The following is a 49,354-nucleotide window of genomic DNA, read 5'->3' as shown; positions in this document are numbered from 1 at the left end:
GCCCCCGACTCAAGCCACGCGCGAGCGGCGGCGTCGAGTTCGTGCAGGCACTGGCGCCACCGGCGCCGCTCGCGCGCTACAGCGCTCATGAGGGCACGTGTCTGGCCCTTGCTGCCGATCCTGCTGGCGGATTCCTCAGCGCCGGTGACGATGGCCGTCTCGTCCATCTGCGCCTCGATGGCACGAGCGAACTCATCGTGCATGAGGACGGCGCATGGATCGACCGCGTGGCCGCCAGCCCAACGGGTGGCCGCGCGTATGCATGCGGCCGCCGGGTTCATTGGCTTGGCGACAAACCCGCCTGCCTGATGCTACCGGGATCGGCAACATCGCTGGCCGTCGACCCGGCTGGTACACAACTGGCAATCTCGCATCATGGCGGTGTCACGCTTTGGGCGGCCGACTCGCTCCGCGAGCGTCTGCTTGCATGGCCGGGCTATCACCGAAACGTGGTGTGGAGCCCTGACGGCCGCTACCTCGTCAGCGGCATGGAGGAGAACGCGCTGCATGGCTGGCGGCTGCCCGACGGCGCAGACATCGAGATGGGCGGCTATCCCGGGCAGCCCCGCTCGTTATCGTTTTCGGCAGACGGCCGCTTTCTCGCCACCAGCGGCGGCATGCGCGCAGTGTGCTGGCGCTTCGATCCGCCCGGCGCCGACGACGAGCCGCACGAATGCGGTGTCGCGGGCAAGGCGCCGGTAAGCAAGGTGGCCTGCCATCCGTCTCATCCGCTGATTGCAGTGGGTTATCACAGCGGTGCGGTCTTGCTGTGTCAGCCAGGCAGTAGCGACATATTGTTCATCAAGGGTTCCGGCAATAGCGCAGTAAGCGCGATGGCCTGGTCGCCAGACGGTGGGGCGCTTGCTGTTGGAACCGAGGCGGGCGAGCTGGCGCTAGTGTTTCTGCCGGACGAGCTGTTCCGCTTCGGAAGCCGCAGATAGATGGGTCCTGCTTCCATCACATATCAACACGGAGACAACCATGAATAACGGACACCCCCCGAAAGAGCAGTTCTTCGAGCGCCTTGGCGCCGTGGCAGACGAGATGATCGAAGCCTACGGCAAGGACTTCGCGCTGGGCGCGCTGATTTTGACGGCACGTTTTGTTTCTGAAGGAAAAGGGCCCGACGATTCCGCCCAAAGCATGACTATCGCAGGTGAAAGCCATGGCAGTGTTGCGACGTAGATGCACGACATGGTTTACCCCATTGTCCGTGACAGAAAATAAGGCATCCGAAAGAAAATAGAAGGTCGATCCAGAACGCGCCGTCCGATCCAAACGTCCCAATATCGGACAGCTTCGTGAAGCGGAGTTGTCGCAGAACACAACATGGCGGACTGCGGGAGTTTTTAACCCATGCCTGTGCGGGTTGCCAGGCTTGAGGATCAACAAATAACCCCTTCTGGCACGCTTATCGCTCTAGTAGTGCAGGTCAATCCGAAAGCGTTGACGTCCCGAACGCAAAACGAAAACAGCAGGAGACACGATCATGAAGACCGGACCAGCAGGCCTGTCCTTCCGTTCCCTCTGCCGAACTCTTCGCTTGCTAACGAGACGGCCCGCCCGTGTTGTTGACTCTGGTCCTGGCGCCAGCCGGCCCTGCCCGAAGCGTCGCATTGCGACAGTTATCGAAATGGAACTAGGAGAGCTCAATGTCTGATGGATTAACGCTCAACAAGATCACGTCCCAGCGTGGGATCAGTATTGGGGAGGCGGCACGCCGCGTCGCCGATCTCGGCTGGACTCCGAGTTACGTCCAGGAGGCCATGACCTTCCCGACGGACTACAAGATCAGCAAGGCGCCACGTGACCCGATGAAACAGGTGCTGCGCTCTTATTTCCCGATGCAGGAGGAAAAGGACAACCGCGTCTACGGCGCGCTCGACGCGGCATTGCGCGGCGACATGTTCCGCAACGTCCAGCCCCGCTGGGTCGAATGGATGAAGCTGTTCCTCGCGATCATTCCGTTCCCCGAAATTTCGGCGGCACGTTCAATGGCGATGCTAGGTCGGCTCGCACCGGGTGAAGAGCTACGCACCGGCTTCACGATGCAGATGGTCGACGAGTTCCGACACTCCACGATCCAGATGAATCTGAAAAAGTGGTACATGGAAAACTATATCGATCCGGCCGGGTTCGATATTACTGAAGCCGCGTTTGGCAAGTGCTACGCCACCACGATCGGCCGTCAGTTCGCCGAGGGGTTCCTCACCGGCGATGCGGTTACTGCAGCTAACGTGTTTCTGCAGGTGGTGGCCGAAACGGCGTTCACGAACACGCTGTTTGTCGCGATGCCATCAGAAGCCGCCCGTAACGGCGACTATGCGTTGCCGACTGTGTTCCTTTCTGTGCAGTCGGATGAAAGCCGCCATATCGGCAATGGTCACTCGCTGGTGATGTCGATCATCAACGATCCGGACAACCATTTGCTGCTCGAGCGCGATCTGCGCTATGCGTTCTGGCAGAACCACGCAATCGTCGACGCGGCGATCGGCACCTTCATCGAATACGGCACCACGGACCGCGACAAGAACAAGGAGTCGTACGCAGAGTTGTGGCACCGGTGGATCTACGAGGACTACTACCGCACCTACATGCTGCCGCTGGAGAAGTACGGCATCAAGATTCACCACGATGATGTCGGTGCCGCCTGGGACCGCATCGTCAAGCAAAACTATGTCCACAAGGTTGCGCAGTTCTTCTCGGTGGGCTGGCCGGTCAACTTCTGGCGCATCGAAGCGCAGACCGAGAAAGACTTCGAATGGTTCGAACACAAGTACCCCGGCTGGTACGCCGAATTCGGCGACTTCTGGAAGTGGTACGCGAAGAAAAGCGTGCCGGGCGAAACCAACATGCTGTTCGACCAGGAAAACGGTTACGTGTATCCACACCGTTGCTGGAGCTGTCTCGTGCCCTGTCTGATTCGGGAAGACTTCGTGGTCGACGAGGTTGACGGCGAACTCTATACGTATTGTTCGGAACTGTGCCGCTGGACCCATAAGGTGGCATTCGCGCCGGAATACGAAGGCAGACCGACTCCGGCAATGGGCCGCTTCAGCGGGCGCCGCCAATGGGAAGAGTGCTACCACGGCTGGGATCTGGCCGATTGCATCAAGGATCTCGGCTTTGTGCGCAGCGACGGTAAGACGCTCGTGCCGCAACCGCATCTACGTTTTGACGACAGGCAGATGTGGACGCTCGACCATGTGCGTGGTCACACAATCCAGAGCCCGATCGTCCTCTTGCGCGGCATGACACCGGAGCAGCGCGAGAAACACATTGCCGAGTATCGCGCCGGCTTCAAGATCAATCCGGTGAATTGACGAAGCCATCCGTCCGGCGGCAGCCCTATCGCCGCCGGACGGATCAGGAGCACACAATGAGCGACACGCAAGAGACGAGGCGCGAGATGGCGGACACAGGCGACGACAAAGTATTCCATACCGTTTACTTCGAGCCGGTCGGTGTGCAGATGTCGGTGGCGGAAGGAGAGACCGTGCTGGATGCCGCGTTTCGCCAAGGCATTGCGGTGATGCACGGGTGCAAGGAGGGGCAGTGCAGCAGTTGCAAGTCGCTGCTGGTCGAGGGCGATGTCGAACTAAAAAAGTATTCGACCTTCGCGTTGCCCGACTACGAGCGCGAATCCGGCCATATCCTGTTGTGCCGCACGCTCGCCTACAGTGATCTGACTGTAGAACTGCTGAATTATGACGAAGACCTGATGCGTCGTTCGATCGCCGTGAGCGAGTATGACGCGACGCTCACGAAGATCACCGCGCTCACGCACGATATCAGGCTGCTTGAAGTGAGGTTGTCGAGGCCGCTGCGCTTTTGGGCCGGGCAATACGTTGACCTGACGATTCCGGGAGTTGGCATCACGCGGTCGTTCTCGATGGCGAACACGCCCGATGGCGAATCGACGCTGAAATTCATTATCAAGAAGTATCCCAATGGCGCGTTTTCATCGCAACTGGATGGTGGACTGAATCCAGGCGACAGGCTGATCGCGAAAGGGCCGTACGGTACCTGTTTTCGGCGCGAGGATCAGCCTGGACCGATGGTGCTCGTGGGCGGAGGGTCAGGGATGTCGCCGCTGTGGTCGATCCTCAATGATCACGTCCAAAGCGGCGAAGAGCGCCCGATCCGCTTCTTCTACGGCGCGCGTAGCCGACGCGATCTGTTCTATCTCGACGAATTCGCGGAGCTGGAGGAAAAACTGCCTGATTTCCGCTTTATTCCGGCCCTCTCGAATGCCGAACCGGACGACAGCTGGACGGGCGAGACGGGCTTCATCCACGAAGTGCTCGGCCGCGCCTTGCGCGCAGAAGCGCTCGCTGGCGAGATCGATGCTTACACATGCGGTCCCACCCCGATGATCGAGGCGGTGATGCCGGTGCTTCAGATGGCGGGCGTCGCGCCTGAGCGGCTTTATTTCGACAAGTTTACGCAGGCGGTTCGCTGACCGAATCTGGCAAAACGCCTATTCGAAGTGCCCATAACCGAAACACGAAGGAGGACTAACATGAGTACGTTGGCAGAGCAGTCGCCAGTGAAGTCGGGCGCGGCCGGCGCGGCCCAGTTTGCCGGCTGGGACAGCCGCAAGTACAACTACTTCGAGCCGAAGGGACGCAAGGCGAGCCACTACGAAGACATGACCGTTGATGTGCAGCCGGACCCGAAACGCTATCTGCTGCAAGACTGGATTCTTGCATTCGCTGACGGCACACCGACGTATTCGGAAACCTGGACGGCGGCCAAATGCTCGGACTGGCATCGGTTTCGCGCTGTCGACGAAGAGTGGGAGCGCACCCATTACCAACGTCAGTCGACCATCGTTGGCATGATTACCGGCGCGATCCAGAACGCGCGGCGCTCGGGGGCAGTCAAGCGTTTCGACAAAACCTGGATCAAGGTACTGGAACAGCATCTGGGCGCATACAAGCATGCGGAGTTCGGTTTGGGCACCGCCACCATGCATGCGCAGCGCTACGGCTACACGCAGATGATCAATAGCGCCATCCTCACGAACGCGTCGTACAAGCTGCGCTTTGCGCAGGACCTGACGCTTTACCTGGGCGAGATCGCGCTGGACCTGCCCAATCTCGATCTCGATGCCGGCAAGCAGCACTGGCTCAACGACCCCATCTGGCAGGACACGCGCCGGGCAGTGGAAACGATCGGCGGCGCCACCGATTTTCTGGAGAAGTACTTCGCCGTGAACGTGGTATTCGAACCGCTCGTAGCGGATCTGTTCCGCAGCGGATTCATCATGCAGGTCGCTGCCGCGCAAAACGATTTTCTGACGCCGACTGTCGTGTCCGCAGCGGAAGGCGACTATGAGCGCAATCTGGCCAATGCTGTCGAACTGTTCCATATGCTGGCTAACGACCCGCTGCACGGCGAAGCCAACCGCAAGCTGTTTGGCACCTGGCTGGAAACACACGGTGCGCTGGCGTCAGCGGCAGCAAAGCAACTGCAGCCGATCTGGTCGATTCCGCACGTGAAGACGGCCCAGTTCAACGACTGTCTGAACAGCGCGATAGAGCGGGCGGAGATGATTGCCAGAGAAATCGGCGTTCACTTTCCGTCGTCGATCCGCGCTTGAGCGCTTCTCGACCTATTCGAACCAACCGCGAAGAGGAGTACGCAATGTCAGTGCATACCGACAATATTTTCAAGTCGATGAAGGACGTCCGCTTCGAACAGACCATCTCGCATCAATGTGGCGTGACGATGAACGACAGCGTCGAGGCGCGGGCGATTGCGGAACTGATGTCCGCCAAGCCCGGCATCACGGTGACCTATCTACCCGCGATGATCCGTATCGATGGGCAGGGCAAGATCGAGTTCAGGATGGGCGAGATCAGCGAAGTGCTCGGTCGCGAGATGACGCCGCATCTGTTCGAAATTTCTACCTCGACCCACTACGGGCGGATGGTGATGATCGACGACGAGACGGTCGTGCTGTTCGGCAATATGGACGATGCGATGGCTTACGAGTGAGCGAACACCCCGCCAGCTAACCAGGCGGCCGGTTGCCCTCAAGGGCGACGGGCCGCTCGTGCAACCAAGGAGACGAATGCCATGTATCGAACCACGGACGGTGAGGAAATCTTCATCATCGACGGGCATGTTCATCTATGGGACGCCAGCAAGGCCAACCTTAAAAACGTGCACGGCCAGCAATTCATTGACTGCTTCTACGCCTATCACTCGAACCTGAGCCCCAAGGAGTATTTGTGGCCCAAGGAGAAGTTCGACAAATACGGCGAAGAAGCGATGTACAACGACCTGTTCGTCACGGGTTACGACGACATGGCGATCTGTCAGCCGACCTATCTGACGGACTTCTACAAGAACGGCTTCAACACGACGGAATCCAACTACGTGCTGAAGCAAAAGTATCCGAACCGCTTTATCGTCAATGGCGCATTCGATCCGCGAGATGGCGAAGCAGGACTCGATCGTCTTGAGGAACTTGCGTCGCTCTACAAGATTCAGGGCGTCAAGCTCTACACGGCGGAATGGCGCGGCGACAGCAAGGGCTACAAGCTGTCGGACCCCAGCGTGCAACGTTATTTTGAGCGCTGTGAGAAGCTGGGTATCAAGAACATCCACGTCCACAAGGGACCGACGATTCTGCCGCTGAATCGCGACGCGTTCGACGTGGCGGACGTTGACGATGCTGCGACCAGCTTTCAAAACCTGAATTTCATCGTCGAGCACTGTGGCTTGCCACGGCTTGACGATTTCTGCTGGATCGCGACCCAGGAGACGAACGTCTACGGTGGGCTCGCGGTGGTGCTGCCGTTCATCCATACCCGGCCTGAGTACTTCGCGCATGTGATCTCGGAGCTGCTGTTCTGGATCGGCGAGGACAAGATCCTATACGGCAGCGACTACGGCATCTGGTCGCCGAAATGGCTGATCGAGAAGTTCATGGCCTTCGAATTGCCGGAGTCGGTAGCCAAGGAAACCGGCGTGCAGTTGTCGCTAACGGCCAAGAAGAAGATCCTTGGGCTCAATGCGGCGCGCCTGTATGGCATCGACGTCGAGGCGCAAAAGGCGCTGCTGGAGGACGTCCGGCAACCGGCAGCGGTTGGCGCATGATCGCCGCACGCGTAGTGCAGACACCGGCCGGCATCGTGTCGAAGGACGCTTCCAGCCGGGTCGCCGAAGTCTGGTCCCGGCTCGAAGCGGTCGCTGACCCGGAACTCGACGAGTCGGTGACGGAGCTGGGTTTCGTCACCACGGTGGAGGTCGATGGCGGCTGCGTATCGATCGGCTTCCGCTTGCCGACCTACTGGTGTGCGGCCAACTTCGCCTATCTGATGGCGGACGACATGCGACAGGCGATAGCAGGCCTGCCGTGGGTGACGAACATCACGATCACACTTGACGAGCATATGTATGCCACCGAGATCAATCGGGGTGTAGCCGCTGGACTATCTTTCCAGCAGACCTTTGGCAGCGAAGCCAATGGCGAAGTGGAGGACGTGCGGCGCATTTTTCTCGTGAAGGCTTTTCAGCGGCGGCAGGAGGCGCTTTTAAGCTGGCTCGTGGCAGAAGGCAACGATCCAGCGACGCTGGTGCGCTTAAGCATGGCACAGCTTTCGGCGTTTGCAAGCGCGAGCACAGACGATGGGAAAACCCAGCGCCTGGTATTGCGCTATCGCGAGCGACGTTTTGTAGTGGGGCGCTGTACTGACGAAGCAGAGCAGGACGACGAACCGGCTTTTATCGACACGGAAGGTGCACCGCTGAATCCCGACGAACTGGGTGCCTACCTGCGTGGATTGCGAAGGGTCGGCGTCAATGCGGAATTCAACGGCGCGCTATGCCGCGGTCTTCTGGCTGCCCGCTATGGCGAAAGCTGCACCCCAGCGTCAGAGGTCGAGATCAAACCGGTGCATTTCATCCGCACTGGCAGTTCGAAGCCCGCAGGTACGTTTGCGCCAGCACGAGAGGCGTCCGGAGCAGCAGAGTAAAAAACAGTCATCCGAACTAACCGGATCAGGAGGAGCAGAATCATGCCGAATATCATGCTGCATGACGACGAGGCGCGCATGGCGCTAGGTCGAGGCGTTGCGAAGCTGGCCAAGGCAGTGCGAGGCACGCTCGGCCCGCGCGGAATGAACGCAATCATCGACCGGCCAATCGGCACGCCGATCATCTCGCGCGACGGTGTCAGCATTGCCAATGAGATCGAACTTGAAGATCCGTTTGAGAATATCGGCGCGCAAGTCGTGCGTGAAGTATCCAAACAGACCAACCAGGTCGCGGGCGACGGCACGACCACTGCGACCGTTCTAGCCGATGCACTGGTTCAGGACGGCCTCGCCTGCCTCGCGCAAGGCGCCAATCCTGTCGAGCTGGTGCAAGGTCTGGAACTGGCCGTCAACGAGGCAATCGAAGCGCTCAAGCGCGCTGCGACGCCCCTGCGCAGCGGTGACGAAGTGCGCGCCGTGGCGGTGGTGGCGGCCAACGATGAATTCACCGGGAAGTTAGTAGCCGAAGCATTGGAGCGGGTGGGCGCCGACGGGATTGTCGATGTGGAATACGGCACCACGGTCGAAACCCGTCTGGAAGTGGTAGACGGCATGGCGTTCGATCGTGGCTACCTGTCGCACCACATGGTGACGGACATCGAGAGAATGCAGGTGGTGCTGGACAACCCGCTCATTCTGATGACCGACCAGCGGCTGCAATCGCAGGAAGAAGTCGCGGCGCTGCAGGCGCTCGCGACGCAGAGCAAACGCCCGCTGCTGATTATTGCTGAAGAGGTGGCGCCGGCCTGCGTGATGACGTTGCTCGCATGGCGCGACAACGGCGGCATGCCGGTGGCGGCGATTCATCCACCGGAGTACGGACACTGGCGCAAGGCGATGCTCGAGGACATCGCAATCGTCACAGGCGGCAAGGTCGTTGCCCGTGATCTGGGCGGGAAGCTGGAAACCACTGAATTGCGCGACCTCGGTAGCGCGCGGCAGGTGCGCATCTCGTCGAATCAGACCATCATCACAGCCGGCGGCGGCGATCCGGCTGCGGTTGCCGCGCGCCGTCAGCAGGTGGCGCGTCAGTATGAGATGGCGCCGGAGAACGTTGAGCGCGACAAGTATCAGGTCCGCCTTGCCAAACTGTCGGGCGGCACCGCGCTGATTCTTGCGGGTGGCGCGACCCCGGTCGAACAGAAGCGTCGGCTGCACCTGATTGACGACGCGATTCACGCGGCGCGCGCGGCGATTGCCGAAGGCGTCGTGCCTGGTGGTGGTATGGCCTTGTTGCGGGTCTCGTCCGAACTGGAGGGCGTCATTGCTCGTAGTCAAGGTAGCGTGCAGCAAGGTGCACGGCTTTTGCAGCGCGCGTTGGCGAAACCGCTGTTTCACATCGCGACGAATTGCGGCCTCGACGGCGCGGCCATCGTAAACGAAGCGGTGCGGGCAAAACCCGGTATGGGTCTCGACGCACGTAGTGGCGCTTTCGTTAATCTTGTCGACGCCGGCATCATCGATCCGGTCAAGGTCAGCTATAGCGCGGTGCGCAATGCGGCATCGGTAGCCGGGTTGATTCTCACCACCCAGACGTTGATTGCCAAGAAGCCGGAGACGATCGATCCAACCGCCGGACCGGCGCTAGGCGCAGGCGCCGAACTGCTCGGGCGTCAGTAGGCGCATGAGGATGACACCGCTGCCGGTCTCCGTATCGGGGACCGGCACAGCAAGGCCGCTGCCGGTACGAACCGGGTGGCCACCGGTAGAAGGAGACAAACCATGGCAACAGGAACGGCCCGCCACTTCAGCGCAATCGCGACGACTGCCCAGTATCTTGGCGCGATGCGTTCGATTCGCCTGCTCCGGTTCACGTTGGGCTGGAGCATCACGCTGTGTGGGACGTGTGTTTTGATGAACGATGTGAGTGCAACGATTGCCCCGTTTTTGCGCGGCGTCGCCGGCGTGATCGCTAAAGCAATGGTGTGATCGCCATACCTGTGTATCTCGGCCGCTGCCTTTGCGTTTTTGGGCGGGTGCCAGGCACGGTTGCGCGTTGCTGTGATTCACGAGTTGCGAAGAAGTGGTGGACAGGTACACGAATCGCGCGTGGGTGACGATCGTCGCAACGCTGGACGCGCTCGCGGTTTTTAACAAAGGGGCGCGATCCAATGCGCTGGCCGTGTTTCCCCCAAAAGACTTGTTGAAGATCCAGGCATATACTGGGCGCGCGTTAGCTGCTGGGTTTGAAAAATAGAAGTCCACACGATACGCTCAGCCATGACATTCTAGGTAGTCAAGACGAAGCCGGCCGCAGAGCCCGGCTTCGCGTTGACCCATCGCCCCGGAGGAAAGTTGTGGCGAGGAGACATCAGATTGGCAGCATGTTGGGTCTAGGTGATCAGGCTGCGATGCGGAGCATCGTAGCCAACGCGCAGCGCGCCAATCTCCGTCATTCCGATCGGGGCACGATGCTCGCGTGGGAGCGCTTTCTGGCGGGCGAGCCGTCTACTTCTGCTCCACCGGCGCTCATCGACTCATGGCAACGCAGCTTGCAGTCCGGCGTCAGTCCGACTGCGGTCTCGGCACCGATCGCGGTGCACGGCGACGAGGTTGCGGCGCTGTGCTGGCGCCATCGCGACCTGCTGGCAGCGGCCGACCGCCTGTTCACTGTCACGGCCGACCTTTTCGCTGATTCGCATTCAGTTCTGCTGCTCACGAACCAGGACGGCGTGATCCTGAAAGCGGCCGGCGATTTGCGCACGCAGGCGGCGGGCGAAAAAATCCATTTGACACTTGGCGGCGACTGGGGCGAGGGCAGGGCGGGCACTAATGGTATCGGCACCGCGCTGGCAACCCGTGAGCCGACCTATATCCACGCTTCGGAGCACTTCTGTGAAGGCATCAAGGCGTGGAGTTGCGCCGCGGCGCCGATTTGCGAACCCGGCACCGGTAAGGTTTTGGGTGTACTCGATATTTCCGGACCACCTTCAACGTACCAGATCAACAACCTCACCTTGGCCGTGACTGCTGCGCGCCAGATTGAAATGGTGCTCGCCGAACAGGCCGCTCGCGAGCACATGCGTTTATTGACCTTCTGCCTGCAACGCTTGTCGTCGTCGGATGCAACTGGCATGGTTGCGATAGACCGCAGTGGACGGCTCGTGCACACCACCGGCAGACTCGCGTTGCCGGTGGGCATCGGCGAGCGTTTCCCGGGGATGAATGAAACTTCTGCGGTGGAGGACTGGGTGCAGCATTTGCCCGCGGGGTTGAGCGCCGAATGGTTCAATCCCGTCGTCGTCGACGGCAACACGATTGGGGCCATGCTGGTCGTTCCCGCACGAACGCGGTCCGTCAATGTACGGTTGGCGGAGTGCAGTAGCGAGGCTGATCCGCAACGCAACTGCTTCGCGCAGATCCAGGGACAAAGTGAGGCAATGCAGGCCGCCGTCAATCGCGGGCGGCAACTCGCCAGCAAGCGCGTGCCGGTGCTAATCGAGGGTGAAACAGGGGTCGGCAAGGAACTGTTCGCGCGCGCTATTCATGGCGAAGAGCGAGGAGGTGGCCCGTTCGTCGCGTACAACTGTGGGGCTGCGTCGAAAGAACTGATTGCCAGCGAGTTATTCGGTCACGTGCGCGGCGCTTTTACCGGCGCGACAACAGAAGGGCGAGCCGGCCGCTTCGAGCTAGCTCACGGTGGAACGCTTTGCCTCGACGAGATCGGCGAGATGCCGCTCGAACTGCAACCGGTGCTGTTGCGCGTGCTGGAAGAAGGCATCATCTACCGTCTTGGAGATACGCAACCAAGGCGCGTCGATGTGCGCCTGCTCGCGATGACCAACCGGAATCTGCGAGAGGAAGTCGAGTCAGGTCACTTCCGCCGCGACCTGTATTACCGGATCAGTGTGACGCGCATACGCATTCCCCCACTGCGTGAGCGGGACATTGATATCGATCTGCTCGTCGAGCACTTCAACAGGAAGCTCGCCTTGCGGCACGGAGTCCCTGAACGCCAATTGAGCACCGAGATCATGGCGGTGCTCCGTGCTTATTCGTGGCCGGGCAATGTACGGGAAATGCGCAATGTCATTGAGAATATGCTTTTGACGTCTCGCGCTTCCGTTGTGTCGTTCAACGAATTGCCTTCTGAGTTGCTCGACGAAGCTGCAATGTCTGGCGGGATGCCGGTGCCTCGCGACGACGGCACCAGTCTTGAGGAAGCGGAGCGTTTAGCCATTTCGCGCGCCGTACACAACGCGCACGGCAACCTTGCGCAGGCCGCTCGTGCACTCGGCGTCTCGCGAAGCACGCTCTATCGCAAGATCGGGCTTTATCAGTTGGAAGGCCTTGTCAAACCAGCGTCGAAGGAATGAGGTTTTCGCGGGTTCGAAGGCCGCTGTCAAATCTCGTGGTCGTTATGAAAGCGCGTGACTCGTAAAAGGCTCGGGTGACGGCATGTCGCATGGTTAAGGCTACCCGCCTCGGTTATGAAATCTATTCAGTTGGCCGGGACCCGAGCAGAAGTATATCCACCAGTCTTTTTGCACTTTGCTGCCAGTCTGGTGCAGACGCGACGTTCGAAACGCCCACGAGTGCGCGAAGAAGATCCAGCGGGTCGAGATCGGCGCGGATGTCGCCACTTTCGATTGCGCGCGTAACCAGCGATTGGATTGCGTCCGTGATCTGGGCGCCGGATGACTCGAACAACTTCGTCGGCCCTCCGATAATTGAATTCAAGGCAGGCGCGATGATCTTCTTCGTAGCAATGTAGTCGACGAAGAGCATCATCCACGCTCGCAGCGCATCAGGCGGGGGCAGCGAATCCGCCAGCTTCCGCGCTTCCTCTGCGAGCTTCTGCACCTCGGCGCGGTAAACGCTCTCCAGCAACGCATCCCGCGTCGGGAAGTGGCGGTATAGCGTGCCGGCGCCCACCCCCGCCTGGCGCGCGACGTCCTCGAGACTAATGTCGCCTCCCGCGCGCGTGAACGCCGTTTTCGCTTCTTCGAGAATGCGCTCGCGATTACGGAGCGCGTCGGCCCTGGGTTTCCGTTCTTTTGGTGTTGAGTGGTTCATTTGCACCCTGAATGCTTGCAAGCGGAGGGTAACTCCGTTTAGTATATTGTAAAAGCGGAGGGTGGCTCCGTTTTATCCCGAACAGGGAATGGCGTCAACGCTATTGTGATGGAGAGGCGAAATGGCTGGCAAATTTGGTGCGACTTCGACGACGGACGACGTGCTCTCGGGCGTCGATCTTCACGGCAAACGAATTCTTGTAACGGGTGTTTCGGCGGGCCTCGGCGTGGAAACTGCGCGGGCGCTCGCTGCGCGCGGGGCGAACGTTATCGGCGCGGCGAGGGACCTGGAGAAGGCGCAGCATGCGATTGCCGACGCGCGGCGCGACACCGCTGCGGCAGGCGGCAGCATCGAGCTGGTTGCGCTCGATCTCGCGAGCCTCGCGAGCGTCCGGGCTTGCGCCGACAAGCTGCAGGAGGAAGGCAAATCCCTTGACGTCATCATTGCGAATGCGGGCGTGATGGCGACGCCTTTTGGCAAGACAGCAGACGGATTCGAGACGCAGTTCGGCACCAATCATCTAGGGCACTTCGTGCTCGTGAATCGTCTGGCATCGCTGATCGCGTCTGGCGGTCGAGTGGTCGCACTGGCGTCGTCGGGGCACCGTTTCGCAAATGTGGATCTCGGCGACCCCGGCTTTGAGCGCACGCCATACGATCCGTTCGTTGCATACGGACGCTCCAAGACGGCCAACATCCTCTTTGCGGTCGCTTTCGATCAGCGGCATCAGGCGCGCGGCGTCCGCGCAACTGCCGTTCATCCCGGAGGGATCCACACAGAACTGGGCCGCCACATGGACGACAGTCAGATGACCGCGCTTCTGGAACGAATCAACAGTCAGCTTGCATCGGAGGGGAAAGGGCCGTTCCAGTTCAAGACCATTCCGCAGGGGGCGGCGACTTCGGTATGGGCCGCGCTGGTGGCGCCAGTTGAAGACGTTGGAGGCAGATATTGCGAAAACTGTCACGTGAGCGAAGTTGTTGCCGACGACGTTGTCATTACGCCCGTCAGTGAGGGCGTTAGAGGTTACGCGCTCGACGCTGCAAATGCTGCCGCGCTTTGGCGCAAGAGCGAAGAGATGGTTGCGGAATCGTTCTGATCTGTACGATGGGTCCTGGATTAAACCCCCACCTTATTTACTAAACAACCCAGACTCTTTACAAGGGATTTAGATACAGGTAGATATCATCGCTCCGCTTGACGCTACCGGCCTTCAGCCATGCGTCATACTTCGGAGCGGAACCATGTTTGAAATCGGAAAAGAGTATTCTCGGGAAGATATTCATAGGGTAACGGGGGGATGCAAACAGGCATTCCTGCCGGTGAAGGGCGGCAAGGTGGTCGCCGCGCGATTGCGTCAGGATCTCAATCCCTACGCACCGGATGTTATTGTTTGTGATGGCGGCGCCGCTTCACGCGCGGCCGGTCGAACGCTCGCGCGGCAGACTGACCCAATCCCTGTTTTTGTCCGAACGTCAACGGACCGGTTCCGTTTCATGGGCGACTATGTCACCGAAGAGTCGCTTACTGCGCCGCTTGACTACGCAAAGTACGTGGAGAACAGTGGTTTTACGCTGGGTCAGATTTCGCGCGTGCTGAAAATGAAACGCCGTTGATCCAGGGGGATGCTTCGGCACGGGGGTGAGCCCGTTTGCCAGTTTTTTGAAAAGGGAGGTCCGCATGCTCTGGAAGATTGAGGGTTCCGAGACCTACGTTCTGGGTTCGGTCCATTTCACCAACCTCAGTCCGCTTCGGTTGCCGATCACTGTCGCAGAAGTGTTCAGAACCGCCAGCCAGATCGTATTCGAAGCAGATCTTTCGGAACGTCCCGACTCCGCCCCCCTGTTGCTTCCGAGTGGAACAACGCTAAAAGATTGTGTGTCCGATATCACGTTAGCGAAAGCGCGTTCAAACTGGGTCCGACTTGGGCTGCCCGAGGATAACCTTCTGCGGTTCAAGCCCGGCGCGGTGGCCCAGATCCTCCACATTAACCAGGCAGCGCGGCACGGTTATGTGTTCGAGCGAGGCATAGACAGGGTTCTTTGGGATCGTGCGGCCGACGCTGCAAAGCATCGCGCGCGTCTCGAGAAGGTTGAAGCACAGACCAACGCGTTGCAATCGTCGCCCATCGCTGAACAGGCCTCGATGCTGGAGTATTTCGTCAACGGTGATCTCGGTGTTTCGGTGCTGTCTTCAATGGTGACCGCGTGGAAGCAGGGCAACACCGGCCCCTTCGATGCCGTGCTGGCGGAACGTCGTCGACGATGGCCAGCAATGTTCGATATTTTGATCGACCGCCGCAACAGAGACTGGGTGCCAACTATCGCCCAGATGGTGAGCGATCGGGAACGTCGACTCATTGTGGTGGGAGCCTCGCATATGGTCGGCCCTACCAGCTTGTCCTCTCTCTTGTTTAAGCGCGGGCTACGCTTGCGCGCTCAGCCCTGGCATTTCCCTGGGTATTCCCGGTTGCCTTGAAACACGGCGTAACAGTCCCGTCCCGCAGCGAGCGGAATAGTGCAAGCCGGAATCGCGTTATACCTCTAGCAGGTCCGCGCCGTCGTGCACAACTTCTTCCTATGCGAAGTCACACACTCCGGCAACGCGATCTGCGAGGCGAACCGATGGGGTCTTCACGGTATTGACGCGACGTTCCGCGTCGTGTCACCGGACCGTCGAGCAGGACGCAATCATGCGCAACTTTATTGGACTTGGTATTGTGCTTTGCAGTTGTGTCGCGTGCACGACGCCGACGGTGTCGCAGCCTGCCCCGGCTGGACCGCTGAACGACACGATGACCCCATCGGCGGTGGCACCCACGTGTCGTATGGTCAACGGCACGGCGGATATCGATGGTGTCCAGCAGAACATATCGGGCCTTGCGTGCAAACGGCCCGACGGCACGTGGCAAATCCAGCAGCAGACCGCGGGCGTGGATTTGGAATATGATTATCCGCCACCACCCTATGCGTACTATTCATATGACGATCCGTGGTTTTATGGGCCGGTGGGGTTTGGCTTCGGCGGGTTCGTCTTCGTCGATCGCTTCCATCATTTCCATCATATGGACCATACACACTTCGGTCCGCATGGCGGTTTTCATGGAGGAGGCGGTTTTCACGGAGGGGACGCCTTCGTTGGAGCCGGCGGGTTTCACGGCGGCGGCGGCGGGGGGCACCGTTAGCGCATGACTACCTATGCGCGACTTACCCCCTTACGTCCGGGCTACCGATGAACCTACGCATCATCGTCACAAGCGTCGTCTGGTTGATGGCTGCCGGCTGCGCGTCGCCCTGGATCGCGTGCTGCGCAGTCGCCGAGGAAACAGCGACCGCAGCGACAGGGTCCGATGTTTCGCCGGCGCAGGTTGGCGAGCTGCCGGTCGATCAACAGGTGCGCTGGCTGCGCGCCGCGGCGCAGAGCGGCGCGCTCGAAAGACTCGACGACGCACAACTGCTTGCGCTGTTCCAGTCATTCGATCCGCTTACTGTGCCGCGCTATATCAAGGAAGGGCCGAACGGATATCCGTCGTACGAGTTTACGATGGTGCGTCAGGAGCGCATCCGCGGGATATGGCCCAGACGCCCCGATCAAATGCTGGTGCGGCTTACGCGCCAGCCACTGCGGATCTACGCGAAATGGCTGCCCGACGGTGCGCACTCGGGCCAGGAAATAATCTACGACGAATCCATACGCCGCGACGAAGTGTATGGCCACCTGGGCGGTCTGCTGAGTGTGATACCGATGTGGGCGTCGCTGAACGGCGCGCTTGCGCATGCGCAATCGAATCATCAGGTGCGCGATCTCGGCACCGAGTTCATCGTAAGTCGGTTCCTCGCGGAAGGCGAAAGGGTTGCGCAGACCGGCATCACGCGCCTGAGCCAGATCGAGGTGAAAACCATCGACGGCGTGCGCGTGGTCGCCTTCACGTACGAAACGCCGACCGGCCGGCCCGAGTACTACGCGAAGAAAGAAACGCTCGGGCTCGACCTGCGGCATCCGTGGTTCCGAAGCGCTGAGTCCTACGACAACGAAGGCCGGCTCTTCGAGAAGATCGTATTCAAAACGATCACTCCGGAAACCTTCGACGATTCGACATTCGACCCGAAAAATCCGGCCTACCGGTTCTAGGCCGTGTCCCCTTGCCACCGCGCTTGTGTGATGTATCGGGTTCTAAGCCACGCTTGCGTTCAGAGAAACCGCCAGCGCATCATGCGGCTCCGCATGAGGGTCGCGCCGCGCACCGAGGTAGAAGTCTGTCACGTCGTCGCGCAATCTGAGTTCAGCGGAACTGCCCGAAGCCGCGACGATGCCGTTCTCAAGAATGTAGCCGTGGTCCGCGTAGTGCAGCGCAAGATTGGCGTTTTGCTCGGCGATGAGAAAACTGACCTGCTGGATGCGCCGCAACGTATCGATGATCTCGAAGATCTCCTGCACGATGATAGGCGCGAGTCCCATGGACGGCTCGTCGAGCAGTACCAATGCCGGCCGCGTCATCAATGCCCGCCCAATGGCAATCATCTGCTGCTCGCCGCCTGAGGTGAGTCCGGCTCGCGTGGCGCGCTTGTCACGCAGGCGCGGAAACCACGCATAGATCTGATCGAGATCTGCCTTCAGTTGCTGTCGCGACGGGCCGCGCAGGAAGCCACCGCTCACCAGGTTTTCCTCGACTGTCAGTTGCGCGAAACAGCGGCGCCCTTCAAGCACCTGCACGACGCCTCGTTTGACGAGGTCGGACGCGGACAAGCGGTTGGCCGGTTCGCCGCGCAGCAGAATGCGACCCCGGCCCACCGTGCCGCGCTCGGGGCCCAACAGGTTCGAAATCGCCTTTAGGGTGGTGGTCTTGCCGGCACCGTTCGCGCCAAGCAGCGCGACGATGCCCGCCTGGGGAACGGTCAGCGACACACCGCGCACGGCTTCGATTGCCTGACCGTAGTGGGCATGGATGTCATCAACCTCGAGCAGGGGAGGCTGTGCCGTTTCGCTCATGACGGGCTCCGTTGAGTACTGAAGTGAAGAAGTCAATTCGCTGCCGTGCGTAACGTCAGGCCCTTTTCCTTCGCGTACGCGGCGGCCTTGGCAAAGACGATGTCGTGGAACAGCGAGGGATCAGGCTTGATCCAGTCAGTCTGCGCAACCCATTTCGTTCCGTCCCACTGGATGATCTTGCCGGCCACGTCGCCCTTGTGATTGTCGGCAGAGGTCTTCAGCGGACTCAGCAGACCTTCGATACCGAGTTGCTTGATACGGGCTTCGTCGATGTTCAGATGTTCGAATGCCCATTGACCTTCCTCGGCGGTAAGCGGTCGATTGCCGAATTTCTTATGGCCGGTGCGCAACGCCTCCACATAGATGACCGCTTCGATCACGCCGTCGTTGTAGTAGACCGAACCGAACTTGCTCCTGTCCTTCAGGTCAGACTTGCCCGCGTCGAGGATGTGCGACTTGATCGACTGGAGGAGGGGATAGTCGGTGCCGGACGGGAACAGCGAGACTGCCTGGTAGTTCTTTGCAGCGCTCCCCGCTGGCCGGACGTCATCTTCCGAGCCGCTCCAGATATCGCCGATGATGCGATTGGCCGGGAAGCCAACACGCGCCGCTGTCTTGATCGCAACCGGCGTCATGACGCCCCAGCCACGCAGGAAGACCCAGTCAGCGTTGGCCTGCTTGATCTTTTCCCATTGCGCCTGCTGTTGTTCGCCTGGCGGGGGCACCGGGATTTGAATGTTCACGAAGCCGTATTTCTTCGCGAGGATATCCAGCGGCTGGATCGTGTCGCGCCCGTAGCCGGAGTCGTGATAGAGCGTGGCGATCTTGACGCCCTTCAGCTTGTCGTAGCCGCCCGCCTGCTTCGCGATGTAATCAACAACGATCTGCGCCTCGCTCCAGTAATCGAACAGCAATGGGAACAGATAGGGAAATACGCGGCCGTCGGTGGCGACGTTCTGACCGCCACCCGGCGAGATGATGGGCACCTTGTCGACCCGCGAGCGGTCCGTCAGCGCGACATCGAGGCCGCTCGAATGCGGATAGATCGCGGCCGTGGGTGCGCCGTCATAACCCTTCTTGTAACGTTCGTAGCACTCAATGCCACGCTCGATCTCGTACGCCGTCTCGCACTCCTGAACGAAGATCTTCACGCCGTCGACGCCGCCTTCAACCTCATTGACGTACCGGATGTAATCGAGGTTACCACCGAGGAACGGAATGCCAGATGGCGCATAGGGGCCGGTCCGATAGGTGAACAGCGGGAACAGTTGCTGGCCGCTATGGTCGTCTGCCGCGACGACCGAGGAGGCGCCCAGCGTGCAGGCGAGCAGAAGCCCGGCGGCCCAGCGCAGCCGCTTCGGGAATGTGGATGTCATGAATCGTCCTTTTCGAGGGGGAATGAAGCCGGTGAAGCAACACCGTGAGCGGTCCGGCGAGTGCCAGCGGTAACGTAATGAAGCAGACGGCGCGAAAGACTGACGAGTCCGTCCGGTTCCTTGATGAGCAGGGCGATGATCACGATCCCGAACACGACCCCTTGCAGATTCGACAACGCGCCCATATTCACGATGTCGGACAAGCCGGTCGCTTCCACCAGATGCTCAAGTCCTATCGGCAGCAATACGATCAGGACCGCACCGAGAAAGTTGCCGGCGAGGCTGGCAGTGCCGCCAATCAGCACGATAAACAGCACCTGGAACGACTTGTCGAGACTGAAGGCGTGCGCGTCCGCGGTGCCGAGATAAGCGAAGGCCCATAGTGCACCCGCGATGCCGCAGATGAACGAACTCACGCCATAGGCCTGCAGCTTGCAGCTTGCGGCTTGCGATATGGGTGCCCAGCACGGCAGCGGCAGTATCCATGTCGCGGATCGCCATCCAGTCGCGACCGATGCGGCTGTGCACGATGTTGTGGGCCAGCCAGAGCAGCAGCGCGGTTGTCACCAGAACCAGCAGATAACGGCCTTGTGGCGTACTCAGGTCGTGCCCGAAAACTTCCAGACGTGGCGCGGAGATCGTCAGCGTTTGGCTACCGTTGGAGAACCAGCTGAAATTGGTGAACAGCCACTCAATGAAGAACTGCGCGCCGAGCGTCGAGGCAGCCAGATAAAAGCCCTTGATGCGCAGACTGGGTAACCCGAACACAACCCCACCCGCAGCCGAGATCAAGCCGGCGATCACGATCACGAGCGGCAAAGGCAGGAGCGGGACGCGCAGCAGCAGGTTGTAGGCGGAGAACGCGCCAATCGACATGAAGGCTGCTGAACCTAACGAAACGAGACCGGCATAGCCCATGACCAGATTCAGACCAACGGCGGCCAAGCCCATGATGATGGTCGGAATCAGGATCGAACTGAGAAGATAGTCACCTGCCCCAAGCGGCACGAGCACCAGCACCAGAAAGCCTGCGAGCAGCGCGAGCGCTTTTGCATCCTTCAGGCGGCCAGGTGTGGACGCCGCACCAGGGACCGGCGTCACGCGGGCACTTTGCGTATGTCTTGTCATTTCAAACCCTTTCTATCGCGCGTTCGCCGAAGAGACCTGTCGGACGGATCAGCAGGAAGCCGACTGACAGGATGTACGCAAACCAGGTCGATACGCTGCCGTTGACGAGCGGGCCGATGTAGATATCGGCAACGCTCTCAGTCGCGCCGACGAGGAGGCCGGCCACGATCGCACCGTTGACCGAAGAGAAGCCACCGATGATCAACACGGGCAACGCCTTGAGGGCGATCAGCGATAGCGAGTACTGCACCCCCTGACGCGCTCCCCAAAGCAGGCCCGCGACCAGTGAGACCAGCCCGGCGACGCTCCAGACGATGCGCCAGATGTGCGGCAACTGAATGCCGACCGATTGCGCGGCGAGCGTGTCGTTAGCAACCGCGCGCAGTGAGATCCCCATGCGCGTCTTGCTGAACACCACCGAGAGGACCAGCACCAGCGTCACCGCCACACCCGAAGCCACCAGATCGAACTGGCTGACGGAGATGCCGCCGATCGCGACGGGCACGTCGTTGATACCGAGGTCGAGCATGTGCACGTCTGAGCCGAGGAAGAGTTGCACCAGACCATCGATCACGAAACTCAGGCCCAACGTCGCCATGAAGAGCGTCAGGGGATCGCGGTTGATCAACGGCCTGAGCACGAGCCTCTCGATCAGGATCGACACGATAACGATTGCCGCGCCGGTGATGGGCAATGCCAGCCAGAACGGCACACCGTGTTCGGTCAACGTGACGAAGCTGAGGGCACCAAACAGCAGGATCGAGCCCTGTGCATAGTTGAATACGCCGGAGGCCTTGTAGATGAGCACGAAGCCGATGGCGACCAGCGAATACATCACGCCGGCCAGCAATCCGCCGATGAGGGTTTGCAGAAACAAGGTCATGAGTGCGAGCGCCTTAGTGAACGGTGCCGAGATAGGCCTTAATGACTTCGGGGTTCTGGCGCACCTCGTCGGGTGAGCCATCGCCGACCTTGCGCCCGTAATCCAGCACCACCACGTGACTGGACAGTCCCATGACGACGCCAATGTCGTGCTCGATCAAAACCACCGTGGTACCGAACTGACTATTGACGGCAGCGATAAAGCGGCTCATCTCGGCTTTTTCATGCTGGTTCATGCCGGCCATCGGCTCGTCCAGCAGAAGCAACTTGGGCCGGCCAACTAGCGCGCGAGCCAGGTCGACGCGTTTTTGCACGCCATAGGCCAACGTCGAGACGCGCGCATGGCGGTAGGGTCCCAGTTCGAGAAAGTCGATCGTCGCATCGGCGCGTGCGCGGAAATCACGTCGCTCTTGCGGGTCACGTCCAAAGCGCAAAGCGTGCTCCAGAAAGCTGGTGCGGCTGTGCCGCGTCAGGCCAGCGAGCACGTTATCGAGCACCGACAGCGGCTCGAACAGCGCGTTGTGCTGGAACGTGCGTCCAATGCCCAGCGACGCAGCCTTGCGCGGATAGATACGCTCAAAGCGTGTGCCGTCAAAGACGATGTCCCCGGCGTCGGCGCGGTACACGCCATTGATGACATTTAGCAGTGAGCTTTTGCCGGCGCCGTTCGGTCCGATCAATGCACAGATCTCGCCTGTGGCCACTTCGAAGCCGATGTTGGAGATCGCTTTTACACCCTCGAACGACAGGGAGACGTTGTGCAGGCGAAGCAGGGGATTCGTCATGGTCAGTGTCACCTGATCGTTTCAACTTCACGCGGCGTGACTGGCGTGTCGGCGGGTTGCACTGCGCTTTCGCGCTTGACCCGTTCGATGTCGCGAAAGCGCGCGGCGGGGTGGTTTGACGGCAGCAGCGCGTCCGCGCCGAACAGCTTCTCGCGCAGTGTTCCAGGCTTGTAGGCGGTCGGATATACGCCGCGCCGCTGCAACTCCGGCACGAGATGGGTCACCACGTCCTCGAAGGTCTCATGTGCTATCGCGTAAGCGAGGTTGAAGCCGTCGACGTCTGTCGCTTCGACCCATTGCTGCAGGATGTCGGCGACCGTCGCGGCCGATCCGACGAACACAGGTCCTAGTCCGCCGATGCCCCCCCACTTTGCGAGCTCGTCGATGGTCCAGGACTTGTCGCCCCCGGCGAGATGCTCGACTGCCGACACAATCGCGTTGGTCTCGACCCGTTTGACGAGCTCGGTGGGTGCGTACTGGCCGAAGTCGATACCGGTCCAACCGGACATGAAGACGAGTGAGCCGTCGTACGACACATAGCTCCTGTATTCCTCAAACTTCGCTTGTGCCTTTGCATCGGTCTCGTCAACGATCACGGTGACGAGGTTGTAGATCAGCAGTTGGCGTGGATCGCGTCCCGCTTCGGCCGCCTGCCGCCGCACGTCTGCCACGTAGTTCTTCAGCACCGACTGGCTGGGCGCAGCCACGAACACGCACTCGGCGTGCTGTGCCGCGAATGCCTTTCCCGGCCCGGACGCGCCGGCCTGATAGAGCACCGGCGTGCGTTGCGGCGAAGGCTCGCACAGGTGGTAGCCGGGCACGTCGAAGAATTTGCCCTTATGGCCGATCTCGTGGACCTTGTCGGGGTTCGTAAAGATACGGTTGTTCCGGTCACGCACGACGGCGCCTTCTTCCCAACTGCCTTCGAACAGTTTATAGAGCACTTCGACGTATTCGTTCGCGACCTCATAGCGGTTGCTGTGATCGCGCAGACCGCCTTCGCTGATATTCTTCGCACCGCTTTCCAGATATGACGTGACGATGTTCCAACCGACGCGCCCCTTGGTGTGGTGATCGGCGGTGGAAAGTCGGCGCGCGAAGGTGTACGGATGCTCGAAGCTCGTCGACGCGGTAATGCCGATGCTGAGATGCTCCGTCACCATGGCAATCGGCGCGGCGAGTTGCAGCGGATCGTTGACGGGAATCTGAGCGGCCTGGTGCAACGCGTGGAAGTTGCTGCCCTTATAGACGTCGTAGTAACCGATAACGTCGGCGATGAAAATGCCGTCGAAGATGCCTTTTTCCAGCACCTTCGCTAGATCGGTCCAGTAAGTGAGGTCCTTGTACTGCCAGGAACGATCACGCGGATGCGCCCACAAACCAGGCGACTGGTGACCCACGCAATTCATTTCGAAGGCATTGAAGCGGATGGCTTTGCTCATGACAGTCACTTGCTCCCGCGGGAAGGTCCGGCGCCGATCTTCCATACGTAAGGCGGTTCGGTCCCGTTGATGGCCCAGTCCCCGACGATCCGTGCCTTGTAGACCAGCGGGTTGTGCGACGAAATGGTGCGTGCGTTGCGCCAGTGACGATCCAGCGCTTTGCTCGTGCTGGTTGCCGAGGCGCCGAGCGCGTTGAACAGATGCGTGGCAGCGCGTAGTACGAGTTCCGACACGACGATCTGGGCTTGCGCCGATTCGATTTCCGCGGCGACGTTAGCTGCGTGTTCAAGCTCGGTATTGCCGGAAAAATGCGCCTCGTAGGCACGCTGGGATGGATGCGTCGCTTGCAGTGCGACCGCCTCTGCCGCATACGCCCAGGAAGCGATTTCGCCGACGACCTGCTGGATCTGAGCGTCCTCGCTGACGTGCGGGGCGTTGCCGTGGCTATAGATACGCTTGCGCTCGCTGACCTGTTTCGCCGCGTCGCGTGTGACGGCATGGCCGATGCCGGCTAGCGTCGCCAGATGGAAGAGCTGATAGAAGGCCGTTTGATACTTGAAACGGTTGCCGAAGTCGATGACGTTTTCTTCTTCGACGACAGCGTCTTCGAATAGCGTGGTGCCGCTGCCAGTGGTGGTCTGACCGAATCCATCCCAATCGTCCTTGCGTACCACGCCGGGCTGGTGCGTGCTGACTGCTGCAATCACGTCGCTATTGTCGTTCGAGCGCTGTGCATACACGTCGATCCAGTCGGCGAAGATGCTACCGGTGCTGTAGTACTTCGAACCATTGATAACAAGGCGGCCGTCCTTTTCCGATACCTTGGTCTGCACGCTGCCAATCGCTACGCTGCCGGTTTCGGTCCATGCGCCGCCGACAATCTGTCCGCTCACGAAACGATCAAACCACCTGTCCCGCTCAGCATCGGGCGGCGCATTCAGCCGGTCTTCGACGAACCCGAAGTGGGCGCGCAGGGCCTGTGGCAGATTCGAATCGGCTTCGGCCAGCTCGACTAACAACTGGAATAACTGCGTGAGCGACGCGCCCGCGCCGCCAAAGCGCGTCGGTACGCGTACGGCGCCGAAGCCTGCTTCCTTTAGCCATTGAATCGCGTCGTGCGGCACGTTGCGCGTACGATCCCGCTCCACCGAACCCTCGGCAATTCGCCCAAAGATGGGCCGAAAGCGCTCTGCCAGCTTGTCATAGTCGGTGCCGGTTGATAAATCGATTTGACGTGAAGATTGAGTCATCCAGTTTTCCTTGCAATAGAGCAGGGCGCAGGTGAGCACGCCGTCGGCCACCGAAAATCGGTCCACGGCGCAGCGGGTTTAAGTGGTCAGGGCGAAAGTCGCAACCGACGGGTTTGTGCTCAGTGGTCGGGTTGCGTTCGTTGACGTGAAACTTTGCAATTGCCTCGACGGGCTACGACGACTGCATAGCTCGAATTAAAGCAAGTCGATCGGCCGGCGGCTACAACCGATTCGTCACTTGCTAATGAGGTTTTCTGGGTTTCGAATCAAGCCGTTGTTTTTGGCAGGGAATGGAGCAGAAAAATCAAGGATGGGCGCGAGGATACCCATCCTTGATTTTTAGGTATCCAAAAGTTTTATTGTTGCTGAAATGATACGGATTACAGAGCGTCGCCGTAGCGGCTAAGGGATACGTCGTTGCGAATTCCCAATGGCAGCGCGGAGGCGCGCTGCCATTGCGCGGATATGAGTGCTATCGCAGAGAGTTGGATGAAGTAAAAACGCGACCGTTCTGGGCGTCTACCGCGCTCAGAAGATCACATAGATCTTGCGCATCGTTTCGTGCACTTGCCACAGCCCGTCGGTATTCGATTCGAAGAACAGCGTATCGCCACCTGTGAAGTGGATCGTGTCTTCGCCATCCGGCGTGAACGAACCCGAACCGGCCAGGAAGTGCATCACTTCAGCCTGTTTGACCGAACGCCGGTAAGTCCCTGGCGAACATTCAAACACGCCAGTATCGATTGCTTCCTCGCCGGGAATCACGTATTGGCGTCCCGAGATGCGCGCGGCCTCAGTGCCGGGCAGAGCGGCCGTTCCCCAGTCTTCGAGCGGCGCAGTCTGCACTGCCTGGGTGATTTTTTGAACCTTCATCTAGTGCGTCCTTTATGTCTGGAAAGTGACCGGTATGGTTGGCTTGGGGCTGATCAGGTGCGCTCGATCCGCTGTTCGACGCGGCCGAGTCGCACGACGGTCACGCCAGGGCGCAACTGCCGCAGCGATGGCATGACGAGCATGCAATCGTCGTAGGGCGTGACGACCGGTTCGCCGTCCGACCAGCCGATCACACTGCCAGCCGTCTCGAAGATTTCCAGTCCGGTGTACGGCCCCGCGAAGCGGAAATCCAGACTCTTCGCGACGACGGGTTCCGTGACCCGCACCACATGGATAGTGGTCGGCAATGGCACGGTCCAGTCTGACGGCAGGTCGCCTTCGTCCACGATGCCCGCGAGCAGCAGAAAGCGCGCGGTACAGTCGCGCGCAACCGTCACTGCGCTCTTTTCCCAGTGCTGGCCGCACTCGATCAACAATGCATTCTTTGCGCTGTCCTCTCTGCCGAAACCTTCGTAGTCGCGCATCCGGCGTCCTTCAGGGTGGCCTTCGCCGCTGATCACGGTGGAGGGCGCGCCGAGTCGAACGGCAAGCGCGACGCCTTTTTCGAGCGGTCCTGAGACGATGAGCGGCGCGCTCTTCTCGTGCATCGAATGCAGATCGAGTAACGCGTCGACGGTATCGATTACAGGCCGCATCTCGCGCGCCCGCGCGAGTTCGCTGGAGGTGCGCGACGGGTCATCGAGCACAGCGGCGGTCCATACGCGGTTGAAGTCCTGATCGACGAAGCGCGCTGCGTCGGGTCGATCTGGATCGAAGCGCGCGTAGGCATCGACGTTCGCGAATGCGAGCGTCAGCTTGCCGCGTCGGGGCCGTAGTCCGCTGCGCAGCAACTCGTCTACGACGATTGCGCCGCAGACTTCGTTGCCGTGTGTGAGCGCGTTGATCATCACGTGCGGGCCCGGCATACCTGAATCGAAGCTATGCACGTACGCAATGCCGGTATTGCCCTCGGCGTGCGGGGAGATGTCGGGGAAAGCAATTTCGATCGGATAGGCTTCAGCGTTTTGATTGCTCATTCCAGTCCTCCCTGACACAGGTATTTGATCGACAGATAGTCGTCGAGTCCGTACTTCGAGCCTTCGCGGCCATAGCCCGACTCCTTGACGCCGCCGAACGGCGCGGCCTCGGACGACAGCGCGCCCTCGTTGATCCCTACGATGCCCGCTTCCAGCGTCCGCGACACACGTTCAATGCGGCGCAAATCCTGGCTATAGAAATACGCGGCGAGGCCGAACGGTGTGTCGTTGGCAGCATCGACGGCATCCTGTTCGGTGTCGAAGCGGAACAGCGGCACGACCGGGCCGAAGGTTTCTTCACCGCATAGCGCCATCTTGGCCGATGCATCACCGAGTACGGTCGGCGCGTAGTAGTGCGGGCCGAGTTCGGTCAGGCGACGGCCACCGCATAGCACCGTTGCGCCGTGCGCCAGCGCGTCTTCGACATGGCGCGCGATCTTGTCGACCGCGCGCAGGTTGATCATCGGACCGATCTGCGACGAGGCATCCGTTGCTGGCCCCACGCGCAATTCGCCGACGCGATCACGCAATCGCGCAGCGAAGCGGTCGTAGATACCAGCCTGCACATACACCCGATTCGGGCACACACACGTCTGCCCACCATTGCGGAATTTCGAGGCGAGCAGGCCATCGACGGCGGCGTCGAGGTCGGCATCGTCGAAGACAATAAACGGAGCGTTGCCGCCGAGTTCGAGTGACAGCTTCTTCAATGTCCCGGCCGATTCGCGCGCCAGGTGTTTGCCGACAGGCGTCGATCCGGTGAACGTGATCTTGCGCACACGACTGTCCGCGAGCCAGTCGGCCACGGTTTCCGCAGCCGATTCGCGTGACGCCGTGATCAGATTCAGCACGCCATCCGGGACGCCAGCCTCGTGCGCCAGTTGAACTAATGCGAGCGCAGTCAGCGGTGTATCTTCAGCTGGCTTCGCAACGACCGTGCAGCCTGCCGCGAGCGCTGGCGCGATCTTCCGGGCGATCATCGCAAGCGGGAAATTCCATGGCGTGATCGCGGCGACGATACCGATCGGCTCCTTGACGGCACTCATCTTTTTGCCGCGTTGCTGCGGCGGGATGAGGTCGCCGTAGATGCGCGTCGCTTCGTCCGCGAACCATGCAACGTACGACGCGCCGTAGGCTACTTCGCCGCGCGCTTCGGCCAACGGCTTGCCCTGTTCAAGCGAGATCAGCGCGCCAAGCGTGTCCTGGTTTGCAAGAATCAGCGCGTGCCATCGATGCAGCACGGCGGCACGCTCCTTCGGCAACAGCGCACGCCAGTGTGGCAGCGCGTGTGCGGCGGCATCGGTGGCGGCCCGCGCATCGTGCGGGCCGCTGTCGGCGGCATCAACGATGAGTTCGCCAGTAGCCGGATCCGTGACGGCGAAGCGCTTGCCGCTGTGCGCCGCGATCCAGCGTCCGTCGATGAAGTTGTCCGTGCGGATCAACGCACGCGCTTGCTGTTCGAGTGTCATGAGTGGCCTCGTGGTTAGCGTGCGTTGGTTTCGGCGATCCGCGCAGCGATGGCTTTGCCGACTTCCGTGGTGTTGGCCTTGCCGCCGAGGTCACCGGTATGTGGACCTTCCTTCAGCACCTGCTGGATCGCGTCGAGCATGGCATCGTGCGCTTCACGTTCGACACCTTCGCCTCGGCCCAGGAAGTCGAGCATCATCGCCGCCGACCAGACCATGGCAACCGGATTGGCTATGTTCTTGCCCGCGATATCGGGTGCAGAGCCATGAACCGGCTCGAACAGTGACGGAAACTTGCGATCAGGGTTCAGATTGCCCGAAGGTGCAATGCCGATCGTACCGGTACACGCGGGACCGAGGTCCGAAAGAATGTCACCGAACAGATTGGATGCCACGACCACGTCGAAGCGATCCGGATTCAACACGAAGCGCGCGCACAGAATATCGATGTGCTGCTTGTCCCAGGTTATCTCCGGATAGCGCGCGGCCATTTCGGCGGCGCGCGCATCCCACCATGGCATGCTGATCGAGATGCCGTTGCTTTTCGTCGCGACGGTAAGCTTCTTCTTGCGACGCGTTGCAAGATCGAACGCGAACTTAAGGACGCGTTCTGTACCGTGACGCGTGAAGATTGACTGCTGCATCACGACTTCACGCTCGGTACCTTCGAACATCGTACCGCCCACCGACGAATACTCGCCCTCGGTGTTTTCACGCACGATCATGAAGTCGATATCGCCGGGCTTGCGATTGGCGAGCGGCGAAGGCACGCCTTCGAACAGACGGGCAGGGCGCAGATTGATGTACTGGTCGAACTCGCGGCGGAATTTCAGCAGCGAACCCCATAGCGAAATATGATCGGGCACGGTGTCGGGCCAGCCGACCGCACCGAACAGGATCGCGTCGCACTCTTGCAGTTGTGCTTTCCAGTCGTCGGGCATCATCTGGCCGTGCTGCGCATAGTACTCGCAGCTCGCCCATTCGATATGCTTGAGCTCGAATTGAATGCCGAAGCGGTTGCTGACGGCGTCGAGTGCGCGCACGGCTTCAGGCATCACTTCGACGCCGATGCCGTCACCGGGGATCACGGCAACGCGATAGTTGCGGGTCATATGAAGTCTCTCCTCATGGGTTTGCCCAAAAGGGGCAAGCGTGAAACGCTGAGACTCATTCTATGCGGGCCGTCGCAACATAAAAATCTGCATTTGATGTGCAGACGCAGCGCGAATTCTAAAAATGACGCGTGAACGAATGCGCGGTGCGTTCGCACGAGCGGTGCGGCGCCGGGGCATTCATCCAGAAAGGGAGGGCTAAGGTGAACGAAAGGAGGCGCGGCTAAGGGAAATCCACTAAGGAGCGGCTAAAGCCGCGTCCCACGTTCAATTATGGTTCTGCGAGAACAGTGTTTCGAGCGGGTAGTGTGTCTTGACGAACGGCGTCTTGATGATCACGTAGCTGAAGTACTTCTCGATGCCGATATCGCGTTCGAGCAGTCCTTCGATGATGGTCTGATAGTGGCTCACGCTGCGGGTGATGAACTTCAGCAGATAGTCGTAGCCACCGCTCGCCAGGTGGCATTCAACAATCTCATCCACATCGCGAATCGCCGCGACGAACTTGATGAAGTCTTCGCGACGATGATCGGCGAGCGTCACTTCGGTAAACACGATCTGCACATCGCCAAGCTTTTCAAGCTGGATTTGCGCGCCATACCCGACGATATAGCCGGCCTTTTCCAGACGCTTTACGCGGATCAGGCAAGGGCTCGGTGAGAGCCCCACGGCATCGGCAAGCTCGACATTCGTGATGCGGCCTTTCTTCTGCAGTTGCGAAAGAATTCGCAAGTCAATCCGGTCTAGCTTGCAGTCGCTACTCATGTCTTGGTTCGCTCTGACGATCGAAAGTTATCCCTTAAGGCATCTCCGATGTTATCACGCTCTTATGCGGCCGCGCGGCTTGTGCCGTGCGATGCGGCATGCTTTTTGCCACTGAGCGCGGCGCGGACATCAGCCTCGTTCAGCACGTCGTCCAGCGTGTGTTTCAAACGGCTGAACATCAGGTCGAACTCGGCTTCGGTGTAGCAAAGCGCGGGCGCGAAGCCGAGGATGTTGTCGCCGAATGCACGGAATACAAGCTGGTTGCGATAAGCCGACGCGGCGATCCGCTCCGACAGCTTCAACGAAGGATCGAATCCAAGCTTACTGTCCTTGTTCGAAACGAGTTCAAGCGCCCCAAGCAGCCCACGATGCCGCGAATCGCCGACCAGCGGATGATCGAGCAACGCATCGAGCCCAGCAGCGAAGCGCGGTGCCTGCGCCTGGCCGTTCGCAAGCAGGCCGCCTTCGTGATAGAGACGCAGCACTTCAAGCCCGATTGCCGCGCTGACCGGATGTGCTGAGTACGTATGGCCATGACCGACGATTGCCGTACCGTTTGCTTCGCCGGCAATCCCCTGATAAATGGCGTCCGACATCAATACCGCACCCATCGGCGCGTAGCCAGCGGTCAATCCTTTGGCGACGGTCATCAGATCCGGCTCGACCTGTTCGGCTTCGCACGCGAAAAGCGGACCCGTGCGACCAAAACCAGTGATGACTTCATCGGCGACGAACAGGACGTCGAGGCGGCGGCAAGCGTCGCGCATCGCCTTCAGCCAGCCGAACGGCGGCACGACGACGCCGCCTGAACCTTGAATCGGCTCGCAGAAGAAGGCGGCGACATTGTCCGCGCCCAGTTCTGCGACCTTCGCTTCCAGAGCCGCCACGGATGCCGCAATCAGCGCTTTGGCGTCAACGCCTGCCGGTTGGCGATACAGGTACGGCGATGGCAGATGGTGCTGCGTAACCAGCGGCAGGTCAAAGTTGCGATGGAACGCGGCTAAAGCGGTCAGCCCCGCGCCGATCGACGACGAGCCGTGATAACCGCGTTCGAGCGCGATCATGTGCTTCTTCGACGGGCGGCCCGTTGCGTTGTAGTAGTGCGTGATGAAGCGGATGGCGGAATCCACTGCATCCGAGCCACCGAGCGTGAAGTACACGTGTTGCAACGACGCGGGTGCATACGAGACCAGTTTTTCGGCCAGTTCGATCGCCGGTTCGGATCCAAAGTGAAAATAGCCGGTTGCGTACGGCAGCCGAGCCATCTGTTCGGCTGCGACCTTGACGATGCTGTCCTGGCCGTAGCCGACGTTCACGCACCACAGTCCCGAGAACGCGTCGAGCAGTTCGTTGCCGTCGCGGTCGCGCAGATACGCGCCGTGCCCGGATTCGAGGACGGTGACGCCGCGCGCTTCATGGGCGCGGTAGTTGATGACCGGGTGGATCAGGTGCTTGCGGTCGGCTTCGATAAGCGATTGATTCGGCATGTTGGGTTCTCGTCGCGTAGGAGCGGAAGGGACTGTTGATTGACCCATACTAACGATTGCCCGCTATCCGACGTGCCGCCAAATAAAGTTCTAAAAAGCGCCGCCGACGCGTTTTGCACCCAACGGGCAGCATTTTCTGCCGCGTGCGTTTCATTACGGGGTGTTGAGCGTGCCTTACAGGACTTAATAACCGCGCGTGCGGTCGATTTGGCCGTGCATGGGTTGGCCCGCGCGGTGACGGCGCAGATTCGCCAGCACCGCGTCGACGGCGCCGTCCGGCCGGGTCGCGCTTGCGATATGCGGCGTGATCCGCACGCGCGGCTGTGTCCACAGGGGGTGACCGGCGGGAAGAGGTTCGGGGTCCGTGACATCGAGAACGGCGTTGCGCAGCCGGCCGCTCGTCAATGCGTCGAGCAGATCGGAGGTATTCAGTTGTGGCCCGCGTCCGACATGCACCAGTGATGCGCCGTCCGGCAATGCAGCGTAAACCCGTCGTCCGAGCAGGCCGCGCGTTGCGTCGGTCAGCGGTAGCAGGCAGACGAGGATGTCGGTTCTGGCGAGGAAGGTATCGAGCGACGCTTCACCCGCGTAGCATTCCACGCCCTCTATCTGACGCGCCGAGCGGCTCCATCCCGCGCACGCAAAGCTGAACAGCCGCAAGCGTTCGAGGACCGCCGTGCCGAGCATGCCAAGCCCGAGCACGCCGATGCGCCGCCCTGACGCCGCGCGAACCGGCAGCGCCTTCCATACCTGCGCCTGCTGTTGCAGCGCGTAGTCGAACAGATCGCGATGCACGGCGAGCACGGCCTCGGTCACATACTCGACCATCCCTTCGACAATGCCCGGTTCGATCATCCGCACCACCGGCAGGTGCGGCGGTACGCGCGTCAGATCGAACTGATCGACGCCCGCGCCCACGGAAAAAATCACTTCCAGATTCGGCAGCGTCTCGGCCAGATCGTCGGGTGTCCACGCTGCCAGATAGCGGATTTCAGCCGGATCGCCGATGTCGGGCCAGACGCGGAAAGGCAGCTCCGGCGCAAGCTGCGCGAAGCGCGCGGCCCATTTCGCGCCGCGCGCGGGGTCGGCCTTGTATAGAAACGTCATGGCATCAGATCGGCGTCACATCATTGCCTGATTGATGATGCCGTACTGGCGGAACAGCGTGTCTGGCGGCCCAACGTGGCGGGCAGGGTCGGAATTGCGGACCATTTTTACCACGGTATCGACGCGCGGCAAGCCAAGCTCGACCAGCCACTCGGTCAGACCGCTGCCGGTCGGCATGTCGATCCGCACGAACGCGCCTTCATTCAGCGCGAGCCAGTGGCGGATCAGCGCTTTTGCGCGGCTCAGATCAGGCGTGTCGGCGGCAACCACCGGACCGATCGAATAACCGCGCCCGAAGCGGCGAAACAGCGCAAAGCCGAGCAGTTCGCCGTCACGATCCAGCGCAATGCCGTCGGCGTTTTGCATCAGCGCCGGCAAAGCGTCGCTGCGATCCAGACCGGCTGCGCGCGACGCGAGTTCGATCAGTTGCGGGGTATCGTTGACGCCCAGCGGACGCAGCCGCTCACCGGCCGGCAGCGATACGAGCGGCGCCTGAAACACCGCGCCCTGATGCTGGTCGAGCGAGCCGTGGGCACGAAAGCCCAATTTCTCATAGAGCGGCTGACCGGCTTTGGTCGCGTGCAGGAAAGTCACGCGGTTACCGGTTTCCTCAAGAATCAGATTCATCAGCTTCCCGCCGATCCCTCGTCCCTGATGTTCTGGCGACACGATCACCATGCCGAGCGTCGCGCGGTCCGCGCCGAACTTCCAGAACAGCGCGGTGCCGATCACGACACCGGCTTCTTCGGCGATGAAGCCACTTCCCGCTTCAAAGCCAAAGCGCCAGTCCTCAGCACGATGCGGCCAGCTGACTGCCATCGACAGGCCGTGGGCGGCCGCGATGTCGTCAGAGGTAAAACGGCGATAGACGAGCGATTCTTTTTCTGCGGATCCAGACACGGCTTACTCCTTGAATGACATGACACTTGCCTGCGACTGTCGCACTCCAATTGCCTCATTAATAGGACGATCTTTCTATCTTGCCTCGCTAACCCATGCATCGATGCAACACGATGCAAAACGCACAGTCTGACCCATTGGAACGAAGCGATTGTGCTGAATCGGCATTTTTGTCGGCGGCATATATCAGCCCTGTGACTTTACGATTTATCTCAGGTTGCAGCGTCGCCGGTCGCAGCTATCGCAACCAGGCGGGCGCCCAAGCGTAGCAAGGGATGCAGCGGGACGACAGCAAACCCCACGGCAAATCGTGCTGCGCGGACCACTCAAAACGGTCATTTCGAATGGTCGGGACGCCCCGATCGCGACAACGGGCCGTTTTTGGGGTGCTTAAATCGTCTCAACCAGTCATGCCGCGCGTTGCCACCAGACGGGGCAACGGAGACAGACGGTACGACCAGAGCCGCATTCCTGGAATCAACCTTCTCATTGTTAGGAGCAGTTCGCATGAACGACGACGGAATCAAACAAGGTGGTTTCGGCCGCCGCGACATGATGCGGTTGATGGTTGCGGGAGGCATGCTGGCCACTGGCGCAGGCGGATTGCTGGCTGGCGCGAAGTCTGCGTTCGCCGCGCCCGTGCCGAAGAAGGGCGGCAAGATCAGGGTCGCGTACGACGTCGGTTCGACGGCCGATACGCTTGACCCTGCCAAGGGTTCGGCAGGTTGCGACTACATCCGCTTCTTTATGTTCTATAGCGGTCTCACGCAACTGGACGAAAGCCTCACGCCGCAAATGAACATCGCGGAAGCGCTCGATACGAGCGACGCGAAAACCTGGGTCATCAAGCTACGCAAGGGCGTGACCTTTCACGACGGCAAGCCGCTGGCACCCGCAGACGTCGTTTATTCGCTGTCGCGTCACAAGAATCCGGCCACGGCCTCGAAGGTGAAGTCGCTGGCCGACCAGTTCGCCGACATTAAGGCCACCGGCCCTAACGAGGTCACGCTGACGCTCGCATCGGCCAACGCGGACCTGCCGGTGATTCTCGCGACGCCGCAATTCGTGATCGTCAAGGATGGCACGACCGACTTCAATTCGGGCGTCGGCACTGGTCCGTATAAACTGAAGACGTTCAAGCCAGGCGTGACGACGGTTGGTGTGCGCAACGACAGCTACTGGAAGGCGGGCCGTCCTTACCTCGACCAGATCGAGCTGATCAGCATCAGCGACGACGCTGCGCGCGTGAACGCGCTGCTGTCGGGCGACGTGCATCTGATCAACTCGGTCGATCCGCGTTCGACGCAGCGCATCGCCTCGACATCGGGCTATGCGGTCAAGGAAACCAAGTCGGGCCTCTATACCGATCTGATCATGCGCCGCGACAACCCGCTTGCAGGCAATCCGGATTTCGTGAACGGCATGAAGTACATGTTCGATCGCGAGCAGATCCGCACGGCGGTATTTCGCGGCTACGCAGTGATTGGCAATGACCAGCCAATTCCGCCGGGACATCGTTATTTCAATGCGTCGCTGCCACAACGCCACATCGATCTGGACAAGGCCAAGTTCTACTTCCAGAAAGCCGGCGCGATCGGCACGCCGCTGCCGCCGATCTACGCGACACCTGACGCAAACGGCTCGGTGGAAATGGCTGAACTGATGCAGCAGACGGGCGCAAAGATTGGCGTGAACCTGACGGTCAACCGCGTGCCGGCCGACGGGTACTGGTCGAATCACTGGATGAAGCACCCGCTCGGTTTCGGCAGCGTAAACCCGCGCTCTAGTGCCGACGTGCTGTTCACCCAGTTCTTCAAGTCGGACGCCGCATGGAATGAGTCGGGCTGGAACAATCCGAAGTTCGATCAACTGCTGCTCGCCGCACGTTCAGAAACTGATGATGCAAAGCGCAAGCAGATGTATGGCGATATGCAGGTGATCGTTGCGGATCAGGGCGGCATCGGCATTCCGGCGTTCATCAGCCTGCTCGATGCAAACGACCAGCGTCTGCAAGGGCTCGGTTCGATTCCGTCCGGCGCGATGATGGGCTTCTCGTTTGCTGAGCATGTGTGGTGGAACGCTTGAGTCAACATCTATAAAAGCTGAATAGTCAGGCATCCGAAGTACGCAGTTGAAGCACTCCGAGCGGTCCGTTGCATGGTTGCAGCGGACCGCGCCGACGCCCCCACGCGCCGGTTTTCGCGGATGTCATTCTCAGGAGAGCTGGACGATGAACCGGAACATAGTCGAACTGATAGGCCGGCGCATAGCGGTGACCGCGCTGACACTACTGATCGTGTCGATCATCATTTTCATGATCACCAACCTGCTGCCCGGCGATGCGGCGCAGGCGGCGCTCGGTCAGTCGGCGACGCCGGAAACGGTAGCCGCGCTGCGGCTGCAGTTCGGTCTCGATCAGCCGCCTTACCTGCGTTATCTGAACTGGCTCATCGGTCTGTTCCACGGCAACTTCGGTTTGTCGTTGTCGAACAATATGCCAGTGTCCGATCTGATTGAAGGACGTCTGCCGAACTCGCTGACGCTGGCCGCGATCACCACCGCTGTGTCGGTGCCGATCGCCGTATCGTGCGGGATTCTGGCTGCGGTCAAGCGCGATACGTTAATCGACCGGATCATCAGTCTTGGCACGTTGTCGCTGGTGGCGACGCCCGAATTCCTGATCGCGACAATCGCCGTGCTGGTTTTAGCCGTCAAGCTGCACTGGCTGTCTGCGCTGTCGTATAGCGGCGAGATCGATTCCTTCGACCAGTTTCTGCGCGCTTATGCGATGCCGGTGCTGACGTTGTGCGCGGTCGTGATCGCGCAGATGGCACGGATGACTCGCGCGGCAGTGATCGAACAACTCGGCTCCTCCTATGTAGAAATGGCGGTGCTAAAGGGCGCGAGCCCGGCGCGCGTTGTGTTGCGCCACGCCTTGCCCAACGCTATCGGTCCGATCGCCAATGCAATCGCGTTGAGCCTGTCGTATCTGCTGGGCGGCGTGATCATCGTCGAAACCATCTTCAACTATCCGGGTCTCGCGCGTCTGATGGTGGACGCTGTGGCGAACCGCGATTTCCCGCTGGTCCAGGCGTGCACGCTGCTGTTCTGTCTTGGCTATCTGGTGCTCGTTTTGCTGGCCGATCTGTGCGCAATCCTCTCGAACCCGAGGCTGCGCACATGAAGACCGCTCGCCCTTATCTACCGAACCCGCATGAGGTGCCGTCAATGAGCAAGCCCGATCTGGTTCAACGCAGCAGCGCGTTGCCGCCCGGCGCGGATCGTCCGCAGCCTTGGGGTGGCGCACCGATGCCGCCGCCCTCTGCGCCGCAACGCAAGCGTCGCTCGCTGGCCGCTCGGATGGGTCTGTCGAAGGGTGGCTGGATCGGCTTCGGCATGGTTTGCCTCGCGCTGATCGTGGCCGTATTCGCGCCGTGGCTCGCACCGCACTCGGTTGGCGCGATCCTGACGCCGGACGTGTACGCGCCGTTCAGCGCGAAACTGCCGCTCGGCTCCGATTATCTCGGCCGCGACATGCTGAGCCGCATCATCTACGGCACGCGGCTCACGGTGCTTCTCGCGCTGGCGGCAGCGCTGCTGGCTGCGGTCACCGGCACGATGCTGGGACTGCTCGCGGCGGTTGCTGGCCGTGTTGTCGACGAAACGATGAGCCGCCTGCTGGATGCGATCACGTCGATTCCGTCGAAGATGTTCGCGCTGATGATCGTCGCCGCGTTCGGCTCGTCGCTGACGCTGCTTATCCTCACCGCGGCGATCAGCTATATGCCGGGCTCGTACCGGATTGCGCGTTCGCTGGCCGTCAATATCAGCCAGCTTGAATACGTGCAGGTGGCACGGGCGCGCGGTGAAAGCTCGCTCTATATCGCCTGCGTCGAGATGTTGCCGAACATGCTGCATCCGATGCTGACCGATACCGGCCTGCGCTTTACTTTCGTCGTGCTGCTGCTGAGCGGGCTGAGTTTCCTCGGCCTTGGCGTGCAGCCGCCCTATGCGGATCTCGGTTCGCTCGTCCGCGAAAACATCACCGGTCTGGGTGACGGTACGCCGGTCGTTCTCATGCCGGCGTTGGCGATTGCCGTCCTGACAGTTGGCGTCAATCTGCTGATCGATGGCCTGCCGCATCGCAGCCGCAAAGCAACGGCACGCGCCGCCGGAGGTCATTGAATGAGCACCCCCTCGAACAATCTGGTCGAAGTACGCGGGCTGCGCGTGGTCGGTAGCCGTCCGGGCGAACCGGATACGACGATCGTCCATGACATCGATTTCGACGTGGCGCGCGGCGAAGTGCTCGCGCTGATTGGCGAATCCGGTTCGGGCAAGACGACTATCGCGCTCTCGCTGATGGGCCATGCGCGCAGTGGCTGCCGGATTTCCGGCGGCACGATCCGCGTCGGCGATACGGACGTCCGCGCCCTGTCGCCGAAGGGACTGGCCGCGTTGCGTGGCCGCAAGGTCGCGTATATCGCGCAGAGCGCAGCAGCCGCGTTCAATCCGTCACGTACGATTCTCGATCAGGTGATCGAAAGCGCGCTGATACATGGCACGCTGTCGAAGGCCGCCGCGCAGGCGAAGGCGATCGAACTGTTCCGTGCGCTCGCCTTGCCGGAGCCGGACAAGATCGGCAAGCGCTATCCGCATCAGGTGTCAGGCGGGCAGTTGCAGCGGTTGATGGCAGCGATGGCGCTGATCACTGACCCCGAACTCGTGGTGCTCGACGAACCCACGACGGCACTCGACGTCACCACGCAGATTGATGTATTGCAGGCGTTCAAGCGAGTGATCAAGCAATACGGCATGACGGCCGTGTATGTGTCGCACGATCTCGCGGTCGTTGCGCAAATGGCTGACCGGATTCTGGTGCTGAGTGACGGCGTGATCCGTGAAGCCGGCGAGACCGAACAGATTCTGCATGCGCCCACCCATCCTTATACGCAGAGCCTGATTGCTGCCGTCACGCCGGATGCTGCGGTGTGCCGTTCTACCGAGCCCGCGCCGCTGTCAGGCCAGTCGCCGCAAGCTCGCGCCCAGTCGGATACGCCATTGCTCGAAGTGCGTCGTGTGACGGCTGGTTATGGCCGCAAGGACGCGAAGGGGTGGCCCGCCAAAGTGATCCTGAACGACGTCGATCTGCGGATTGGGCGCGGTCAGACGGTTGGTGTGATCGGCGAATCGGGCTCGGGCAAGACCACGCTCGCGAAAGTGATTGCGGGGCTCGTGCCGTTGTCGGGCGGCAATCTGCTGCTGGACGGCGAGCCGCTGGCGGGTGATCTGAACAAGCGCACGAAAGAGCAATTCCGTCGTATTCAGATTGTGTTCCAGAACGCGGACACGGCGCTGAATCCGGTGCATTCGGTCGAACGTACGCTGGCGCGGCCACTCGCGTTCTATCACGGCATCAAGGGTGCGAAGGCCAAAGCGCGTGTCGCTGAGTTGCTGGAACTGGTGAAGTTGCCTCCTGCCGTGGCGTCGCGCTCGACGGCCGAACTGTCGGGCGGACAGAAGCAGCGTGTGAATCTGGCGCGCGCTCTAGCTGCAGAACCGGATCTGATTCTGTGCGACGAAGTGACGTCGGCGCTCGATACGGTCGTCGGTGCGGCGATTCTCGATCTGCTGCGCGATCTGCAACGCAAACTCGGCGTGTCGTATGTTTTCATCACACACGACATAGCGAAGGTTCGCGCAATCAGTGACGACATTGTCGTGCTGTACGCGGGGCATCGCGTGGAAACAGGCAATCGCGAAGCCTTGTGCGCGCCGCCGTTCCATCCATATTCACATCTGTTGGTCTCCTCGGCGCCGGAATTGCGCGCGGGCTGGCTTGACGAAGCCAGCGAGCGTTGTCATCAGGAGTTGACTCCGATCGGACCGTCCGCTGACAACCGAGAGTTGTGCACCTTCATCGACCGCTGTCCGATGCGTATTGACGGCGTCTGCAATCATGCTGCGCCGTCGATCCGGACGCTGGAAAACGGCGCACAGGTGCTGTGCCATCGCAGCGAAGAGGATCTGTTGAACTTCCAGACTCCGCACCAAGCGGTTGCGCTTGCACATGTAGAACGCGCCTAGCGCCGCATTTCTTCCGAATTGAAGTTACCCAGGACCTGAGGCTGTGCCTCAGGCCGTGCTTCCGGTCGTCTGGCACAAGTCGCTCGTCAAGGCTCTCGGGATCAACGTCAAAGGACTTTCTATGGGCATGAGAATCGGGGTGGATATCGGTGGGTCGTTCGCCGATTTTGCCGTGCTGAACGATGCGACCGGCGAACTGAAAACACTCAAAGTGTTTTCGCGGCCCGACAGTCCGGGCAGCGAAGTGCTGCGCGGGATGGAGCAGCTTGCCGAGCGCTACGGCATCGCGCCGCGCGATGTCGACTACTTCACGCACGGCACGACAGTCGGCGTCAACGCGGTCGTCCAGCGCAAAGGCTTGCGCCTCGGTCTGATCACGACGCAAAACTTCGAAGATGTGCTCGATATCGCGCGCCTGAAAGGGCCGGACATGTATAACCTGCTGTCGAAGCGGCCCACGCCGCTGGTGCCACGCGAACGGGTATTCGGCGTGGTCGAGCGGTTGACTGCGCAGGGCAATATCGAAACCCCGGTCGATGAAGCGAGCGTGCTCGACGCTTGCGGCAGGTTGCGACGAGCGGGATGTGAGGGCGTGGTCGTTTCGTTGCTGCATGCGTACCGGAACCCCGCGCATGAACATCAGGTGAAGGCCGTCATCGAACGCGAAATGCCTGGCTTCTTCGTGTCGTGTTCGAGCGATGTGTGGCCGATCATCCGTGAATACGAACGCACGTCGACTGCCGTGATTGGCGGCTATGTGCAGCCGAAGGTCTCGCACTATCTGACGTCGTTGCAACGCGCGCTGGTCGAAACGGGCGTCACCGCCGAAATGAAAGTCACGAAGTCGAATGGCGGCGTGATGAGCGCGGAAGCGGGCAAGACTAACTGCGTGCAGATGATCTTGTCGGGCACGGCGTCGGGCGTGATCGGCGCGGCGTACGTTGCGCGTCAAAGTGGGCTGCGTCAGTGTATGAGCCTCGATATCGGCGGCACGACGGCCGACGTCGCGCTGATCATCGACGGCGAGCCGCAGTACGCGAGCGGCGAGTATATCGGTGACTTTCAGATTCATATACCGTCGGTGTCCGTGTCGTCGATTGGCGATGGAGGTGGATCGATTGCCTGGGTCGACGATTTCGGCGTGTTGAAGGTGGGTCCAGAAAGCGCGGGATCGAATCCCGGACCGGTCTGCTACGGACGCGGCGGCACGCGCGCGACGATCACGGATGCGTTTGTCGTGCTAGGCGTGATCGGCAATGCGAGCCTCGGCTATAACTCGGTGAAGGTCGATCACGATGCCGCGCATCGTGCGGTCGAAACGCTCGCGTTCCAACTCGGCTCGGACGTGTACAAAACAGCGGAAGCGATCGTCAACGTTGCTGTGTCAGGGATGTATGCCGGCGTCAGCCGGATCGTGTCGCGCTTCGGCATCGATCCGCGCACGTTCTCGCTGCTGCCGTTTGGCGGCGCGGGTCCGACGCTGGCGTGCTATTTCGCGCGTGTCATCGGCATGGAGGAAATTCTCGTGCCCATGGCGCCCGGCGTGCTCAGTGCGCTCGGCGGCCTGATTGCGGACACGCGCAACGATTTCGTCAAGACCACCTATTACGACCTCGACGCCATGTCGCTCGCAAAGCTCGGCGACGACGTACGCGGCCTCGATGCCGCTGCCCGCGAGTGGATCACTGGCCAGATTGGAGACGCGTCGAATGCGAAAGTCGTGATTTCCGCGGACATGCGCTACAAGGGCCAGTCGTTTGAGATTGACACGCCGCTGGAAATGGCCTGGCTCATTGGTGACGACCTGGCGCCGCTTCAGGAAGCGTTCCATCGCGAGCATGAGCGGCTTTACGGTCATCGCGATGCGTCCGCAAACATGCAGGTGGTCGCATTGCGCCTCGTCATTACAGCGCCGACGCCGAAACCCGTGCTGCAACCTATCGAAACCAGCACGTTGCCGCCGACACCTGCCGGAAAGATCCGCGTCTTCATGGATGGTGCTTTCCACGACGCTGGGCTGTATCACCGCGCCGATCTGAAAGAGGGCCAGCAACTCGACGGCCCCGCCGTGATTGCGCAAGACGATTGCACGACGAGCGTGCTACCCGGTTATCGCGGCCGCGTCGATACGTACGGCAATCTTGTGTTCACCCACGTCAACTGATTTCGCACGGAGCATCGCAATGCAATTCGACAAGGCAGTGCTGCAGATCTTCGCGAACTATTGCGTGGCAGCAGCTGAAAGCATGGCTTATACGTTGGTGCGTACCGCGCACTCGACGTTCGTCAAGGAAACCGAGGACTTTTCGTGCGCGATCATGACGTCGGAAGGACTCACCTTCGCTTCGCCGAAAACGCTCGGCGCGACGTGGTACGTCGGCCTCGATTACAGTCCGGTGATCGCGATGATCGATCACTACGAACCGGGCGATGTCTGCATGACGAACGACGCATATAGCGGCTTCGTTGCGACCCATACGCCCGATATCCTGATCTGGAAGCCGGTGTTTTATGGCGGCGAGATCGTGTGTTTCGTTGGCGGGCATATTCATAACACCGACATGGGCGGCGCGGTGCCGGCTTCGCTGTCGCGCACGCTGACCGAGATCGAGCAGGAGGGGATTCGCTTTCCACCGTGCAAGATCGTGCGCGCAGGGGTGGTCGACGACGCCATTCTCAAGATCATGGCGGCGAATGTGCGTGTGCCGGATCAGAACATTGGCGATTTCAATGCGCAACTGGCGTCGCTACATACCGGCGAGCGACGGGTTCTGGAAATCATCGAACGCTTCGGCGTCGACGGCTTCAAAGCGGGTATGGGCGCGTTGCTCGATTACTCGGAAGAACAGGCGCGCACGATTCTGCGTGGCATTCCCGAGGGCGAGTATTTCTTCGCGGAATATGCTGACGAAGACTCAGTGCATGGCAAGCCGATGCGCGTCGCGCTGACGGTTCGCATCAAGGGCGGTTCCGTCGAGATGGATTACACGGGCAGCGATCCGCAATTGCAGTCGTCGCTGAACATTCCGACCGGTGGGCGCGAGCGTCACGCGTTGGCGCTGGTCGGGCTCGTTTATGTGCTGTACACCCTGAATCCGGACATTCTGCTCAACACCGGGATGCTGCGCGTGGCACGTTGCATCTTGCCGGAGGGCACGGTCGTCAATGCGGTCAAACCGGCCGCTGTCGGGATGCGTAGTCTGACCTGCAAACTGCTGCATCTGCTGACGTTCGGCGCGTTCTCGCAGGCTGTGCCGGATCGGCTGGCGGCGTGTCCTGCGGGCGGTCTGTCCATTCTTAGCGTCAAGACGATGAACGAGCAGGGCGCGACGGTGATGGCGTCGATCGGGCCGATTGGCGGCGGTGCCGGTGGCGGTCCGTCCGACGATGGCGAAGACGGTTCCGGCGCGAACAACGCTTTTCTGCGCAACACGCCGGTCGAAATCAACGAAGCCGAGGTGCCCATCCGCATCACGCGTTATGGCGTCGCGCCAGGTTCGGGCGGCGCGGGTCAGTATCGCGGTGGACAAGGGCTGGTAATGGAGTTCAAGGTGTTCTCACCGAATACGCTGGTGACTGCGCGCAATCGTGACCGTACACGGTTTGCGTCGTGGGGCGTGCGCGGTGGGCAGGCTGGCGGGAATGCGCGATTTACCCGCAACCCGGGGCTGCCGAATGCTGAAGAGTTGGATAACAACGATCTGGTCGTCTGTGTTCCGGGCGATGTGATCCGTCTTGTCGGTGCGGGTGCGGGTGGTTACGGATGGCCCATCGATCGTGAAGCGGGGAAGGTCCGCGAAGACGTGTTGCGCGGTTACTTGACCGTGGACCAAGCCCGCGACGTGTACGCAGTCGCGCTGAACGGCGATGCATTGGACATAGACGAAGCGCAAACAGCGCATCTGCGTGACGCAGCGCGTTCGCGGCTCGAAGGGCAGGCTGCGCCCGCGTTCTCGTTTGGTCCCTATCGCAGCGCGTTCGAAGCGAAGTGGACACGCGAACGTTATGCCGCGTTGACGGCGCTACTCGCGGGTGTGCCGGTGCAGTGGCGCTACTTCATCAAGCACCGCATTTTTGAGGCTCTGGATGCGCGTATCGCAGCCGAGCCGGAGAAACACGCGGATGGCAGTGCCGCGATTGTGCATGCGCTATTTGCGGATCTTGCTGCGAGGTATCCGCAATTGAATGCCGCTGCGTAAGGCGTGAAGCATGCGGCATGCGGCGCATTTTTAGTGCTCCCAGCACGACTCCTGCGACATGTGCCGCACAACGCGGTAAAGCTGCCGTGCACGCCCTGAAGCTCGGCATCCAATGCTGCGTGTACGCGTCTACCATGTAGCATTCCCTTTTCGATTTTGGCTTCTGGAACGGACATCATGGACAGCTTCGATCCCTCTAGCGTGAGTGTGCGTAGCGCTCATTTCATTGGTGGACAGTATGTTGATGGTTCGGGCGCCATCGACGTCGCGCGGCCGTCGGACGGCGTGGTTTATGCGGCGCTACCGGTGGCTGCCGCAGCGCTCGTCGATCATGTCGTGGAAGACGCGTGGCGCGCCTTCAAAACCAGCGATTGGGCACGGCGCGCACCGCGCGAACGGGCCCGCGTGATGCGCCGCTGGGCCGAACTAATCGAATCGGATGTCGAAACGCTCGCACCGCTCGAAGCAGTTGGCTCGACCCGCCCGGTAGCCGACGTCGCACGCTGGGACGTGCCGTTCACAGCGGAGGGTATCCGTTTCTATAGCGAGTACGCTGACCGCATCGGCGGCGAAGTGGCTGCGACGCGGCCAGATCATCTGGGCATGACTATCGCTGAGCCCTATGGCGTGATCGTCGCGATTGCCCCGTGGAATTTCCCACTGGTGATGGCATCGTGGAAGATCGCCCCGGCGTTGGCAGCAGGCAATGCCGTCGTACTCAAGCCGTCCGAACTCACGCCGTTTTCGGTGCTGCGACTGGCTGAACTTGCGATCGAAGCAGGCATTCCGCCTGGCATTTTCAACGTCGTGCAAGGAGATGGACGCACGACTGGCGACGCGCTATGCCGTCATCCGAAGGTTTCTAAAGTCACCTTCACCGGGTCAAGCCAGACCGGCGCAGCGATCATGACCGCGTGCGCGCAAACCGGCACGAAGCCCGTCACGCTCGAACTGGGCGGCAAGAGCCCGCAACTGGTGTTCGCTGACGCGCCGAATCTGGATCGCGTTGCGCGTCGTGTCGCGGCGGCGATCGCGGGCAACGCAGGGCAGGTTTGCGTCGCAGGATCGCGGTTGGTCGTGGAGCGCAGTGCGGCGGCACGGTTGATCGACGGTATCGCGATGGCCTTCGCTGCACTGAAACCCGGCGCGACGTGGACAGCGGGCACGACCTTGCCTCCGATCATCTCGCTGCCGCAGTTGCAACGGATCGACGGCATCGTGCGGCGCACGCTTGAAAGTGGCGCGCAAGCCGCTGTCGGCGGCGCGCGCATCGCTTTGGACGGCAATGGCAACGGTGCGTTCTATGCCCCGACGATTCTGACCGGCGTGACGTCAGCATCGGAAGCCGTGCGTGAAGAGATATTCGGGCCGGTTTTGACCGTGCAAACCTTCGATGACGAAGACGAAGCCCTCGCGCTGGCGTCGCACGAAAAATACGGGCTCGCGTCTGGCGTCCATACCTCAGACCTGAGCCGCGCGCTGCGGATGATGCGCGGCATCGAAGCGGGCACGGTCTGGATCAACCGTTACGGCCGCACTGCCGACTTCGTCATCCCGACCGGTGGTTACAAGAATTCGGGCATCGGCAAGGATCTCGGGCGCGCGGCGTACGAAGCGAATTTGCGCTTCAAGAGCGTACTGATCGACATCACCGACGGCGCCTGACCCGCACCGGGCGCTCTGGAACGACCGCTCCACCATACATGGCCGCGTCCTTGCAGACGCGGCCATGTGCATTTTTGGCCTCGATCAACGGGGCCCGAAAGCACCGCATCTTGTGCTGCGCCAGCCACGAAATACGGTGGATTCTGTGCCGCCGGGCTGCCAATACACGGCAACACGGCTTTTTTAAGGTGATTTAATTCATCTCAGCCGCCGCCGCCGCGGACTTTCCAGCCTCGTTGGCACGTTGCTGGCGCATCGCTCGAAACGGTGTGTCGCAGGACCTGATTTCGACGGCGCGATATGAAATCGCGCCGGTTTCCCGGCTCCAACTCGCTCCTCGTTGACTACAGGATAAAGACATGACCCGCTTCAAGCCCAAATACATCACTTTCGACTGCTACGGCACACTGACGCGCTTCCGCATGGGCGATCTGGCGCGCGACCTGTTCGCGGACCGTGTCCCTGCCGACCAGATGGAGCAGTTCGTGAAGGACTTCGCCGCGTATCGTCTGGACGAAGTGCTTGGCGCATGGAAGCCGTATCAGGAGGTCGTGAAGAATTCGGTGCGCCGCACGCTCAAGCGCTGGAATATCGAATACAACGACGCCGAGGCTCGGAAGTTCTACGATGCCGTGCCGAGCTGGGGTCCGCATGCGGATGTGCCGGAAGGTCTCGCGAAGGTGGCCAAGGAAATCCCGCTGGTGATTCTGTCGAACGCGTCGAACGATCAGATCCAGAGCAATGTCGACAAGCTCGGTGCCCCATTCCACCGCGTGTTCACCGCGCAGATGGCGCAAGCCTACAAGCCGCGTCTTCAAGCGTTCGAATACATGCTCGACAACCTCGGCTGCGGTCCGGAAGACATCCTGCATGTGTCGTCGAGCCTGCGTTATGACCTGATGTCGGCGCACGATATCGGTATCAAGAACAAGGTGTTCGTGAATCGAGGTCACGAGCCGTCTACGCCGTACTATAACTACACGGAGATCAAGGACATCGGCAGCCTGCCGGGCATAGTCGGTCTCTAAGATTGTCGTGGATGCCGGTGACGTGTCGTTTGTCCCATCTGCAACGTGAATCTCGCTGAAAGGATCTGATGAAGCTCGAATCGTACTGGCTGGACACGCGTCCTGCATTCCGCGATGGCTGTGAAGGGCCGGTGGAAGGGCGCGCCGATGTGGTCGTGATCGGCGGCGGATTTACGGGCTTGTCGGCGGCGCTGGAGCTGGCGTCGCGCGGCGTACAGGTGGTCGTGCTCGAAGCCGGACAGATTGCGGGCGAAGCATCCGGACGCAATGGCGGTCAATGCAACACGGGTCTTGCACACGACTACGCGTCGCTGGCGACGAAGATCGGCGGGCCGCAAGCGAAAGCGTTTTATCGCGCGTATGAAAGCGCCGTGGCGACCGTTGATTCCATTATCAGCACGCACGGTATCGACTGCGATTTCGTGCGCACCGGTAAGCTGAAGCTCGCCGCGAAGCCGCAACATTTCGCGGGACTTCAGCGAACCTACGAGGTATTGCATCGCGAGGTCGACCAGAATGTCGAGTTGATCACGCCGGATAGGATGCGCGAGGAAATCGGTTCCGATGGTTTCTACGGCGGTCTGATCCAGCGCAACGGCGCACAAATGCATATGGGCAAATTCGGCGTGGGGCTCGCTCAGGCGGCAGCGCGCCATGGTGCGCGTATTTTCGAATCCGCAGCGGTGACGCAAATGAAGCAGGTCGACGGCGAGCGCTACGAAATCACATCCGCGCGCGGCACGATCTGCGCGGATCGCGTCCTTGTTGCCACCGGCGCGTCGCAGCTTGGGCCGTTCCAGTGGTTCCGTCGACGTATCGCGCCGGTCGGCAGTTTTATCGTCGTCACCGAGCCCCTGCCGAAGGAACAGTTGGACCGTCTATTTCCGAAGCGCCGTGCCTATGTCACGACGCGTCATATCGGCAATTATTTTCGCGTGACGCCGGATAACCGTCTGCTGTTTGGCGGACGCGCGCGCTTCGCGATGTCGAGCCCAAAGTCCGACGAAAAGAGCGGCGAAATTCTTCGCGCGGGTCTGGCGAGCTATTTCCCCGAACTCGCGAAGGTGCGACTGGATTACTGCTGGGGCGGCCTCGTCGATATCACTGCGGACCGGCTGCCACGTGCAGGCAAGCACGAAGGTCTGTTTTATTCGATGGGCTATAGCGGCCATGGCGTGCAGATGTCGGTGCATATGGGCCGTGTGATGGCTGACGTGCTGTATGGCGCGGCGGCGATGAACCCGTGGCGCGAACTCGAATGGCCCGCAATTCCGGGACATTTCGGACATGCGTGGTTCTTGCCGCTGGTTGGGGCGTATTACCGCGTGCAGGACATGCTGCATTGATGGATGCACTCTGTGCGGTGGTGTTAGCCGCTGCTCTTACTTACGATCGACGTCGCGTACGCGACGTGCAACAGGAGTCATGCATGAATCCGAGATTCGTACGGCTCGCGGAAACCGGGCGCAAGGCAGTATCGTTCCGGATCGACGGCCAGGTGGTTGCCGGTCTCGAAGGCGATACGCTGCTCGTCGCGATGCTCTGCAATACTGATCACGTCCGCGAATCGGAATTTGGTCCTGAAGTACGTTCGGGATTTTGCATGATGGGCGCATGCCAGGACTGTTGGGTCTGGACCGCCGACGGCCAGCGCGTGCGTGCCTGCACGACTACCGTCAGCCCGGACCTCGATATCGTTACTGATCAACCGGGGGCGTCATGGTCGAACCTCGCGTAATCGTTGTCGGCGCGGGGCCGGCGGGTGTTCGATGCGCCGAGACACTGGTTGCTGCTGGCATTCGTCCGTTGATCGTCGACGAAGGACGGCGTGACGGCGGGCAGATTTATCGGCGTCAGCCGGAACAGTTTTCGCGCCCGTATAGCAAGCTGTACGGTACTGAGGCTGAACGTGCGCGCAATCTGCACGACAGCTTCGAGCGGCTGCGCGCGAATGTCGACTACGCGGCGGAAACGCTCGCGTGGAATGTCTCGGGCGGCAAGCTGTATACGGCGCGTGACGGCGTCGCCAGCAATCATACTTATGACGCGCTGATCTTGTGTCCTGGCGCAACGGACCGTCTGATGCCCGTAAAGGGCTGGCAATTTGCGGGCACTTACAGCCTTGGCGCTTCGCAGATCGCGTTGAAGGCGCAGGCGTGTGCGATCGGCGGCAATGTGGTGTTCATGGGCTCAGGGCCGCTGCTCTATCTGGTCGCGAGTCAATATGTGCAAGCCGGTGCGAAGGTCGCGGCTGTTCTGGACACATCGCCGTTCAGCAAGCGTCTGCGCGCCCTGCCGAAGTTGCTCGCGCGTCCCGACGTCTTGCGTAAGGGCGCGGCGCTGGTGAAATCGCTGAAGAAGAGCGGCGTGCAAATTGTCAGTGGAATCGAACCGCTGGAGATTCACGGCGATGTTCGGCGTGGCGTCGAAGGCGTTAGCTATCGCGATTCGAGCGGTGCAGCGCAGCGCATTGCCTGCGACGCGGTTGCGCTCGGTTATCACCTGCGTCCGGAAACCCAACTCGCCGATCTTGCCGGTTGCGAATTTACGTTCGATGCCTCGACGCATCAATGGTTGCCGCGACTCGACAATATGGGCCGCAGTTCGAACAAACAGGTTTATCTGGCCGGTGACGGTGTGCGCGTGCTCGGTGCCGACGGCGCGGAAACCGCCGGCGCGTTGGCGGCGCTTGCCGTGTTGCAGGACCTGGGA

The 49,354-nt window shown here is 60.7% G+C and carries 43 protein-coding genes and 1 pseudogene; 27 read left to right on the top strand and 17 right to left on the bottom strand.

The window, feature by feature from the left end; all coding sequences use genetic code 11:
- The 11 genes from WCA85_RS03810 to WCA85_RS03760 form a co-directional block, all read left to right on the top strand.
- Positions 1-941: WD40 repeat domain-containing protein (locus WCA85_RS03810; RefSeq protein ID WP_424061845.1), on the top strand; the 941-nt coding region annotated here is incomplete at its 5' end.
- 40 nt (positions 942-981) lie between these two features.
- On the top strand, positions 982-1,185 hold the full coding sequence (locus WCA85_RS03805; RefSeq protein WP_424061844.1) for a hypothetical protein: 204 nt from the start codon (positions 982-984) through the stop codon (positions 1,183-1,185).
- A 467-nt stretch (positions 1,186-1,652) separates the two neighbouring features.
- Positions 1,653-3,323: an aromatic/alkene/methane monooxygenase hydroxylase/oxygenase subunit alpha gene (locus tag WCA85_RS03800; RefSeq protein ID WP_424061843.1), complete on the top strand. Its 1,671-nt coding sequence runs from the start codon at positions 1,653-1,655 to the stop codon at positions 3,321-3,323.
- Between the two features lie 56 nt (positions 3,324-3,379).
- Positions 3,380-4,462, top strand: coding sequence for an NADH:ubiquinone reductase (Na(+)-transporting) subunit F (locus tag WCA85_RS03795; protein WP_424061842.1), 1,083 nt, complete (start codon positions 3,380-3,382; stop codon positions 4,460-4,462).
- Between the two features lie 60 nt (positions 4,463-4,522).
- On the top strand, positions 4,523-5,605 hold the full coding sequence (locus WCA85_RS03790) for a toluene hydroxylase (RefSeq protein ID WP_424061841.1): 1,083 nt from the start codon (positions 4,523-4,525) through the stop codon (positions 5,603-5,605).
- Positions 5,606-5,649: 44 nt separating this feature from the next.
- Positions 5,650-6,003, top strand: a complete 354-nt coding sequence (locus tag WCA85_RS03785; RefSeq protein WP_408256268.1) for an MmoB/DmpM family protein — start codon at positions 5,650-5,652, stop codon at positions 6,001-6,003.
- Positions 6,004-6,084: 81 nt separating this feature from the next.
- A complete protein-coding gene (locus WCA85_RS03780; protein ID WP_424061840.1) occupies positions 6,085-7,110 on the top strand; it encodes an amidohydrolase family protein in 1,026 nt (341 codons plus the stop codon).
- Positions 7,107-7,988, top strand: coding sequence for an iron-sulfur cluster assembly protein (locus tag WCA85_RS03775; protein ID WP_424061839.1), 882 nt, complete (start codon positions 7,107-7,109; stop codon positions 7,986-7,988). Before WCA85_RS03780 ends, WCA85_RS03775 begins: the two co-directional genes overlap by 4 nt.
- Positions 7,989-8,030: 42 nt before the next feature.
- The gene (locus tag WCA85_RS03770) at positions 8,031-9,668 is read left to right on the top strand and encodes a molecular chaperone GroEL (protein ID WP_424061838.1); all 1,638 of its coding nucleotides are present in this window, start codon (positions 8,031-8,033) and stop codon (positions 9,666-9,668) included.
- Between the two features lie 102 nt (positions 9,669-9,770).
- Positions 9,771-9,977, top strand: a complete 207-nt coding sequence (locus WCA85_RS03765; protein ID WP_424061837.1) for a hypothetical protein — start codon at positions 9,771-9,773, stop codon at positions 9,975-9,977.
- Positions 9,978-10,399: 422 nt separating this feature from the next.
- Positions 10,400-12,364: a sigma-54-dependent Fis family transcriptional regulator gene (locus tag WCA85_RS03760; RefSeq protein WP_424061836.1), complete on the top strand. Its 1,965-nt coding sequence runs from the start codon at positions 10,400-10,402 to the stop codon at positions 12,362-12,364.
- A gap of 121 nt (positions 12,365-12,485) precedes the next feature.
- Here WCA85_RS03760 and WCA85_RS03755 read toward each other — a convergent pair whose 3' ends face one another.
- On the bottom strand, positions 12,486-13,064 hold the full coding sequence (locus WCA85_RS03755; RefSeq protein ID WP_424061835.1) for a TetR/AcrR family transcriptional regulator: 579 nt from the start codon (positions 13,062-13,064) through the stop codon (positions 12,486-12,488).
- A gap of 121 nt (positions 13,065-13,185) precedes the next feature.
- Between WCA85_RS03755 and WCA85_RS03750 the strand changes: the two genes are divergently transcribed.
- The 5 genes from WCA85_RS03750 to WCA85_RS03730 all read left to right on the top strand — a co-directional run bounded on the left by WCA85_RS03750 (position 13,186) and on the right by WCA85_RS03730 (position 17,195).
- Positions 13,186-14,163 (top strand): SDR family NAD(P)-dependent oxidoreductase, encoded by a 978-nt coding sequence (locus WCA85_RS03750; protein ID WP_424061834.1) that lies wholly within the window; start codon positions 13,186-13,188, stop codon positions 14,161-14,163.
- Between the two features lie 145 nt (positions 14,164-14,308).
- Positions 14,309-14,680 carry a hypothetical protein gene (locus WCA85_RS03745; RefSeq protein WP_424061833.1) on the top strand — a complete coding sequence of 124 codons (372 nt, stop codon included), beginning with the start codon at positions 14,309-14,311 and terminating at the stop codon, positions 14,678-14,680.
- Between the two features lie 64 nt (positions 14,681-14,744).
- On the top strand, positions 14,745-15,542 hold the full coding sequence (locus tag WCA85_RS03740; protein WP_424061832.1) for a TraB/GumN family protein: 798 nt from the start codon (positions 14,745-14,747) through the stop codon (positions 15,540-15,542).
- 214 nt (positions 15,543-15,756) lie between these two features.
- The gene (locus WCA85_RS03735) at positions 15,757-16,248 is read left to right on the top strand and encodes a hypothetical protein (protein WP_424061831.1); all 492 of its coding nucleotides are present in this window, start codon (positions 15,757-15,759) and stop codon (positions 16,246-16,248) included.
- Between the two features lie 86 nt (positions 16,249-16,334).
- On the top strand, positions 16,335-17,195 hold the full coding sequence (locus tag WCA85_RS03730; RefSeq protein ID WP_424061846.1) for a DUF1571 domain-containing protein: 861 nt from the start codon (positions 16,335-16,337) through the stop codon (positions 17,193-17,195).
- A 42-nt stretch (positions 17,196-17,237) separates the two neighbouring features.
- On the opposite strand, the gene WCA85_RS03725 is transcribed toward WCA85_RS03730, so the two are convergent.
- From WCA85_RS03725 to WCA85_RS03650, 16 genes and pseudogenes are all read right to left on the bottom strand, one after another.
- Positions 17,238-18,053, bottom strand: coding sequence for an ABC transporter ATP-binding protein (locus WCA85_RS03725; protein ID WP_424061830.1), 816 nt, complete (start codon positions 18,051-18,053; stop codon positions 17,238-17,240).
- 32 nt (positions 18,054-18,085) lie between these two features.
- Positions 18,086-19,429, bottom strand: coding sequence for an ABC transporter substrate-binding protein (locus tag WCA85_RS03720; RefSeq protein WP_424061829.1), 1,344 nt, complete (start codon positions 19,427-19,429; stop codon positions 18,086-18,088).
- Complete coding sequence (locus WCA85_RS03715) at positions 19,426-19,845, bottom strand: hypothetical protein (protein WP_424061828.1); 420 nt, start codon at positions 19,843-19,845, stop codon at positions 19,426-19,428. The genes WCA85_RS03720 and WCA85_RS03715 overlap by 4 nt, the downstream gene beginning before the upstream one ends.
- Before the next feature lie 88 nt (positions 19,846-19,933).
- Positions 19,934-20,380: pseudogene (locus WCA85_RS03710) on the bottom strand (branched-chain amino acid ABC transporter permease); the annotation flags it as partial.
- A 178-nt stretch (positions 20,381-20,558) separates the two neighbouring features.
- Entirely contained in the window at positions 20,559-21,440 is an 882-nt protein-coding gene (locus WCA85_RS03705) for a branched-chain amino acid ABC transporter permease (protein ID WP_424061827.1), read from the bottom strand.
- A gap of 13 nt (positions 21,441-21,453) precedes the next feature.
- Entirely contained in the window at positions 21,454-22,224 is a 771-nt protein-coding gene (locus WCA85_RS03700; RefSeq protein ID WP_424061826.1) for an ABC transporter ATP-binding protein, read from the bottom strand.
- Positions 22,225-22,232: 8 nt separating this feature from the next.
- The gene (locus WCA85_RS03695; protein WP_424061825.1) at positions 22,233-23,666 is read right to left on the bottom strand and encodes an LLM class flavin-dependent oxidoreductase; all 1,434 of its coding nucleotides are present in this window, start codon (positions 23,664-23,666) and stop codon (positions 22,233-22,235) included.
- 5 nt (positions 23,667-23,671) lie between these two features.
- Entirely contained in the window at positions 23,672-24,916 is a 1,245-nt protein-coding gene (locus WCA85_RS03690; RefSeq protein ID WP_424061824.1) for an acyl-CoA dehydrogenase family protein, read from the bottom strand.
- Between the two features lie 528 nt (positions 24,917-25,444).
- A complete protein-coding gene (locus WCA85_RS03685) occupies positions 25,445-25,789 on the bottom strand; it encodes a cupin domain-containing protein (protein WP_424061823.1) in 345 nt (114 codons plus the stop codon).
- Positions 25,790-25,842: 53 nt separating this feature from the next.
- Positions 25,843-26,826, bottom strand: a complete 984-nt coding sequence (locus WCA85_RS03680; RefSeq protein WP_424061822.1) for a M14 family metallopeptidase — start codon at positions 26,824-26,826, stop codon at positions 25,843-25,845.
- The gene (locus WCA85_RS03675; protein WP_424061821.1) at positions 26,823-28,295 is read right to left on the bottom strand and encodes an NAD-dependent succinate-semialdehyde dehydrogenase; all 1,473 of its coding nucleotides are present in this window, start codon (positions 28,293-28,295) and stop codon (positions 26,823-26,825) included. The genes WCA85_RS03680 and WCA85_RS03675 overlap by 4 nt, the downstream gene beginning before the upstream one ends.
- A 14-nt stretch (positions 28,296-28,309) precedes the next feature.
- Entirely contained in the window at positions 28,310-29,404 is a 1,095-nt protein-coding gene (locus WCA85_RS03670; RefSeq protein ID WP_424061820.1) for a tartrate dehydrogenase, read from the bottom strand.
- Between the two features lie 267 nt (positions 29,405-29,671).
- The gene (locus WCA85_RS03665) at positions 29,672-30,169 is read right to left on the bottom strand and encodes an Lrp/AsnC family transcriptional regulator (protein WP_424061819.1); all 498 of its coding nucleotides are present in this window, start codon (positions 30,167-30,169) and stop codon (positions 29,672-29,674) included.
- A gap of 62 nt (positions 30,170-30,231) precedes the next feature.
- The gene (locus WCA85_RS03660) at positions 30,232-31,656 is read right to left on the bottom strand and encodes an aspartate aminotransferase family protein (RefSeq protein WP_424061818.1); all 1,425 of its coding nucleotides are present in this window, start codon (positions 31,654-31,656) and stop codon (positions 30,232-30,234) included.
- A gap of 183 nt (positions 31,657-31,839) precedes the next feature.
- Positions 31,840-32,763: a 2-hydroxyacid dehydrogenase gene (locus WCA85_RS03655; RefSeq protein ID WP_424061817.1), complete on the bottom strand. Its 924-nt coding sequence runs from the start codon at positions 32,761-32,763 to the stop codon at positions 31,840-31,842.
- Between the two features lie 15 nt (positions 32,764-32,778).
- On the bottom strand, positions 32,779-33,663 hold the full coding sequence (locus WCA85_RS03650) for a GNAT family N-acetyltransferase (protein ID WP_424061816.1): 885 nt from the start codon (positions 33,661-33,663) through the stop codon (positions 32,779-32,781).
- Positions 33,664-34,170: 507 nt separating this feature from the next.
- Here WCA85_RS03650 and WCA85_RS03645 point away from each other — a divergent pair.
- The 11 genes from WCA85_RS03645 to WCA85_RS03595 form a co-directional block, all read left to right on the top strand.
- Positions 34,171-35,748 (top strand): ABC transporter substrate-binding protein, encoded by a 1,578-nt coding sequence (locus tag WCA85_RS03645; protein WP_424061815.1) that lies wholly within the window; start codon positions 34,171-34,173, stop codon positions 35,746-35,748.
- Between the two features lie 145 nt (positions 35,749-35,893).
- Positions 35,894-36,847, top strand: coding sequence for an ABC transporter permease (locus WCA85_RS03640; protein WP_424061814.1), 954 nt, complete (start codon positions 35,894-35,896; stop codon positions 36,845-36,847).
- A 44-nt stretch (positions 36,848-36,891) separates the two neighbouring features.
- The gene (locus WCA85_RS03635; protein WP_424061813.1) at positions 36,892-37,848 is read left to right on the top strand and encodes an ABC transporter permease; all 957 of its coding nucleotides are present in this window, start codon (positions 36,892-36,894) and stop codon (positions 37,846-37,848) included.
- A complete protein-coding gene (locus tag WCA85_RS03630) occupies positions 37,849-39,750 on the top strand; it encodes an ABC transporter ATP-binding protein (protein ID WP_424061812.1) in 1,902 nt (633 codons plus the stop codon). It abuts the gene before it with no gap.
- A 121-nt stretch (positions 39,751-39,871) separates the two neighbouring features.
- Positions 39,872-41,914: a hydantoinase/oxoprolinase family protein gene (locus WCA85_RS03625; RefSeq protein ID WP_424061811.1), complete on the top strand. Its 2,043-nt coding sequence runs from the start codon at positions 39,872-39,874 to the stop codon at positions 41,912-41,914.
- Between the two features lie 19 nt (positions 41,915-41,933).
- Positions 41,934-43,949 (top strand): hydantoinase B/oxoprolinase family protein, encoded by a 2,016-nt coding sequence (locus WCA85_RS03620; RefSeq protein ID WP_424061810.1) that lies wholly within the window; start codon positions 41,934-41,936, stop codon positions 43,947-43,949.
- 177 nt (positions 43,950-44,126) lie between these two features.
- Positions 44,127-45,614, top strand: a complete 1,488-nt coding sequence (locus WCA85_RS03615) for an aldehyde dehydrogenase family protein (RefSeq protein WP_424061809.1) — start codon at positions 44,127-44,129, stop codon at positions 45,612-45,614.
- 359 nt (positions 45,615-45,973) lie between these two features.
- Positions 45,974-46,642: a haloacid dehalogenase type II gene (locus WCA85_RS03610; protein ID WP_424061808.1), complete on the top strand. Its 669-nt coding sequence runs from the start codon at positions 45,974-45,976 to the stop codon at positions 46,640-46,642.
- A gap of 68 nt (positions 46,643-46,710) precedes the next feature.
- A complete protein-coding gene (locus WCA85_RS03605; RefSeq protein WP_424061807.1) occupies positions 46,711-47,988 on the top strand; it encodes an NAD(P)/FAD-dependent oxidoreductase in 1,278 nt (425 codons plus the stop codon).
- Between the two features lie 83 nt (positions 47,989-48,071).
- Positions 48,072-48,380 carry a (2Fe-2S)-binding protein gene (locus WCA85_RS03600; protein ID WP_424061806.1) on the top strand — a complete coding sequence of 103 codons (309 nt, stop codon included), beginning with the start codon at positions 48,072-48,074 and terminating at the stop codon, positions 48,378-48,380.
- Positions 48,362-49,354: FAD-dependent oxidoreductase (locus WCA85_RS03595; protein WP_424061805.1), on the top strand; the 993-nt coding region annotated here is incomplete at its 3' end. The genes WCA85_RS03600 and WCA85_RS03595, both read left to right, overlap by 19 nt.

This window comes from Paraburkholderia sp. (genome assembly GCF_049581445.1).
In the GTDB taxonomy this organism is placed as follows: Bacteria; Pseudomonadota; Gammaproteobacteria; order Burkholderiales; family Burkholderiaceae; genus Paraburkholderia.
The sequence above is the reverse complement of the archived record's forward strand: the minus strand, read 5'-3'. Positions and strand labels throughout refer to the sequence as shown.

Excerpts from the sequence above, each read along its gene's own strand:
- WCA85_RS03705 (WP_424061827.1), bottom strand. The coding sequence starts at position 21,440 with ATGACCTTGTTTCTGCAAACCCTCATCGGCGGATTGCTGGCCGGCGTG.
- WCA85_RS03720 (WP_424061829.1), bottom strand. The coding sequence starts at position 19,429 with ATGACATCCACATTCCCGAAGCGGCTGCGCTGGGCCGCCGGGCTTCTG.
- WCA85_RS03615 (WP_424061809.1), top strand. The coding sequence starts at position 44,127 with ATGGACAGCTTCGATCCCTCTAGCGTGAGTGTGCGTAGCGCTCATTTC.
- WCA85_RS03725 (WP_424061830.1), bottom strand. The coding sequence starts at position 18,053 with ATGAGCGAAACGGCACAGCCTCCCCTGCTCGAGGTTGATGACATCCAT.
- WCA85_RS03730 (WP_424061846.1), top strand. The coding sequence starts at position 16,335 with ATGGCTGCCGGCTGCGCGTCGCCCTGGATCGCGTGCTGCGCAGTCGCC.
- WCA85_RS03675 (WP_424061821.1), bottom strand. The coding sequence starts at position 28,295 with ATGACACTCGAACAGCAAGCGCGTGCGTTGATCCGCACGGACAACTTC.
- WCA85_RS03665 (WP_424061819.1), bottom strand. The coding sequence starts at position 30,169 with ATGAGTAGCGACTGCAAGCTAGACCGGATTGACTTGCGAATTCTTTCG.
- WCA85_RS03800 (WP_424061843.1), top strand. The coding sequence starts at position 1,653 with ATGTCTGATGGATTAACGCTCAACAAGATCACGTCCCAGCGTGGGATC.
- WCA85_RS03670 (WP_424061820.1), bottom strand. The coding sequence starts at position 29,404 with ATGACCCGCAACTATCGCGTTGCCGTGATCCCCGGTGACGGCATCGGC.
- WCA85_RS03755 (WP_424061835.1), bottom strand. The coding sequence starts at position 13,064 with ATGAACCACTCAACACCAAAAGAACGGAAACCCAGGGCCGACGCGCTC.
- WCA85_RS03735 (WP_424061831.1), top strand. The coding sequence starts at position 15,757 with ATGCGCAACTTTATTGGACTTGGTATTGTGCTTTGCAGTTGTGTCGCG.
- WCA85_RS03640 (WP_424061814.1), top strand. The coding sequence starts at position 35,894 with ATGAACCGGAACATAGTCGAACTGATAGGCCGGCGCATAGCGGTGACC.
- WCA85_RS03760 (WP_424061836.1), top strand. The coding sequence starts at position 10,400 with ATGCGGAGCATCGTAGCCAACGCGCAGCGCGCCAATCTCCGTCATTCC.
- WCA85_RS03660 (WP_424061818.1), bottom strand. The coding sequence starts at position 31,656 with ATGCCGAATCAATCGCTTATCGAAGCCGACCGCAAGCACCTGATCCAC.
- WCA85_RS03775 (WP_424061839.1), top strand. The coding sequence starts at position 7,107 with ATGATCGCCGCACGCGTAGTGCAGACACCGGCCGGCATCGTGTCGAAG.
- WCA85_RS03740 (WP_424061832.1), top strand. The coding sequence starts at position 14,745 with ATGCTCTGGAAGATTGAGGGTTCCGAGACCTACGTTCTGGGTTCGGTC.
- WCA85_RS03645 (WP_424061815.1), top strand. The coding sequence starts at position 34,171 with ATGAACGACGACGGAATCAAACAAGGTGGTTTCGGCCGCCGCGACATG.
- WCA85_RS03770 (WP_424061838.1), top strand. The coding sequence starts at position 8,031 with ATGCCGAATATCATGCTGCATGACGACGAGGCGCGCATGGCGCTAGGT.
- WCA85_RS03635 (WP_424061813.1), top strand. The coding sequence starts at position 36,892 with ATGAGCAAGCCCGATCTGGTTCAACGCAGCAGCGCGTTGCCGCCCGGC.
- WCA85_RS03630 (WP_424061812.1), top strand. The coding sequence starts at position 37,849 with ATGAGCACCCCCTCGAACAATCTGGTCGAAGTACGCGGGCTGCGCGTG.
- WCA85_RS03790 (WP_424061841.1), top strand. The coding sequence starts at position 4,523 with ATGAGTACGTTGGCAGAGCAGTCGCCAGTGAAGTCGGGCGCGGCCGGC.
- WCA85_RS03605 (WP_424061807.1), top strand. The coding sequence starts at position 46,711 with ATGAAGCTCGAATCGTACTGGCTGGACACGCGTCCTGCATTCCGCGAT.
- WCA85_RS03745 (WP_424061833.1), top strand. The coding sequence starts at position 14,309 with ATGTTTGAAATCGGAAAAGAGTATTCTCGGGAAGATATTCATAGGGTA.
- WCA85_RS03780 (WP_424061840.1), top strand. The coding sequence starts at position 6,085 with ATGTATCGAACCACGGACGGTGAGGAAATCTTCATCATCGACGGGCAT.
- WCA85_RS03805 (WP_424061844.1), top strand. The coding sequence starts at position 982 with ATGAATAACGGACACCCCCCGAAAGAGCAGTTCTTCGAGCGCCTTGGC.
- WCA85_RS03685 (WP_424061823.1), bottom strand. The coding sequence starts at position 25,789 with ATGAAGGTTCAAAAAATCACCCAGGCAGTGCAGACTGCGCCGCTCGAA.
- WCA85_RS03600 (WP_424061806.1), top strand. The coding sequence starts at position 48,072 with ATGAATCCGAGATTCGTACGGCTCGCGGAAACCGGGCGCAAGGCAGTA.
- WCA85_RS03785 (WP_408256268.1), top strand. The coding sequence starts at position 5,650 with ATGTCAGTGCATACCGACAATATTTTCAAGTCGATGAAGGACGTCCGC.
- WCA85_RS03610 (WP_424061808.1), top strand. The coding sequence starts at position 45,974 with ATGACCCGCTTCAAGCCCAAATACATCACTTTCGACTGCTACGGCACA.
- WCA85_RS03765 (WP_424061837.1), top strand. The coding sequence starts at position 9,771 with ATGGCAACAGGAACGGCCCGCCACTTCAGCGCAATCGCGACGACTGCC.
- WCA85_RS03695 (WP_424061825.1), bottom strand. The coding sequence starts at position 23,666 with ATGAGCAAAGCCATCCGCTTCAATGCCTTCGAAATGAATTGCGTGGGT.
- WCA85_RS03680 (WP_424061822.1), bottom strand. The coding sequence starts at position 26,826 with ATGAGCAATCAAAACGCTGAAGCCTATCCGATCGAAATTGCTTTCCCC.
- WCA85_RS03625 (WP_424061811.1), top strand. The coding sequence starts at position 39,872 with ATGGGCATGAGAATCGGGGTGGATATCGGTGGGTCGTTCGCCGATTTT.
- WCA85_RS03690 (WP_424061824.1), bottom strand. The coding sequence starts at position 24,916 with ATGACTCAATCTTCACGTCAAATCGATTTATCAACCGGCACCGACTAT.
- WCA85_RS03655 (WP_424061817.1), bottom strand. The coding sequence starts at position 32,763 with ATGACGTTTCTATACAAGGCCGACCCCGCGCGCGGCGCGAAATGGGCC.
- WCA85_RS03795 (WP_424061842.1), top strand. The coding sequence starts at position 3,380 with ATGAGCGACACGCAAGAGACGAGGCGCGAGATGGCGGACACAGGCGAC.
- WCA85_RS03620 (WP_424061810.1), top strand. The coding sequence starts at position 41,934 with ATGCAATTCGACAAGGCAGTGCTGCAGATCTTCGCGAACTATTGCGTG.
- WCA85_RS03700 (WP_424061826.1), bottom strand. The coding sequence starts at position 22,224 with ATGACGAATCCCCTGCTTCGCCTGCACAACGTCTCCCTGTCGTTCGAG.
- WCA85_RS03750 (WP_424061834.1), top strand. The coding sequence starts at position 13,186 with ATGGCTGGCAAATTTGGTGCGACTTCGACGACGGACGACGTGCTCTCG.